The sequence below is a fragment of the Staphylococcus equorum genome (assembly GCF_029531845.1).
Taxonomy (GTDB): Bacteria; Bacillota; Bacilli; order Staphylococcales; family Staphylococcaceae; genus Staphylococcus; species Staphylococcus equorum_C.
In genome coordinates this window covers 1-57,671 of the sequence record NZ_JAMBPV010000008.1, presented here as the reverse complement: position 1 = coordinate 57,671, position 57,671 = coordinate 1, and the positions used below count along the sequence as shown (strand labels likewise).

Genomic DNA, 57,671 nt, shown 5'->3' with positions numbered 1-57,671 from the left:
TTCAATTTATTAACAACACGTTCAGCTTTACCGATATCTGAAGTGAATACGCCACCTGCTAAACCATAAATCGAATCATTTGCTAGCTCGATTGCTTCTGCTTCTGTTGAAAAGCCTTCAATTGTTACAACTGGACCAAACACTTCTTCTTGTACAATACGCATTGAAGTATCACAATCTGTAATTACAGTTGGTTCAAAGAAGAAACCATCTTGTAAGTCTTCACGTTCTGGTCTTTTACCGCCAATCGCAATCGTTGCGTTTTCTGATTTTGCAACTTCCATATATTTTTCGATTTTTTCTCTGTGCTCAGCTGAAATAACTGGTCCCATTTCGGTTTCTGGATTAAATCCATCACCTAATTTAATATTTTTAATTCTTTCAACTAAAGTTGCTTCGAATTTATCTTTGATATCGTTGTGTACTAAGATTCTTGCACCTGCAGAACATACTTGACCTGCGTGGAAAAACCCACCATTCAAAGCTTGATCGACTGCAAGTTCAAAATCAGCGTCATCAAAAATAATATTAGGATTTTTACCACCAAGCTCTAATGCAACATTCGTTACGTGATTCGCAGCTTGTTTCATAATATGTTTTCCTGTTTGAATACCACCTGTAAAAGATACTAAGTCTACTTCTTTATGAGATGATAACGGCTCTCCTACTTCAGAACCTTTACCTAAGACTAAGTTAATTACGCCTTTAGGGAATCCAACTTCCTCCATCAATTCAAATACACGAATTGTTGTTAGTGGTGTGATTTCACTTGGCTTCATAACAAGCGTACAGCCTGTAACTAATGCTGGTGCAATCTTCCATGAAGCTTGTAGTAAAGGATAGTTCCATGGTGTGATTTGAGTGACAACACCTACTGGTTCTTTTATTACTTTACTGTCAGTATTAGGAATTGGTGAATCTATAATTTCGCCACCATCTTTATCTGCTAAACCAGCAAAATAATGAAATACATTCGCAATGTCGTCCATGTCTGCATAAGACTCTTCTAACGTTTTGCCTGTATCTAGTGTTTCAAGTCGCGCTAATTCTTCACGGTGTTCTACGATTAAATCAGCAATTGCCCCTACTTTTTCACCTCTAGAGTCACTCGTTTCTTGAGACCATTCACTGCCTTCAAATGCACTTCTTGCTGCTAAAATGGCACGTTCACTATCTTCTGAAGTACCTTCTGCGACTTCAAAAATAACTTCTTGGTTATATGGATTAATAATTTTTCTTGTTTCTTCGTTCGAGCTATTTACCCACTCACCATCAATATATTGACGACGAGATAATTGATTTAAAAGTTCCATGAAAATTACCTCCGTTAAGTTTGTTAAATTTTTATTTAACGAATTTTACAAGATTTATGTTAGCATAGTAATCGAAAGGGTGTCAAACGAGTTTAGTTATAAGCTGATTATGGATTTGTATAATTATAAAAATATAATTATTTTGAATTACTTAATCATCAATATCTTAAATTTGTATAAAAATTTATCGGAGGTGTACATCGTGGTACATTCAAACAACCCTGATAAGCAATTGGATGAAGCTAAAGACATCGTCATCAATGCAATTGGTGAAACGATGGACCTATACGGGATTAACAGAAGTGTAGGTAATTTATTTGGTACTATGCTCTTTGAAGACAGCATGACTTTAGATGAAATGCGTGAACAACTACAAATGAGCAAACCTAGTATGAGTGCTGGAGTAAAAAGGCTCCAAGAATTCGATCTTGTCAAACAACAGTTTACACGGGGCAGTAGAAAACAACATTTCGTTGCTGAAAAAGACTTCTTCAATTTCTTCAGTAATTTCTTTACCCGCAAATGGAAAAGAGAAATTGTAATTAACTCTGAGGCTGTTCATGATTCAGTAGCTATACTTGATAAGGTCATCAACGACAAAAATGCTGATGCAGCTACTAAGACAGAAGCGAGCGAAGTCAAAGCACAATTAATCGATACCTTGCCATACTATGATTGGTTAGATAATTTGGGCGAAGCAATCGAAAGTGGCGAAATATTTAAATACTTCCCTATTCCAGAAAATAAGAAGTAACACTTATTTCAATGTTTTAGGAGAAATTGTACAATCAAAAAATGGCAGTTAGATTCTTCTTTAGAAATCTAGCTGTCATTTTTTGTCATTTCCAGATACATCTTCATTACAATGTTAAATATATTTGGTGAAAATGGAGAGGGAATATGAATTTGAAATCCAGTATACTTCACGTTTTACTTCTATCTATCAGTATAAAAAAAGCAGTGGAGCAATCTATCGTCATAGTTGCTCCACTGCTTTTTATATGTTTTTATCTATAAGTTGTCGTCATTTTTCTTTTCTCTCACCTGTGTAATTCTCAGTGAGCGTCGTTCTACTTCTTTATATTTATCCGCACGGCGCTCAAGTTTGAGTCGATCCTCATTTAATGTCCGTAAGAATGAAATCATCATCATGACGAAGACAACGAGTACTGGCACACTAGCAAGTAAAGAAGCTGTTTTTAATACTTCCAATGATCTCTCACCACCAACAAGCATTAATGCAAATGGTAATAGACATAAAGCGAATGCCCAATATAAACGGTTTGCTTTTAAAGGTTCTCCAACTACTTTTTTCTGTGATGCTGCTGCTAAAATATAAGAACCAGAATCAAAAGTCGTTGCTAAGAACAGTACCGCAGAAAGTAAGAATAAAACAATAACTAAGTTAGGGAATGGTAATTGATGCAAAACTTCAATTATAGTTGCTTCTGTACCATGCGTGTTTAAATTCTGAACAACATTAAACTCTCCAGTTAATTGTAAATAAACTGCATAGTTACCGAAAATACCAAAGAATAACATACAGCCTAAAGTACCGTATATTATCGTACCTAGAACGACTTCTTTCATAGTTCGTCCCTTAGAAATTCGTGCAATAAACAATCCAATAAACGGCGCATATACAATCCACCATGACCAATAGAATATTGTCCAATCTTGTGGGAAGTTCGTTTCCTTACGTCCACCGATACCTCCGAACGGTTCTATCCATGTCGCCATTTGGAAGAAGTTTTTCACCATATTACCCATACCTGTTATGGTCGTTTCCATAATAAACACAGTTGGGCCAACAATCAGCACAAAACCAAGTAAAACAAATGACAGAATAACGTTCCAATCACTTAACACTTTTATACCTTTTTTCAATCCAGAATAAGAACTGTATGCAAAAAGTGCAGTTATGATAAATAGAATTGCACCACGCATGACCATACTATCTCCGTCTAAACCGGTCAATCTTTCTATACCTGCTGTAATCATCGGTACACCAAGTGCGAGTGATGTTGCAGCGCCTCCAAGTAAACCGAAGATAAATATAATATCCGTTACTTGTCCAATAAAGCCATCTGTCTGGCTTTTTAAAATAGGTCTCAACGTTTGGCTGATTTTAAACACTGGTTTTTTCTTCACGAATATAAGATAACCAATACATAGTGCTGGCAATACAAATGTTGCCCATGCGATAGGACCCCAATGGAACATGCCGTACATTGTAGCATAGTTTAAAGCACTATCTGTCATCCCTTTACCACCGTGTGGCGGGTCTTGATAATAAAAGGCCCATTCAATAACGCCCCAGTATAAAATATCTGAAGCAATACCAGCACAGAACAACATTGCTGCCCAACTAAAATTATTGAATTCAGGTTTATCTGTAGATTTACCTAATGTCACATTTCCATATTTTCCAAATGCAATGTACAAAACAAATATTAAAATTGCTAAGCCAATAAATAAGTATACTGAACCGATTGTACTTACAACAGCTTCATTCATTTTCGTAATAATATCTTGACTGGCTTTTGGAAAAACCATCATAGGAATTACTGCAATTAATAAAATTACGGAAGACCCTATAAAGGTCGTCCAATCCATTACTTTAGTCTTTCTCAATTGTTGAACACCCCTCATAGTAGATTTGTATGTAAAATTACCGCTAATAAATTTAATGAATTAGCAAGAACTATTTAATTATTCACAAACATGAGCCTAACGAATTTTAAATAATAATGCAAATTGCATTCAAATGAGTTATTTGTAAAAGATGAATAATTATATAAAAATACCAATTAATTTGAATACGAAAATCGCTACAATCATAGTGTTAAGTTTAAACTTAACGAAATTAATGAATCTTACAAACTTAACTAAGTGTATTTTTATGCATTAAATATGAATATATATTCTATTATATTTTTTTATTTTCTTTATGTATTTGGTGGTTTTTATTTAAAAAATCGTTTAATTTTTACATTGCTTGTTTTTATTAATATTACTAAAAAATATAAAATAATTATAAATATAAATGCCTTAAAATTACTTCAGATCAAAATTATCTCGAGTTTAAATTAATAGCGTTCAAAACTAAAAAACTCAGTATAAATATTTTATAAAGAGATTATAGAACATAGACGAGCCAAATACTTTAAAAGCGCTTGTTTATTTTTTTATAAATATATCTTAGTTTTTAAAAATGGCAGTGTTTTGGGCCGACTCCTGCGATAAAATCACTAGCCGAAGACTACAGGCTGAGGCTGTGCCCGCGGAAAGCGTGCACAAAAAAATGCCAACAAAGCCAGAGACTTTGTCGACACTCATAATCTATTTTTATAATTTTAATTTCATCTTCTTATATAGCAATTATTGCTATCGAATATTAATATTTTGCAGCATCAGATGATGGATGTAAAATTGACTCTACATCTTTGTCCGATAAGTCGTAATCGTAAAATTTTTGATAATATGACTTACTTTCCTCTTTCATATTATATTTAAATTTATCTGGATGGTTATGTTGTGCCATCCATTTCAACATTAATGGTGCATCGCCATTTGGTGGGAACCAACGATAGATACCTAAAGGTACCTTGTAGACCTCTTTATCTTTCACTGCCTTCACTTGGCTCCAATCTTGACCATCCGTTTTATTTTCAATTAAATCTTCTGGTTGTGTTTCAGTGAAATTAGTAATATAGATTTTATCCGGATTCCATTTATAAATTTGTTCCATATTAACTTCTTTTTGTCCTTCTACGCCATCTTCTCCAACTATATCAACGCCGCCAGTTGCTTTTATCCATTTTTCACTATGGAAGTTTGACCCAGCTACAACGATAGAATTATCTGTGTGCTGATGTAGAAATAAAACTTTGGGTTTCTCTGATTTTTTTGTGTCTTTTAGGCTTTTATCAATCATTTTTTGAGATTTTTCGCCCTCTTGCATAAACTTATCAGTTCTCTCGCTTGTTTTACCACCTTTGATTTCTGAAGTTATTTCTAACCAGCTATTAAATGTTGTCAATGGATCATCATCTTCATCATTTACAGTTTCAAGACCAATTGTAGGTACACCACTTTCCGCAACTTTATCTAAAGTTTTCTTTTCTGATGCAAGTTCAAAGTAGACATCTGGATTAATTTTAGATAATTCTTCTATATTGATATCACCATTTTTCACAAATTCAGTAGATGCTTTTTTAATATCAGGAGATATTTTAGCTAGCATTGAATTTTCTGCAGCATTGTAGGCATTAGGATGCAACCCTTTAATTTCTTTAGTAGAATTTGTCCCTACAAACCAAGCAGAAAAATAAGGCAGTATACCTCCTACTACAATACTATCTGGATCTTTTTTAATCTTTACTTCACGATTCGTTTGATCCGTAACTAATTTTTCCTCTTTCGTTAATTCTTTATCTTCTGAATTACTAGCTGTACTGTTTGAGCTACATGCAGTAAGTAATGTAGCTGATAATACAATCCCAGCTAGGACACTGTATTTTCTATTCATTGCTTATCTCCTGTTCTTATCCATTTTCCTAAACTACGTCAGAATAACTTAGTTTACTTTGTAAAACTTAGTCCTATATGCACTCTCAAAACTGAATTAGTCCCCTCCAATACCACTCGAAGTTTATATTTATACATATTTTTCTATATATAAGTCATTCTAATGATAATGATAATCAATTTCAATTTATTTTTTAATTATCTTTCTTTTAGTCAAAAGTATTCTATAATAATAGAAGGAATAATAAAGTATTGGATAAAGAGGTTTTGAAAATGGATAAAACACAGATTGTAAATTATTGGGCTAAACGTGCCGAGTCATTTAGTAAAAATAAACAGGCTGAATTAGAAAGTAAACACGCACAAGCTTGGGTGGAAGAAATAGAGGCAATTATTCCATTAAGAGATGGTTTAAAAGTCTTAGACATAGGTACAGGAGCTGGTTTTCTAGCAATCCTATGTGCGCAACAAGGTGCTGAAGTATCAGGTATTGATCTTGCACCTGAAATGGTTCAATCTGCAAAACAAAATGCACAACAATTAAATCAAAACATACATTTTAATGTCATGGATGCAGAACACCTAAATTATGAAGATGAAACTTTTGATGTCGTTATCGCTCGCAATGTGACATGGTTGCTACCTAACACACAAGCTGCCTATAAAGAATGGTTACGGGTGTTAAAACCAAACGGTTATCTTATTAATATTGATGGAGACTATGGCAAAGATTCCTTTACTAATTACGGAGATATCCCAACGGATCACGCACATAACACACTGGGAGATGATATGTTGAAAGAAAGTGAAGACATCAAGCAAAGCATACCTATTAATCACCACTCAAGACCACAATATGACTTGAATATCTTAAAACAATTAGGATTTGAAAGTATTCTTCTTGATACTGACGTATATAATCGAGTATATAAAGAACAAGATGCTTTTTATAATCCAACACCTATATTTTTAATATCAGTCACTAAACCTATGACCTAGTTTAATGTACATTTTTTATATTAGATAGATCATTTATTATATTTTAATATCTTAGATGCCTTGAACTTGCGTTATGCTTTAATTTTTATCATACTAAAAGAGAATACAGTAAAAGGAGTGGTAAGAATGAATAAAGAACAATTTGATAAAGTGAAAAATGGTAAAGGTTTCATTGCTGCATTAGATCAAAGTGGTGGTAGTACACCAAAAGCGCTTAAAGATTACGGCGTTACTGAAGATCAATACGATAGCGAAGATGAAATGTTCAAACTCGTTCATGACATGCGTACACGTATTGTATCATCACCTTCATTCAGCGCTGATAAAATTATTGGTGCAATTCTTTTTGAACAAACGATGGATCGCGAAGTAGACGGTAAGCATACTGGAGATTACTTAGCAGATAAAGGCGTAGTTCCCTTCTTAAAAGTTGATAAAGGCTTAGACGAACAAAAAGATGGCGTTCAATTAATGAAACCTATGCCAGACTTAGATGCTTTATTAAGTCGTGCCAACGAACACAAAATTTTCGGCACAAAAATGCGTTCTAATATTTTAGAACTAAACAAAGATGGTATTGATTTAGTTGTAAAACAACAATTTGACGTTGCTAAACAAATTATAGCAGCTGGATTAGTTCCAATCATTGAGCCAGAAGTTAATATTAATGCTGAAAACAAAGCAGAAATTGAAGCATATTTAGCTGACTCAATCTTAGAAGAACTAAACAAATTAAACGACGATCAACTTGTAATGTTAAAATTATCTATCCCTACAAAAGCTAACCAATACCAAACACTTATTGACCATGCTAATGTTGTGCGTGTTGTTGCACTATCAGGCGGTTACAGTAGAGAACATGCTAACGAAGTCCTTAAACAAAACAAAGATTTAATTGCTAGCTTCTCTCGTGCACTTATTAATGATTTAAATGTAAATCAATCAGATGAAGAATTTGATAAAATCTTAGGTGACACAATCGAATCTATTTATGACGCTTCAGTCAATAAAGCCTAAATAAATAATTTCTACGCATTACTTATTTCCCAGGAAAAGCAATTCACTTGAGAATTGAACACCTCAATTAACTAATAAAGCAGTTTTCTACTAAAAACGTAGAGAACTGCTTTTTTCATGTCAGATTTTTACTAATAGCACATAGAGATACTTTTCCATAAAAAACAACCACATACAACGCATATTATTTGCGAGACTCCTATGGAATGGGAAGTGACTTGAGACTATGAGTTCCAGTCGTACCTATGAAAGTGATAAATAATAGCATCCTATTTATCTTTATCAATTTCAGGATATACGATGTATCCATCATCTTCTATAATAGGCAAAGCCCCCCATTGTCCTAATTTATGTTTTTGCTGAATAATTTGTTGTTGGTTATCAAGCATAATATGATGCACAGACCATTCGTGAGCGGCTAGCCAGTTGCTAACAATTAATCGATGGCAGCGTGCTGGATGTGGTTCAGAACACATGTACGCCACACGTTTTGAATGTCCTAATACTTCTAGTGTTTTGATTCCTTCTTGAAAATCCGCTGTTAATGTATAATCAGCATAATTATGGAAAGACTCATTATTCCAAGCTTCATTAATTGTTCTACCAACGCTTTCAGATGATTTTCTTCTACCACCTAACAGTGTATTATATTGATATTCAATATTTGCTTCATTGAGCCATTGTTTTATATTGTCTTCATTAAATTGAGGATTGCGTTTACTCCCTCTAAAGGCACGTACATCTACAATTATCTCAATATTAAATTGTTGTAGCATTTCTATAAATTGTTGTTCTGAATGATTCGCGTGTCCTATCGTATATATTTCCGGCATTATAATCCCCCTAACCGTTGATACATCCTGTATTTATACTATATAACCTAATTGAGTTTTTATAATCTCATTTATTTATTTTTTGAATATATTGATTATAAGCTATTTCTTAAAATACACTAGCCATCATTGAAAAATATCTATATACTAAATTTAATTTATAAAATAACTTTGTTTAAAGATTAAGGGGACTAAAATGAAGAATTATTTACATAGGTGGGTCATTGAAGCACTCAGTTTTATGGCTTTAGGGTTATTTGGATCATTAATCATTGGATTAATATTAGATACCATAGGCAACCAGACATTACTACCTCAATTAAATCTAACATTTTTAACTGAAATTGGTAAGGTTGCCATGTCTGTGACAGGTGCAGCGATAGGTGTTGCAATTGCATACGGGTTAGGTGCAAAGCCGCTCGTTATTTTTTCTTGTGTCATTGTAGGAACATTGGGTTATACCACTTTTGAAGGTGGTCCTGTTGGGGCATATATTGCTACTTTAATCGTAGTTGAATTGAGTAGATTATATGCAGGAAAAACAAAAATCGATATTATTGTAACACCCTTACTAACAATTATCATTGGTGGCTTCATTTCGAAAAGTTTTGGTCCGGCATTAAATCAGTTTATGACTGGCCTAGGCACAATCATCAATGCTGCTACTGATCAACAACCATTCATTATGGGCATTCTCGTAGCCGTCATCTTTGGTTTAGCTTTAACAGCACCTATTTCTAGTGCTGCGCTTGCGCTTATGCTTGATTTAAGTGGTTTAGCTGCTGGCGCGGCGACTATTGGTTGCGCAGCCCAAATGGTTGGATTCGCAGTCAATGGCTTTAAAGATAATGGCTGGGGCGGTATATTATCCGTAGGAATTGGTACAAGTATGCTACAAGTTCCAAATATCATTAAGCATCCCATGATACTCTTACCGCCAACACTGGCAAGTGCAATTGTTGCACCTATCATGACAACATTGTTTCCAATGACAAATAATGCTGCTGGTGCAGGTATGGGAACAAGTGGCTTCATCGGCCAAATTATGACAATTAATACGATGGGTGGTTCTATACACACTTGGGTATTAATCATTGTATTCCACATCATCTTACCTGCAGCAATCAGTTTTTCACTATATAAATTATGTTTAAATAAGCAATGGATTAAACCTGGCGATCAACTTATCCATATCGCTAGTTAATTTTTAAATAGCAGTGGTTTTGTCCAAATCTTACGGGAAAAGCGTGCACAAATAAGAGGCTGGGACATATCACATGTCTCAGCCTCAATTTTTATATTGGCAGTGGCTGACTGAATTGAAAATGCGCTTATATCAAGCTTTTTCAGTTCTAGTCAGCTGTGCCGGGGTGGGACGACGAAATTTTATTGAAAAAATTAGATTTCTGTCCCACTCCCTTTTTGTATTTATCCTATATTAAAATAGTATTACCTATCTTCTTGTACTGGAACTTGCTCACCACTCACAACATTTCTCTTTTGCGTAAAATAAAGAACAAATGCAATGAAATACCAGACCAAGACAATTAACCATTCTGATGGCCAAGCCAATGATGATGGCATGCCAGGCAAGTATATGATTAAGAATAAAACACTTAGTACAATTGCGATTATACCGACTGCTTTACCATTTTTAATGCGATAAGGACGCTCTAACTCTGGCTGTGTTTTTCGTAATTTAAGGAAAGAAATAGCCACAAGTAAATAACCTAATACAACTCCGACGCCACCAGCATTAACTATCCACTGAAGTGCAGGTCTACCTAATAATGGTGCAATAAATGCAAGTACACCTAAGAATAAAATACCGTGAGTAGGTGTTTTAAATTTTGGATGTATATAAGCAAACCATTGAGGAATCATCTTATTTTTTGCCATAGCATATAAGATTCTACTACCACCAATAATGAAAGCATTCCAACTCGTAATAATACCGGCAACACCACCAAGTACAAGTAAGATACCGAAACCACTATGGCCGAATAAATTAACCATCGCATCAGCTGTTGCTAAGCTACTTGTCGTCAATGCTTGTGGAGTTAATCCTGTTGCCACTCCAAAAACAATTAATAAATAAAATATAACTGACGCAACAATAGAAAAAATTAAAATGCCACCGATTTTTTTAGCTGGCGCTTTTACTTCTTCAGCTATTTGCGGTATAACGTCAAATCCTACAAATAAGAAAGGAATCATCATCAAGACAGACATTGTACCACCAACACCATTTTCAAATGGCTGTAAATTATTAAAGTTACCATTAAAACCTGCCCCAAACACAAGTAACAATCCAACTCCGACGATAAATATTGTAAATACCGTTTGCATAATCGCTGCTGGTTTAACACCAAAGTAATTAAGTGAAGTTAAGACGATACTCCCTACAGAACCGATGAGTACCCAAGTTAGATAAACATCCCAGCCTGCGATATTCCACAATAATCCTTGATGCTGAAACGGAATCACATAATCTATCACAGTTGGTAAGGCCACCGCTTCGAAGGTTATTACAGAAACATAGCCAAAAAGTACCGACCAGCCAGATATAAAAGCAATTCCAGGAGAAAATGCTTTTTTCACAAAAACAAATCCCCCCCCTGTTTCAGGAATAGCTGCTGCTAATTCTGCATATGTAAGTCCTATTACAATAACTAAAAGTCCACCTATTAAAAATGCAATAATACTTCCTACAAAACCTGCTGTTGAAACCCACTCCCCTGACAATACGACCCATCCCCATCCAAGCATGGCGCCGATAGCAAGAAATAAGACGTCAACAATATTCATTGATTTATTAAATTCTGATTTCATCGAACATACCCCATATCATTCATCAAATTTAAAAAGTGAAGTACCAAGGTTGAAATGACACTTTATTAAATATGATGCTTCCAACCTTGCACTCACTTGATTTTCACACTTTGTTTACGTTTAAATTAGTTTATATTGTAATTGTTGAAAATTTAACTTATTTGTTAAATTTCTATTGAAAGATATTTTGTTTCTAAATATGGTTCTATTCCTTCTGTACCACCTTCTCGACCATAGCCACTTTCTTTCAAACCACCAAAAGGAGCATGTGCTGCAGAAGGTCCGCCGTCATTCCATCCTATGACGCCATATTCTAATTCATTAAATAATTTCAATCCAGTACGATAATTATTCGTGAAGAAATATGAAGCTAATCCAAATTCAGTATCATTTGCAATGCTTATCACTTCATCTAAATCTTCATAGGTCATGACTGGCGCCACAGGTCCAAACGTTTCTTCATGCATTACTTTCATGTCCAAATCTACATTAGAAATTACTACTGGTTTTAAGAAATTATCACCTAATGCTTGAATCTCTTCTAAGCTACGAGATAACTTGCCACCTTTGTCTTGTGCATCCGTAATATGTGTTAATACTTTCTCGACAGCCTTGTAATCTATAAGCGGCCCTATTTTCACTTTCTCCTCTAAACCATCACCCACTGTAAGTGCATGTACTTTTTCAGTTAGTCTTGCTGTATATTGTTCCGCTATATCTTTATGTACAAATATTCGGTTTGCACATATGCATGTTTGTCCAGCATTTCTGAATTTAGAAGCAATCGTCCCATCAACGGCTGCTTCAATATCTGCGTCATTATGCACAATAAATGGTGCAAGTCCTCCAAGTTCCATCGTTACATTTTTAACTGTCTGTGCTGATTGTTCAATTAATGTTTTACCAACAGCTGTCGATCCAGTAAACGTTATTTTATTGATTTGGTCATGTCCAGTAAATATATCACCAGCATCTTTGCCTGATGCAATAATATAAGATATTGCATCTTTCGGAATACCCGCTTCATGTGCAAGTTCTACTAATTTTATTGTAGTTAAAGGCGTTTTCACTGCCGGTTTACAAATGATTGTACAACCTGCTGCTAAAGCTGGTGCCATTTTACGCGTAATCATTGCTGCCGGAAAATTCCATGGTGTAATTGCTCCAACCACACCAACTGGAAATTTATCTATAACTATTTTCTTAGAAGGTGTATTTGCTGGAATTGTACGCCCGTAGACACGTTTCGCTTCTTCTGCATACCATTTCACATAAGAATTCGCATAAACTACTTCTCCTTGAGCTTCAGCCAATGGTTTACCACCCTCAAGCGTAATCAGGCGTGCAAGTTCATCTTGATGTTCATCTATAAGTGCAGCCCACTGATTTAATTTGGCAGCACGTTCATGTGCGTCTACAATTTTCCAATCTTGAAAAGCTTGATAAGCACGACCTATCTGCGCATCGATTTCCTCATGCGTCGTGTAATATAAACGTTTAATTAATTGATTCGTTGCCGGATTAAATACTTCTAACTGTTCCATAAAATTCACTCCTTTTTAAAAAACGTATTATGCTATATATCTATCATTAACTTATACCCTTTATTTTTTTGAAAATAAACTTTACTCATTAAGAGACACTATAACTTGAAGTAACTTCATCAAATACATTCGCTAAAATGGTTAATCCTTGGTTAAGTTCTGCGTCAGATATGACTAACGGAGGTAAAAAACGAATAACGTTCCCTTTAATTCCTGCAGATAATAACAATAATCCTTTGTCATTTGCCACTTTTGTTATTTTACCTGTCAGTGCTTTATCGGGTAAGCCTGTTTCTACGTCTACAACTTCAAAAGCGACCATAGCACCTAGTCGGCGAATCTGTGCGATATGCTTGTGTGAGTGACTTAGTTTTTGCAAATATACTTCAATGTCATGTCCAAGCTGTTCTGCTTTATCATTTAATTGCTCTTCTTCTATAATATCGATTACTTTCAACGCAGCTTCACAAGCTAATGGATTACCTGCATAAGTACCCCCTAATTCTCCTGGTGCTGCACTGTCGACGATTTCTGCTTTACCAACTACACCACTTAAAGGGAATCCAGCAGCAAGTGATTTAGAAACTGTTATTAAATCTGGTTCAATACCAAAATGTTCAATTGCAAAGGTTTTCCCTGTTCTTGCAAAGCCAGTTTGTATTTCATCTACAACAAAAACGATATCATTGTCTTCACAGATTTGTTTTACTGTATCAACAAACTTTTGATCAGGAATAATAAATCCACCTTCACCTTGTACGGGTTCCATGACAATACATGCAACATCACTTGGATCTACAGTTTCAATGAAGAAGTCATGTAACTTATGAATCACTTGATCTACATACGCAGCTTCCGTTAAATCTTCAGATTTTTCAGAAATATTAGGATAAGGTGCTTGATAAACTTCAGGGGCAAATGGTCCGAATCCATATTTATATGGCTTCACTTTACTTGTCATAGACATCGTTAAATTTGTACGACCATGAAAGCCGCGTACAAATGATACAACCGCTTGTCTCCCTGTATATTTCCGAGCAATTTTCACTGCATTCTCTACTGCTTCAGCGCCAGAGTTTAGCAAAATAGCTTTTTTATCAAATTCACCTGGCGTAATCTCCGTTAATTTCTGTGCTAAGTTAAGATAACTTTCATACATAATGACGTTAAAACCAGGATGAATGAATTTATCTAGCTTTTCTTTTAAATGTTTGGTTATTTCTGGGTGCGTATGACCGACGTTTAGCGTGCCAATAGCACCAGCAAAATCAATAAATGTATGACCATCTACGTCAGTAATTGTTGCTCCTTGCGCTTTATCTGCAACATGTAAATTTCCACTACCAACACCACGTGCTACATACTTTTCTCTTTTTTCTTTAAAATGCTCAAATTGACCTGACATTAAAAAACCTCCTCATGCTTATTAAAAAAGATTTATTGTTGTCTAAAAATTTAAGTCATTATTGGTATTATGTAAAGACCCAGTTCAAGCAAATTAATGGTACCAGTTTATTCGGAAAGGACTTGTTTCAAACGATTTACAGCTTCAGGTATCTGTGATTGTTCAATTTTTGAGAAGCCAATAATTAAAATTTTAACCTTCTCATTCTTTTGAAATGTTTTTACAGAAAAGCGTTTAATAGTATAAAGTTCTAATTTTTGTGCTTTTGCACGTGTTTCAATTTCTGTATATGTATAAGGAGAAGCTACTTCTATTATAAAGTGTAAACCTGCACGTGTATCTTTTATTTTAATGTCACCTTTAAAAACATTTTCTAAATGTTCGATTAATAGAGATCTTCTTTTTCCGTACAGTTGATGCATTTTTTTAATATATTTTTCGTAATGCCCTTCTTTAATCATTAAATTGAGTGTTAATGCATTCAACATGGAAAAATCTGGTATCATATTGTTATTTTGTAATTCGAACTGCTTAATCAATTTTGATGGTAAAATCATATAACTCATACGCAAACCTGGCATTAATGTTTTTGAAAAAGTGCCCAAGTATATCACGCTGTCATTTTTATCAAAACTAAACAATGACGGTATATTGTCTGTTTCATACTTAAACTCACTATCGTAGTCATCTTCTATAACATAACTATGTGTTTGGCTTGCCCAGTTTAATAAATCGATTCGCCTCGAGACAGGCATAATGGTGCCCATAGGAAACTGATGTGAGGGTGTTACGATAACAGCATTAGGTTGTACTTGTTTTAGCTGATCTATAGATATACCTTTATGATCTAATTCTATTGCTGTTGTTGGTGTGCTTGTTTGATTTAGTAATGTTCTAAAACGAGAATAGCCAGGATTTTCTACAGCAATCGTTACGTTTTTTTCCAATAATTGAATTAACTGCATCAATAAAGTATTGGTCCCTGATCCAATAACAATTTGTTCAGGATGACATTGTATCCCTCTTTGATATGACACTAGCTTTGCAATAGATTGTCTAAGTTCTATTGGACCCTTAACGTGCGGAATTGTTGATAAATAATGGTCATAATCTTGGAATACACGCTTTGTTAACTTTGACCATGTATCCACTGGAAATTCTGATATATCTGTACTCATATGGGAAAAAGAGTAATCAAATGTAGTTCGATTTGTATGCTCGTGGCCATCTAATGAAATTTGCGCTTCAGGATCGATAATTAATTTATCTAACGGTTCTATAAAATAACCTTTTCGTTCCTTCGTATAAATGTACCCTTCAGCTAATAACTGTTCGTAGGCTGATTTTACGCTGTTCACACTCACATTAAGATGCTTTGCCATCTCTCTTTTTGAAGGGATTTTTTCATGACTTTCATATTTGAATGCGAGTATATCATCTTTTAAGCGATTATATAACTGTCTATAGATATATTGTTCTGTGTCCCGTTGCATAACTACACCTCTTCGCTATATTATAATTCGTTTATTATACACATGATTAAGTCTACTATGCTAATAAAATTAAATTTTCTATTTTGATTTAAAAACAACGGTAGCCACCATTAAGTTAACTACCGCTGTTTGCATTGATTTTACGTCATGAATTAGCTAACATTAAAATCAAATATTATAAAATTGGAGATGCTAATTTAGCAATAGATTGCTTAAATTTAATCCAGTATGAACGCTGTTCGTAACGTTCTTCTGTGAGTTCTTTTGAAACTTTAAGGTCTTCAAAGAATGCTGCTTTTAATTGTTCCGCAATTTGTGTGTCATACATAAAAGCATTAATTTCAAAGTTTAATTCAAAGCTACGGACATCCATATTTGCAGTGCCCACGCTTGATACTTCGTCATCAATCATAATCATTTTAGAATGGATAAACCCATTTTCATATGTGTACACTTTCACACCGTCTTTAATCAGCTGAGCCACGCTTGTAATGGTTGCCCAATATACAAATATATGATCCGGTTTACATGGAATAATCAAACGAACATCGACACCTGATTTCGCAGCAATACGTAAGGCATTAATATAACCTTTATCCGGTATAAAATAGGGACTGTGCATATAGATAGATTTTTTAGCATTCATAATCATCTTCATATACCCAAACTCAATTTGATGCCAATTATCACTCGGCGCACTGGCAGCCAGTTGCATAGACACGTTACCACCTTGATGAGCATTGTCTGGGAAATATCTTTTATTATATTCTAGCTGTTCACGTTTAGCTTGCGAGTTCCAATCATGTATGAAACTTAATTGCAGGGCATCGACGCCGTCGCCTCGCACTCTTAAGTGTGTGTCTCTCCAATAGCCAAACTTCTCATTTAAACCTAAATATTCGTCACCTATGTTAAAACCACCTACATAACCTGTCAGTCCATCAATAATTACAATTTTACGGTGATTTCGGTTATTTACTCTAAAGTTTATAAAAGGAATTTTAGATTTGAAAAATGCCTCGACTTGTCCGCCTTCTGACTGAAACTTTTTAAAATTAGAATTATGTACCGATTTAGAACCCACAGCATCATAGAGTAGTTTAACCTCTAGACCTTCTGCAGCTTTTTCTTCTAATATCTCAATAATTTCAGTACCTAAGCCGTCTAATTTTAAAACGTAATATTCCATATGAATATAGCGCTTAGCATTGCGTAAATCTTGTTTCATTTGATCATACAAATCATGGCCATCTGTGTAAATATCAATATTATTGTTATTACTTAAAAAAGATTGTTCTTTCGTTAATAACGTATTAGCAATATCAGCATGCTTTCTTACAATAGGATTTTTCGAATCACTAATTTTGTTTGTATCATCTTGAAGTTGTGACCGTAACCTTTTCAATCCATCTTCAATTTGATTATGCTCAAATCCTTTTTCACGCTTTTTTCTAACTGCACGTCCGAAAAATATATACACAATAAAGCCTAAAATCGGCATAACAAATAATAAAAACAACCATGCCCAAGTTGCGGTCGCATCTCTTCTATCTCTATCTAAAAACACAATAAGCAAAGCGAGCACGATGTTCATTAGAAAGAAGAAAGCTAACACACCTCTATATATTGGACTTATACCTGTATCAAACATCAATTGCATAAAATCACCTCACTACTTCACTTTTATAAAACTTTTCATTTTATTCTCATATAAATTGAATGTCATAAATAATAACGCTCACTAATTAATATTTCAATCGATATAATCATTTCAATTATATTCTATTATGAGTATTTTTACCATTTTAAATATATTTCATTTAATCTATAAAATGATACGTCCTCTTGTTTTCAAACTATTTATTTTTTTGTTCTTGATTGTTCTATAGTACGGTTACGTCCCGCTTGTGAACCAAATAATGTTATAACAATCGCTGTAATTAATAAAATACTTAGAGAAGCAGTCCATTCACCAGTCATATCATGTAAGATACCAAATAATAATGGACCTATTGCTGCAACAAGATAACCTACTGCTTGAGCCATCCCTGAAAGCTTTGCTGATGTTTGAATATGTTCCGTTCTTAAACTAAAGAATGTATTCACTAAGCCAAACGCAAGACCACCCGCGATGCCAATTAAAATAGTAGAAATGATCGCAAGATGCGGTATAACTAGCATAATTGTCACACCCACAATAAAACATATGCCTGTAATAAAGGTTAATAAGAACTGCGATTTCATTTTAGTCGCAAATATAGGTGTGATGAAAGTAAATGGAATAATGGCTATTTGCATTATAGATAAGTATGCGCCTGCCTCATTAATAGACATACCACTATGAGATAAATAGGCTGGCATCCAGTTAATCAATGAATAAAATATAAGTGATTGTCCTCCCATGAGTATCGTTATCTGCCATGCTAATGGCGATTTCCACACATTTACACTTTTCCGAGGTAAAGCTGTTGCAGTTTCTTGTGTTCCTTTTAATTGAAATGACCATATAATGATTGTTATAAGTGTGATAATTCCTATAACACTTATAGCGATATTATAGTTAAATGCCTTTACTAAGGGCGCTGTCCCATATGAGGATAAGCCACCAAACACATTCATCACAACGGTATAATAACCCGTCATAATGCCGATATGTAGTGGGAATTTCGCCTTAATCATTGCTGGTGCCAGTACATTACCAAACCCGATACCAATGCCAATCAGCACCGTTCCTATATATAACCATGAAATCCCCGTAACTGATCTGACGATGACACCAATAAATATTAAACATAATGCTAGAAAGATTGTTTTTTCTAATCCCATCTTATTACTTGTGCGGGCAGCAAATAATGAAATCACAGAAAATGCCAATAATGGCACAACTGTAATGACACTGACCGCACTATTAGACATTGCTAAGTCCGACTTAATGTCAGGTAGCGCAACACCAATAGATGTGATTGGTGCCCTTAAATTAGCCCCTACCAATAAGATTCCTATAAATAATAACCAATTAAATGGTTTTATTTTTCTATACTTTTCCATATTGTACCGCCTTGCTCGATTTATTTTAAAACAACACAATATATGGTACGATATGTACGTTATAATGTAAATAGGAGGGGACCCTTGTATAATATTCAGAATATAGTAGCCAATAATTTATCTGACTACCGAAAAAAACACAATCTCAGTTTAGATAAAGTTGCAACTGCAACTGGTGTGAGTAAAAACATGCTGAGCCAAATTGAAAAAGGTACTTCTAACCCGACGATTACAACCTTATGGAAAATTGCGAATGGATTACATTTATCGTTGTCTCAATTAACCGCGATGAATAATGATAGCGTTGACTTTATTGATGAATCAGATATTATTCCTATCATCGATGACCAAATAGCGATTTATCCTTATTTTCCGTACGACAATAATAAAAAATTTGAAATGTTTAAAATGGAGATACAAGCAGGAGGCAAAATGCTTTCTGAACCTCACCATACTGAGTCTGAAGAATATATTATTGTTAACAAAGGTCAGTTAAAAATAGAAGTCGATACAACAATGTATACGATTAATAGTAATCAAGCCTTCCGATTCAATAGCGATGTGTCTCATAGTTACTTTAATCTTACTGATGAACCTGTTGTATTTACCGCAACGATTCATTATCAATAGAACATTCAATTTAATCATCATAATATTATGAGCCATTAGTTTTCTAACAGAAATCTAATGGCTCATTTTGTATTCAAGATGTTTTAGACTCTTGTTGATTCCTTAGGCATTTCGTCATAAATCTTTCATAAGCTAAAATAGCTTAAAGCGTCATGTATATTTGACACACACTTTCATGTCAGATATATTGTACATGTAATATATATTTGACACTAAAGAAGGGTAATAAATCTATTATGAATAAAGTTAAAAACTTTCGTACTGCTAAATACATGTCACAGCTCACACTTGCGCGTTCAGTAGAAGTATCACGTCAAACCATTAATATGATTGAAAATGATAAATATAATCCCTCGCTTAATTTATGTATAAAGATTGCTAAAGCATTAAATGTCACCTTAAATGACTTATTTTGGGAGGATGATAATAATGAATAATAAAGATAAATGGCTCTATCAAAGATTTGCAGGAACAACGAACTACCCCGATGAATATCAAAGACATGAAATTGACAAATTACTTGCTAAACTTTCAATTATTTCACTATACATATTCTTAGCTTTACTTTACTTATCTATATTTTTTGATATTGAGCGTTCATTTATTTCACCTTTTAGTATAGGCGGTATCATATTGATAATTATATTGGCGTGCAGGATGTCTATGAGTCATATTGCAGCAGATGCTCTTACAATAGAAGTTACTGATAAAGAAACGTATCATCAAACATTAAAAAATTCACGTAACAAGAGAATTATATTTCTTATTCTAGCAATCATTTATATATTATTAGTTAACTCAGTCATTGCTCCGATGCTTGCAGGAAATGCAATAAATGTGGAACGTCTAACGGACTTAAACACATTTTTTCCTGTACTAGTTATTGCAATTTTTACGATAACTAAAGATTCACGTGTAAAACTTATTGATCAAAAGGAGACGTATGATGGAAAATAACAAGTTACTTCGTTTAATTCCTAACTTCAGGTTTACTGATGAACATGAAAGACAGCACTTACTTCATGAATATGCCAAATATTTTGTGTGGCTATTTTGGGGCATCATGATTATTTCATTAGCAGATATATGGATAGAACTATATTTACACCGTATACCTATCTTAGGTATTTTAGGTTTTGCTTTAATTATGATTTTATCACTCATTATGTCTATCACCATTAGAAGTAAAAAAATAGATGTAGTAGAGTCTTGTTCAGAGGAAGCATGGAAAAAAGAAATGAAGAAAGTGCGTAATGGTAGTTATATTTTTGCTGTTACGATATTCTTGGTTGCAAACTTTAATCAATATATTCTCCCTTTTATTATACATAATGGTGTTCCTGAAAAATCTGATATACTGATTAACCTATTGATTTCTATTGGATGTGCACTTATAGGAGGTGCGTTTGTTTATACCTATTCTCGCAGAAAGGTTACACGTGCCTATATAGATAAATGAAACACAAAGAACCACGTACTCAATTATTTATGAGTACGTGGCTTTTTTAGCGTTTGCTTGTGGTCTAAAATTTAGTTTCACAAGAATTTTTCAATATAAAATGCAGATTCTTCAATAGATTTATATTCCGTATTGATCACAGTTGCATTTAATTTTTCGAAAATTTCTTCCGCATACACTAGTTCTTGCCTGATACGTTCAATACTATTGTAATTTGTAGGTCCATGTAACCCTAAAACTTTTACACGTTCATTACGAATATTCAAAATATAATTGGGACTAGCAGTTAAACCAAATACTTTCAACTTCTTATATTTAAAGACTTCATCTGGTATATCAACTTCTGGCACTAAAGGAATATTCGCTACTTTATAGCCCTTATTCGCTAAATACATACTCAAAGGCGTCTTTGATGTTCGAGAGACACCCACGATGAGCGCATCCGCTTCGCCAATATCAGTAAAATGTTTACCATCATCGTATTTCACCGAGTATTCCATCGCTTCAATTCTTTTAAAATAGTTTTCATCCAATTTGCGTAAAGCGCCACTTTCAAGAATAGGTGAGCAATTCGTAAGCTGCTGAATAATTCCTATTAAATCTGACATATAGTCGACATAAGGTATTTGTTCATTTTGTGCATATTTTTGACCTACTATATTAAATTCTGGGTTCACTAACGTCGTGACAACTACTGCCCCGCGTTCTTTTGCTCGTTTCAAAATATTGATTAATTCTGTTTCACTTTTAATAAATGGAAACTTCTTAATCTCTATTTGTGATACTTCTGGAAACTGAGTTAACGTGGCGTGAATCATGCGTTGGGCAGTTTCGCCAATTGAATCTGATACCACGAACAAAGTAAGTTGAGGTGTTTGTGTATCATTAAACACGTAATCGACCACCTTCAACTTCACTTTGTGCAGTAGAAAGCAACGCACCTGGCACTCTAAATGGAGAGCATGAAACATAATCGATGTCTAAATCATTAAAGTATTGAATTGATTTATGGTCACCACCAAGTTCTCCACACACACCAATCTTAAGCGTTGGATTTGCAGCTTTCGCTTGTTCCGTAGCTACTTTAATTAATTGTCCTACCCCTTCTACATCTAATGTTTGGAAAGGATCAATATCTAAGATGCCTTGTTCAGAATAAGCACCAATAAATTTCCCAGCATCATCACGTGAAAACCCAAATGTTAACTGTGTTAAATCATTCGTACCAAAGCTAAAGAAATCACATTCTTTTGCTAAGTCTCCTGCAATTAGGCAAGCACGCGGTGTTTCGATCATTGTACCTATGAGGTAATTTACAGATTCTCCCGCTTCTTGCTGTAATACTTCAATACGTTCAGTGATTTGTGCCTTTAATGTCGTAAATTCTGCAACAGTTGAAACCAGCGGTATCATGATTTCTGGGTGGCAATTAATACCTTGCGCTTTTAATCTTAATGCACTTTCCATAATCGCTTCTACTTGCATGACATAGAGTTCAGGATAAGTAATAGCTAAACGGCAACCTCTATGACCGAGCATTGGATTCACTTCATTTAAATTATCTATATATTGTTCTAATGTTTTTACTGAAACATTTAATTGTTCAGCAACAGATGATTTTTCTTCCGTTGATTTTGGTAAAAATTCATGTAGTGGTGGATCCAATAAACGAATAATTGTCGGACGTTCTCCAGATAGTTTTAATATTTCTTCAAAATCTGCTGTTTGATATTGTTTAATTTCATTTAAAGCTGCGATTCGTTTATCTTGTGTATCTGACAGAATGAAACGACGCATTTCAACGAGACGTTCAGGTCCAAAGAACATATGCTCTGTTCGAACAAGTCCTATCCCTTTTGCACCAAATTGATAACCAGCTTGAATATCTTGAGGTGTTTCTGCATTCATACGTACGTCTAATCTTGCTACACCGTTAGACCATTCCATAAACTGTTCGAAAGCTTCACTTCTTTCTGCTTTCATTGTTTCAACTTCTCCGACATAGATATCTCCTTGAGCGCCATCAACAGATATCATATCGCCCTCGTGCAAAGTGCCACCAGGATAGTTTACAACTTTATCGACAACATTAATTTCTAAATCTGAACAACCTGTAACACAGCATTTCCCCATGCCACGGGCAACGACTGCTGCGTGAGAAGTCATTCCGCCATGTGTCGTTACAATTGCTTCACTTGCAACCATACCTTCAATATCTTCAGGTGACGTTTCAGGACGCATTAAAATAACACTTTCGCCCTGTTCAAATTGTATTTTAGCTGTTTCTGCTGAAAAGACGATTTTTCCACTCGCTGCACCTGGACTAGCTGGCAAGCCTAATTTAGAAATAACTGAAGCATGTTCTAGTGCTGTTTTATCAAAATTAGGATGCAATAATTGATCAATCGATTTTACTTCGACGTTCATCACAGCTTCTTCTTTTGTAATCACACCTTCTTCAACTAAATCCACTGCAATGTGAATAGCTGCATTGGCTGTACGTTTGCCATTACGCGTTTGTAAAATATATAGCTGTTCATTCTCAATCGTGAATTCTATATCTTGCATATCTTTATAATGTGTCTCTAAACGTTGCGATACATCTACAAATTGTTGATGCACATGTGGCATTTGATCTTTTAATGATTCTATATCTTTAGGCGTACGTATACCCGCTACTACATCTTCTCCTTGTGCATTTAATAAATATTCTCCAAATAATTTCGCTTCTCCAGTGACAGGATTACGTGTAAACGCAACACCTGTACCACTGCGTTCACCACTATTGCCAAATACCATTTCTTGAATATTAACTGCAGTGCCTATATCATGTGGAATTTCATTTAATTCGCGGTAGACTCGAGCACGGTCATTATCCCATGATTTGAATACTGCTTCAATTGCTTCTGTTAATTGATCAAATGGTTCTTGTGGAAATGGTTTGTATACTTCATCTAAATATACACCTTTAAAATGTTCACAAATTTCTTGTAACCCTTCTGCTGGAATATCAGCATCATTTTGATAATCATGCTGTGTTTTATAATTATTAAAATATGTATCAAATGAATTCATCGGTATGCCATATACGACTTCACCAAACATTTGTAACAATCTACGATAACAGTCATACGCAAAACGAGGATCGTTTGTTTTCGCTGCTAATTTTTTCACATTATTATCGTTTAGCCCTAAGTTTAAGATCGTATCCATCATACCGGGCATAGATATTTTCGCCCCACTACGTACTGAAACAAGTAATAATTGCTCCTCAGATGAAAATGATTTTTCTGTACGTTGAGAAAATGCTTCTAATTGGCTATTTAATTGTTCTAATAATGCTTCAGGTACTTTAGAACCGTGTTTCAAATATTCAATACAAGCTTCAGTTGAAAGCGTGAAACCATCTGGAACCGGTAAACCCAAGCGTTTCATTTCAGCTAAATTGGCCCCTTTACCACCTAGTAAATTTTTCATTGATTTTTGACCTTCGTCAAATGCATAAATATATTTTGTCATACTAAATCACCCCTATTTTTAAATATGTTATACTAATTGTTATTGAGTATGTCATATTGAAACACAAAAAACAACTATAATATTTGAAAATTTGGAAAATATATTTGTTTTTTTCTTTATTACATATTCGTTTGATTCAAACGAATATGCGCTGTTTAAACACAAAAAAGCCCAAGCAATCATCATTAATGTATTGCTTGGAGCTTCTTATGTTCACCAGTTTATCGTCATATTTGAATGTACGATATCATTTAATTTACTATGCAACTATGATGTTTAAAATATAAGGTACCGCTTCATAGGTAGTTTTCATATCACCATCAATTAAATGTTATATTTCTATCAATTATATAACGCACAGTTAACCTATTTAATATTTTCATTTGATATAAACTGGTTCTATTCATTGATAAATGTTAAAAGATTAAGTGAGTTAAATAGATAGATTTGTGCCTTATAAACAATATAACTTTTATAACTTGAGGCATTTACAATCATTCAAAATGACATGTTACAAGACAAATGTCTGCTTTAAAGTAGGTGAATATTTAATATATAATCATTTGATAAAGTGATAAAGAGGTATACTTGCAATTGAATTATGTCGCGAGTAACAAAGGTGGAAATTATAATTTTATTGAATATGCTCAACTTTTAGGTTGAAAATAACGTGGTGCTACTTCCTCTGTAGTGTAATACTTATTTTATAACGTCATGCTATACAAAATACTTTTCTATACAATAACTTTTATTTCGCTTATATCTTGTTCACGCTCCTTCATTTCGAAATACATCAATGACACATTGATGTGAGTTATTACTTAACAACTCAATAATGGCACCATTTCTAAACAAAATTTCAAACTGAAAACAAAACGTTTTGCATCTATAAAGATTTTCGTTATTTATTTTATAGAATTATTTAGCAATAACTTAATTTTATTATATTGTCGTTCGTGTAATTTGTAAAGTGGTTTTTAATAATTTTCTAAAAATTGAAGTTCTAATATTTTATGCTCGTTACAATTTGAAAATTCAATCATGGTAAATATCAAAATTCTTAATTTTATAATCATTTGTTTTTCAAAGTATACCTATTCATCCACGCTTTAACACCACATCGCAATTTGTAATTTTAACGCCTCAGAATACTTTTTAGGATTCAAACCTGTAAGCATTTTACATTTTTCTAATCTGTACAACAGCGTATTTCTATGAATATATAAATGCTTTGCTGTTTGAGAGATATTCAAATTATTGTAAAAAAATATTTTTAGTGTTTCAATACTTTGCTCATCTAAATCCCCTAATATTCTTTTTTTGAAGCGTTCTCTAATTTCGCTGTCGATTTGATATAACAATGTTTTTTCCTCTACATCTTCAAATGATACGAGTGGTGCTGATTGCTCATTTAACATAAATACGAGCTCGCATTCTTCATACGCTTTTTTAAAGTCATTTAAATTCGTAAATATAAGGCTTGAGGTCATATGCACTTCCAATTGTAATGCTTTAAACATTTGATGAATTCGGTTTATTTTCATATCTAATACGCACTTATCTTCATCAGTAGCAAGAATCACAATGCGATTATGATTCGTAAATGCAATGACAAAAGAACTAGGATCAATCTTACTTGATAATGTACGCACGATGCTATTTCTAGAAAATATTTGTTTCTCAATATTGATGATAATGCATTTGCCAAATGTTAATAAATTAGTATTAAGCTGATTGCTCAAATGTTGAAGAAATGATTTTGACGGTTCACTTTTCAACAATTCTTCAATAAATAACTCCTGACTACGTATATTTCCCTCTAATTCGTAAGTAAAATAATTTTGATATAACAATAATTCTGTAGACATTTTCACTAAATCCGACACATGCGTCAGTTTTTCAGGGTCACCTGTTATACCAATCACGCCCACGATATGATCTTGAAAAATAATCGGTAAATTTACGCCTGGTTGCGTTCCTTCTAATGTCGCACTATCTTCCTTTGATAATATGATAGTCTGTTCACGTTCTAATACTTTACGTGCCCCTTCATGAATTGTGCCTACACGTTTTTTATCAAATGATGCTATGATTTCTCCGTTAAAATTCATGATATTAATATTGCTCTGTGTTCTTTTAGCTGTTTCTTCTACAATTAATCTTGCCATTTCCTCTGTGAGTATATTCATATTTTCACCACTTATCATTTTTATACAAAATTATAGCTTTATAATTGTATAGTTTAACCCTATTTTCAACAAAATAAAATCGATACAATGAAACAACAATCAAAAGTAAGCGTTTACAAAGGAGGAACCTCAAGTGAAAATCATTTTAGCACCGGATTCATTTAAAGGGAGTATGACAGCGACTCAAGTCTCAAAATATATGACAGACAGCATTACAGAAGTATATCCACAAGCTGACATACATGCATTACCCGTGGGTGATGGCGGCGAAGGTACAATGGAAGCACTGGTGAATGCCACAAATGGAACTTTTCATACTGCCTCAGTAACAGGTCCTCTTGGAAATCATGTAACTGCTCAATATGGTGTGCTCGGTGACGACACATGCGTAATTGAAATGGCAGAAGCTTCTGGGCTAAAACATTTAACTGATGACACTTTAAATGCTATGACAACAACGACTTATGGCACAGGCGAATTAATTTATGACGCTTTAGAAAAAGGTTACAAAAAATTTATTTTAGCTATTGGCGGCTCTGCAACAAATGACGCTGGTGCAGGTATGTTACAAGCGTTAGGCGCCAAACTATTAGATGAAAACGGCAAAGATATCGCCTTTGGAGGAGGCGCTTTGCAACATATTAAGCAAATAGACTTAAGTCGTTTTGACACTAGAATTAAACATTGTGAATTTATTATTGCGACGGATGTTCAAAATCCTTTAATAGGCCCTGACGGCGCTTCACACGTTTTTGGTAAACAAAAAGGTGCCACAGAAGATAATATTAAACAACTTGATGCCAATCTCACGCATTGGGCAAATCTTGTAGAAAGTAGTACGCATATTAGTCTTCATGATTTGCCAGGGGCTGGTGCAGCTGGTGGGCTAGGAGGTGCCTTCAAAGCATTTTTACCTAGTCATTTTGAAGATGGTATTCAAGTAGTAATAAAACATACGCAATTAGAACAGCTTTTACCAAATGCAGATTTAGTTATTACTGGAGAAGGCAAAATTGATTTTCAAACTTTTTATGGTAAGACACCTATGGGCATCGCAAAATGTGCGAAACAATTTGATGTCCCTGTCATCTTTATCGGAGGCTCTATCGAAGTAGATATAGACCAATTTGATAAGGTTGGTGTGGTAAGTGCTTTTAGTTTAACCGATGGTCCATTGACACTAGCAGAGACGTTAGCAAATTCGGAAAAATTAATAAAAAAAACAACTAAGAACATCATAAGAACATTTTTCCATAACCACTAGCATAATTAAGGGGATGTTTCGTTATGAGAATTAAAGATACGATTGAAAAAGTACCTGGTGGCTTGATGGTTGTTCCGTTATTATTAGGCGCTGCAATCAACACGATTGATCAATTACATTTGAGCTTTATTATGAATGGCTTGAAATTTTTAGGCGCTCCAAAGACTGAAGAAGGATATTATGAGATGTTACAAATTGGGGGATTTTCTCAGGATCTATTTAAAGATAGCGCGCTCGTGTTAATTGCCTTATTTATCTTTTGTGTAGGAAGTCAAATGAACTTGAAAATTGGAGGCAAGGCATTGAAAAAAGGTATGATATTAACATCAACGAAATATTTTTCGGGTTTAGGTGTTGGTCTTTTACTTGGGGCTATTTTCGATCCATGGACAGGGTTATTTGGTTTATCTACAATCGCAATTATTGCAGCAATGACCAATAGTAACAGCGGGATGTATGCTGCCTTAACAAGTGCATATGGTAACCGCTCTGATATTGGTGGTTTATCTATATTAGCTATTAATGATGGTCCTTTACTTACATTAATATCTTTAGGATTTATCGGTACGAATTTTCCAGTCATTTCTTTCGTTTCTGTGTTATTACCACTCGCAATAGGAATGCTTTTAGGTAACTTAGATCCTAAAATAGCAGAATTTTTACGACCTGGAGAATCATTACTCATTCCCTTCTTTGCCTTTTCATTGGGAGCAGGAATGAATTTAGCTGAATTCTTTAATTTCTCAGTATTATCTGGTGGCCTCACATTAGCATTGCTTACATTTGTCTGTACAGCTGTGACAGGTGTAATTGCTTTTAAACTATTTAAAGAGAAAAGCGTCATCGGTCCTATTTCAGAATCGTCTACTGCCGGCAACGCCGTTTCTACACCTGCTGCAGTTGTCGCAGCCGCTTCAACTGCTTTAGCTAGTGGTAATTTGAGCCAAAGTGAATTTGCTATGATAGAAAAAGTAGCACCTATCGCGACAGCTCAAATTTCAGTTTCTGCTATTACTACGGCGATTTTATGTCCAATTGCTGTTATCATGGTAGATAAATACCAGAAGCGCAAAGGCATTGATGGCACCGAAGAACATTTCAAAACCAATCACAAAGCATTTTCTAAGTTAAAACAAAGTACAAACTCAGTTAATTATGAAAGCGCTTTAAATAAAAAGGAGGATTAACTTTGAAGACTACAATATTATACGGCAAATCAAATGTTAAAGTTGACTTGCCGGAGCAAAGCGTTCTAATTGAACCCAAAAACATTGATCCACTTGAAGATCATGTAACTGCAATACGTACAGCCCTAAATAATCCAATTGGCTCCGAACCATTACAAGACATGGTGAGTGCTAACCAAACTGTATCTATTGTTATTAGTGACATCACACGACCGACACCCAATCACATTCTCGTACCATTACTTATAGAAACATTAGCCCACGTGCCTTTAGAAAATTTTGTGATTATCAATGGCACAGGCACACATCGCGATCAAACACGAGAAGAACTTGTACAAATGCTTGGTGAAGACATAGTAAGCAAGGTAAAAATTGTACATAATCATTGTAATGATAAGGATACACTTACAAAAGTAGGCCATAGTCAATACGGTTGTGATGTATACCTGAACAAGGATTATGTTGAATCTGACTTTAAAATTGTCACCGGTTTTATCGAACCTCACTTCTTCGCTGGCTTCTCTGGTGGTCCTAAAGGGATTATGCCTGGCATTGCTGGCATAGAAACAATTATGACCTTTCATAACGCTAAAATGATTGGCGATATACGCTCAACTTGGGGCAATATGCAAGATAATCCTGTTCAAAATATGACCCGGGAAATCAATGCAATGTGTAAACCAGACTTTATGCTCAACGTCACGTTGAATAAAGAGAAAGCGATTACCGAAGTATTTGCTGGTGAATTATACGAAGCACATGATAAAGGATGTGAATATGCAAAAGGACATGCTATGTTCAAATGTGATGAGCGTTTTGATGTCGTGATTGCTTCTAACTCCGGCTATCCTTTAGATCAAAACTTATATCAAACAGTTAAAGGCATGAGTGCAGCACATAAAGTAGTTAAAGAAGGTGGCAGCATTATTATGTTATCTGAATGTAGCGATGGCTATCCTAATCATGGTAATTATGCAGAGATACTAAAAATGGCTGACTCCCCTCAAGGGCTTGTCGACATGATCAGTGACCCTAACTTCGCAATGCTTGACCAATGGCAAGTACAAAAACAGGCTGTGATTCAAACTTTCGCTGATGTTTATTTATATTCTAAACTCAGTGACCAACAAACCAAAGATGCCATGTTGCATCCGGTACATAATATTAATGAGACACTTAAAGCATTAGAAGATAAATATGGAAAAGATATGACGATAGGTGTTATGCCACTCGGACCACTTACTATCCCATATGTAGAATCATAATTTAGGAGGAATCATTATGTTAACTGAAGTATTAACTAAAGAACAACAATTAGAACGTGTATTAAAAAATATGAATCGTGTAATTGTCGCTTTTTCAGGTGGTGTAGATAGTAGCTTTGTATTAAAGAAAGCTATCGATGTACTCGGCACTGACAATGTAAAAGCAGTTATTGTAAAATCCGAATTATTTAGAAATGAAGAATTTGATCAAGCCCTTCGTTTAGGTGAATCACTAAATGCCAATGTGATAGAAACTGAAATTGAAGAATTAAAAGATCCAAATATAGTTGAAAACACGCCAAGCAGTTGGTATTACAGTAAACGCTTATTATATTCAAAACTTGAAGACTTGAGAGTAAACTACAATTTCGACTATGTTCTCGATGGTATGATTATGGATGATTTAGATGACTTTAGACCTGGACTCAAAGCAAGAACTGAATTCGGCGTTAGAAGTGTACTACAAGAAGTTGAATTATATAAACCTGAAATTAGAGAACTCAGCAAATCCAATGACCTTCCTGTATGGAATAAGCCTGCATTGTGTAGTTTGGCATCCCGAATTCCTTATGGCGAACCTTTAAATTTCATAAAGGTTAACAAAGTAAATGAAGCTGAAAAATTCATTTTAAGCTTAAATATTAATCATGTCAGAGTACGCTATCATAATAATATCGCAAGAATAGAAGTAGATGACACAGATATCCCTGTGTTAATTCAATATAAAAATCAAATCACACTTCGCTTGAAAGAACTTGATTTTGATTATGTAACCATTGATTTAGAAGGCTATCGTACAGGCAGTATGAATGAAGTCATTAATACACAAGATGAAATTTAACAAAATAAAGGTGGCGTAACTATGACTGAAAACCAAGACCCCATAGAGTCATTACTCCTAGCAGTTAAAGAAAACGAACTTTCCATTACAGAAGCAAAAGATAAATTAAGTCATTATGATGAATTAGGCTTTGCAAAAATTGATTTACACAGAACAAAACGACAAGGCTTTCCAGAAGTTATATTTGGTGAAGGTAAAACTGTAGCGCAATTAGATAAAATCGTACACACTTTAACAAAGCATAATGAAGTCATCTTAATTACTAGAATCGATCAACTTAAAGCAGATAATATCATCGCTAAATATCCACAACTTGAATACCATGAGACAGCACGTATCGTTTGTACACCTGTTAATAAAATTAATAAAACGGAACATTTTGCAGCGATTATTTGCGCCGGTACATCTGACCTACCAGTAGCTGAAGAAGCGGCTATTACAGCTGAAGTTATGGGTATTACAGTACAGCGATTTTATGACGTAGGTGTTTCTGGCATCCATCGTCTTTTTGCACATATCGAAGCAATTCGTCAAAGTAAGGTGTCAGTAGTTATTGCGGGTATGGAAGGCGCATTATCAAGCGTAGTCGCCGGCTTAGTTGATCATCCAGTCTTTTCAATACCTACAAGTGTTGGTTACGGTGCCAATTTAGATGGCGTTACGACACTATTATCTATGGTTAATTCTTGCGCACCTGGCACAAGTGTTCTCAACATAGATAATGGCTTCGGTGGTGGCTATAATGCCGCAATGATTATAAAAATGATTGAAAATTCATAGAACGGAGTGAAACATTATGTCCAAAGCGATTTATCTTGATTGCCACGCTGGTATTGCTGGAGATATGTTATTGTCTTCACTTGTAGATTTGGGTGCAGATGTCACCTTTATTGAATCACAATTAAAAACATTACCGCTCAATCATTTTAAACTCAATTTTTCAACTCAAAACAAACAAGGCATTCAAGCTATGTCACTTAAAATTGATTTTGAAGAAGCACACCATCATAGGAAAGCGTCAGATATCTTTAAGATGATCAAAGAGAGTAGCTTGCCAAGCAGAGTGAAAGAACGGAGTCTCCGTGTCTTTGACGTGATTGCACACGCAGAAGCTAAAATTCACGGTATGTCTGTTGAAGATGTTCATTTTCATGAAGTTGGTGCTATGGACTCTATCATTGATATTATTGGCAGCTGTCTTGCACTAGAAGATTTATCCATTGATGAACTCTATGCCTCACCTATTCCAACAGGTAACGGGAAAATCAATATCGCTCATGGTGTCTATCCGGTCCCGGCACCAGCGACTGCTGAAATACTCAAAGGCATTCCGCTTGCTTTATTTGATGTTAATAGTGAACTGACAACACCGACTGGTGCTGGTTTTATCAAAGCATTGGTTTCGGAAATTGGTCCTTTGCCTGCAGTAACCATCGAGCAAATCGGTTATGGTTGTGGCACGAAAGATTTTGATTTTCCCAATGTTTTACGAACGATTCAATATACAGTAAAAGAAAACACGCCGACACACGTCCAAGTGATAACGTGTCAGATTGATGATATGACACCAGAGTCTCTCGGCTTCTTTATCGAACAAGTACTGGATGACGGTGCGCTAGATGCTTACTTCACTCCAATTACGATGAAGAAAAGTAGACCCGCCACGCAACTTACAGTGATTAGTAAATTTGACGATGCACAATACTTTGAAGACTATACACTTAAAAATACAACCTCTTTAGGTGTAAGAAGTTATGCAGTCAATCGCAAAATTCTCCATCGCCAGTTTCAAACAATTCACACAAAATATGGTGCCATATTAGTGAAAATAGGCATGATGCAAAATAAAATTATCAAAGCGAAACCAGAATTTGAAGATGTAAAAAATGCAGCAACTCAATCTGGCAAAACCTTCTCAACTGTTTACAATGAAATACAGCATGAAGTTTATAACCATATTAAAATAGACGAATAAAATAACCTAGAACAAGCCGAAGGCTACAGACTTTTGTGCCCGTGGAAAGCGCGCACAAAAGTCTGATCCAAAATTAAAAACTCAAGAGACAGCATAAAATCCAGCACTCACACTTAAGTGAAGTACTGGATTTTTTATTGCTTAATTATTTTAAAGAGGGACCTACTTTAATATTTGCACTCTCTAATGCAAGTTCAAGTACTTCAATGACTTGAATACTATGTTCTAATTTTTCTTGCGCTAATTCGAAATTTTGATCATTAATAATTCGAACTATTTTCACAAACTCTTCGTACATACGATGCTTTTGTTGGTTAACTTGATATGATTGCGTACCACCTTGGTTAAACGTAATATCAAACGCTTTTAATTCATTTGTTGGTCCTTTAATATGAATCGTTGCATTTTCACCTTGAATATAAGACTGATTGTCAGAACTAGAGTCTTTTGCGCCAATACAAACGACTTTCATATCATCATAATCAAGATTTAAGATACCAGATGTATCAATATCGTTTTTAATATTAGCAAAATAAGCAACACCTTTAGGCATACCGAAGAGTCCAACTGCTAAATGAATATTGTATACATTGATATCCATGAGTGCGCCTCCGCCCTTCTCAGGATCAAAAGCAGGTTGAATGATACCTTTTTTAAAATTATCATATCTTGAAGAGTACTGTGAATAATTAAATTGGGCTATTTTACATGTGCCTATTTCACTAATAGATTGTTTCAACACATCATAATTACTCAAATAAAGGTTAGTAATAGCTTCAATAATAATTACATTTCGCTCTTCAGCTAATGCTTTTAATGTTGTTAATTCTTCTTTAGTTAAAGTAAACGGTTTTTCACATATTACATGCTTCTGTTGCTCGATTGCTTTGCGTGCATAATCAAAATGCAGATGATTAGGTACAGCTAAATAAATCGTATCCATATCCTCATCTTGAAGAAACTTATTGTAGTCCGTGAAAATTGTTTTGATATTAAATTTTTTTTGTAAATTCTCTATATTTTCTGGGTTTCTTCCTGTTGAAACAATGCTATGAAACTCAATGTCTGAAATTTCTTCCATCACTGGTAATGCTTCTTTGACGATCTTGCCCGCCCCTACGATACCTAATTTCATGTTTGTCTCTCCTTCTCACTTAATCTAAATTATGATGTACTACTACTCATTGTAATATTAAATTGTTGATAGTTATTTTTTAAATCCATTCAATATACCATTATATTTGAAATTATCATGCAATTCAAAATCTAAACCCTTAATACAATTTGTATTTTGTTTTGAAAATGTCACCAGTGGTATACAGTTAATATAAAGATAAAACATAAAATCATTTTTTATATTCTTTAATTAGAGGAGGCATTTTTGTGTCCATATTTTATTTTTTAATATTTATAATAATCGTTTTAATTATCTATTTCATTTTCCGAAAAAATTATAAAAAAGAAGCTGCAGTTAATAAAAGAAAACGTAAACGCGAAAAAAGAGTAGAAAACTATATTAGCGAAGCTTTTAAAATAGAAAATTTAAAAGATGTTAAAGAAAGTAAAACAACAATTGCTTTGATTTATCCTAAAGAAACATTAGATGTTGAACCTGAACAAGTCGTAAAAGTAGAAAACCAAAGTGAAGAAAAAGTCGTAACAGAATTTGAAATGCCTGAAGGTATTAAAAGGGAAGAATTATATGACTTTTCTCTTAAACACACTAAATTTCATATCGCACATGATCGTTATGAACGTCTTAAAACGGTTGATGAAAACGAAAAAACAAATAGTGGTATTATAAAATAATTCAATTGTTAAAGGAGTATGTATATGACACCAATTGTTAAAGCTTATTCAAATGACGAAGATATTGAAATTAATATTAACACATTGAAAGATCAAAAAATCAATGCAAAAGATATTTATGTTTTATCTCATGATGCTGATCATACAGAACGCATCGTGAAAAATACAGAAGTCTCAGGTATTGATTACAATCGTTCCGATGTTGGCGAAAACGAACAAAATCAAGGTGATCAACTAAGAGATAAGTTACAAATTCTCGGCGTTTCTGAAAGTGATGCACAAGATTACGAAGAACTTATGGATCAGGGTAATGTACTACTCATTGTTACAGATCAACGCGCAATTAACGTACTCTAAATTTAAAATAATCAGCTAAACAAATATACCCCGCATTCTTTTAATTAGGAGGCGGGGTACATTTGTCTTTTATACATATTTATTATAATTGATTAAAATTATTTTCTTGAAGATCTGTAATTTTAGCAATTTCTACTTTTTGGTCTTTAGGCTCCAATACATGTAAATACTGTTCATTGTCGTTATCTTCAATTTTCTTTACAGTAATCCGATCATGTTCTATAGTTTCGATAATTATTTCTGAATGCTTATTTAGTGCCTCTTTAATATGTTGCTTATCCATGCTAAAACCTCCTTAAGTAAAAGCTAATTATATTGTGTACCTCTTCATCTTTTACCCTTAAGCTGTTTTTTAAATCAAAGAGAACATAATCAACGTACTTTTCCTTTTTAGTGCATTCATTTATCAAATCATTAAATAGCGTCATGACCAACGTGATAATAGCAGCAGCGTTTGAGTTATGTATTTACATCCCAGACGCTACTGCTATTATCGTTAACTTAATATCACATCTACTAATTCTTCCACAGTGGCTTTACCGAAATAATATGTAATGTCCATTTCGCTTAAAACATTTAATAAATCTTCTTTGACTACACGTGCGCCTTTGAGTTGATTTTCAACGTCTTTAATATCGCCTTGTCCAAAGAAATCTCCGTAAATACGACATGCTGAAATACGTCCTTTCTCTACAGAAAGAGAGATATCAATCGTTCCTGCCGCTAATCTTGCGTCTCTATTATATTCATAGCGTGGGGAACCACCAAAATTCCATTCCCAATTTTTATATTTTGACGCTAGCATTTCATCAACGGCTTCCCAATCAGCTTCAGATAATTCATAACGTTTTGCATCATTCATATCATCAACGTCTAGTATTTGTTTAACCATCAAATCTTTAAATTCATGAATTGTTATATTTTGATATTCTGGTGCCAAATATTCACGAATATTGCCTACACGTGATCTTACGGATTTAATACCTTTGGATTCTATCTTTTTACGATTCGGCTTCAATACCTTAACCATAGGTTCATAATCTACATCCAGTAATAAAGAATAGCCACCATAGATACGTCCCTTAATCAAAGTCATTGCCGCACCAGATACCTTTTTATCGTGAATGGCTAAATCATTACGTCCACTTTGCACAACTTCTGTCGCACCAAGTTGATGTAAAGCATGTATACCTGGTTCGTAAAAGCGTTTGAAATTTCCATAAATTGTATCGTCTTTTTCTAAAATACAACACATATTCACTGCACCACTGTCTACATAAACTGCGCCACCACCTGTATCACGACGAACGACTTGAATACCATGTTCGTCTAAATAATCTTGGTTAATTTCTACCGCAGTATTTTGAAAACGACCTATCTCCACTTTTGGATCACAGATATACGGGAATAAGATATCCTCATTTAAAAATATATTTTGGCTAACGTGAATTTGCATCGCTAATGCAACTGCACCGTCTGTTATATATTCGCCATTGCGAATAGGTTCAATTAAATACATATTGTTCTCCTATATAGTTAATTTTTTGCTGGCTTCAGTCATGAGTGTTGAAATATCTTCGGTTAGATGTATTGTTCTATCTCGAATGTTTTCTGGAATACGATATGCTTTCTTATTCATTGTCATAAATAAAGCATTTGGATTATGTCGTGTCATGCGTTGAAAAGGTTGTTTCACATATTGTGGTGTCGTATAACCGATACCTATTTCTAGATATAATACTTTATCTTCTTTATGTGCATCAAGGAACTGATTATAGCGAGATAACTGCGCATGAAAATCAGCATCCTCTACCATACCAACTTGTGCTTTTCGTTTATTGATTTCCATGGGCGCATCACATTCAGGACAATGCGGCAAGAGTTCTCGTGGTACTTCCATATGCTCTTGTTCTGCAACCATTTGACGTATTGCAGCATCATCACGGTAAGTCTGCGCATGACAATGTTGACTACATTGCCACAAGATATACTCTCCTTGAATATGAAAAACTTTATCCAAATCAAAATCTGCCACCGCAAATGCATTATCTGCATTCGTCGTGATAATATGATAATCTTTATTACTTAAAATTTGATTAAGCGCAGTATAAGATGCGCCTACAGGTTGATCTAAATAATTCAGCGCAACAAATCGACTTTGAAAAGCCCAATATTCTTGCCAACTTGCGAATGTATGAAGACTTGCTTGTAACATATCAAAGAAACCATATTTTTTAATAAAATCCGGGAAATTTTGTGTGAAACGTTCACCTATATACGTAAAACCATCTGACGCTGACATACCGGCACCTATCCCAACCACAACTGCATCCGCTTCATTTAAAGCATCTGCTAATATATCGGATTGTCGATTATAACTTGTATTTAAGACATCCCAAGTTGATTCAGTCATAATGTTTCAGTCCTTCCTTATACAATGCAGCATCTTTATCTGTAAACACATTGAAAACCACTGTTATATCAGAATCATGTTCTCTTTTATATTGCATTAAAGTCGAAATTGCAATCTGCGTAGCCTCATCTTGAGGGAAACCAAATACGCCTGTTGAAATACAACAAAAAGCAATACTTGATAAGTTTTGCTGGTCCGCAAGTTCGAGACAGCTTCGATACGAGCGCGCAAGTAAATCACGGTTCATTTGTGACACCGGTGTCTTACGAATTTGTGGTCCTACTGTATGAATGACATATTGAGCAGGCAAGTTATAACCAGGGGTGATTTTTGCTTTACCAACACCTTCACGTCTACCTTGTTTATCTATTAAATCTGCACAAGCTAAACGCAACTGGACGCCTGCTTTAGTATGGATGATATTATCGATACAGTTATGATTCGGCTCAAAACAGCCTAACAGCTTACTGTTAGCCGCATTTACAATAGCGTCTACCTCAAGCTGCGTGATATCACCTTGCCATAAATATATATCGTCATTGAGATATGGGGTTAATGATGTTAACGACGTAACTTGTTGCGCATTGTAATTTTTTAAAAATGCATCTTGCACCTCAATAAAATCTGCTGCAATCGGTGTTGCTGGCCTTACATTTACTAACCCTCGAAACATTTCGAAACGTTCTGCTTCCGTATCAGGTAAGTCTGCAATGGCGGCGTCATGTGTTTCTTGCCACAAATACTCAATTAAATACGCTAAACGTTCTGTTTGTTGCATAATTTATGCCTCAGGAAGTGCATTAAATGCTGCTTCGTCAACATTTTCTAATTTAACCAACCAATTTTCTTCAGCTTTTTCAGAATTTAAAAGCGTTGGTTCATCTTCAGCTTTTGTATTACGTGCAACAATTTTACCTGCTAATGGTGATTGAACGTCTAATACAGTTTTAGAAGCTTCAATACTAACGATTTCGTCATCGACTTTAATATCGTCGCCACCCATAAATTCAACATAACCTACTGTTCCTACATCATCTTGTAATTCAGGTGTCATACTGTATACATACTGTTCTCCAACTTTTTCTACCCATAAATAATTAGCTAATTTTTTCATGAAATATCTTCCTTTCATCAACTTGTTATAAATATATTTGCGCGAGTAATTCGATTGTACGACAGCGTTGCTCTATGTCTGGGATCAAAGGTACAACCATCACTTCGTCAGCATTAAATGTTTGAATCATTGTGTCTATTTGTTTTTTTGCACTTTCTTTTGTACCTACAATTATACGAGCTCGGCTTTGAGTAATCAAACGTTCATCTCTTTCAGATCTTAAATATGATTGTGCTGTTTCGATAGAAGGTAGACGCTCAAATTCGGCAAATTGTTGTTTTCCCAGTAGCCAAACGTCTAAAGCTTGCGCTAGTGCTTCTGCTTCTGATGCTGTATCAGCAACTGCAACAAATGTAGTGAGCATAACAGTAGGTTTCATATTTAATGCCGTAGGTTTAAAGGCTTCTCTATAAGCTTGCACACTGCTTTCAGCTTTTTTAATTGCTTTTTCATTAGGTAATAAAAAAGTTCCCAGTGTATAGCCCATGCCTTGACGTCCTGCCATTTGTGCAGACGGTACACTCGTACTTAATAGCCACATTTGAGGCACGGTAGTAACACGAGGTTGTGCAAATACTTGTTTAAAACGTTGCTCTGGTTCACGCTCCGTTAGATAATGCCGCACATCGGTAATAGACTGCTCGTAGTCTAAGAAATGTGTTTTCGTTTCATTCATAGCTTGTTTCACACTGGGGGTACCTGAATTATTACCGATACCTAAGTCTACACGCCTAGGGTAAAATGCTTCTAATAATCGGAAATTTTCAGCCACTTTAAACGGGCTGTAATGCGGTAACATCACTCCACCTGAACCGAGTCGGATTTGCTTCGTCTTTGCCAGTAATTGCATCATCAATAATTCTGGACTACTACATGCAAACGCCGGTACATTATGATGTTCCGTCATCCAAAAGCGCTTATAACCAAGTTTGTCTGCTAATTGCGCTAAGCGTACTGTATCTTGTAAGGCATCTTGTGCTGACTTGCCTTCATCAATAACAGCATAGTCTAAAATATTCAATTGAACCACGTTGGTTACCACCTCCACCAATACTGACCTTATATACTTTGTCGGGCTTATAATGTAAGCACTTTCGTTTGAGTGTATATCGTATCTCAGTTATGCTAAAATCCATGTACAAAGCTTTATACACGTATCTGCAAAACATGTTTCCTTTTTTAAATTACCCTCACCCTCTAGGATAACTGATATAGAAAAATTTTGTTACATTTTGCTTGAAAAAATCACCATATTTTTTATTTAATTGACCACGATATCCTATTAGTGTTAATTTAAAATTACATATTACAACGAAGATCGAGGTTATAGTTATGAAAACTTATTATCAAGCATTATTCGAACCATTAACATTACCTAATGGCGTCGTCTTCAACAACCGTTTTGTGCTATCACCTATGACTACGAATTCCTCAACACAAGATGGCCATATTACCGAGCAAGACTTACGTTATGCACAACGTCGGGCACACGCTGCGCCCTTGCAAGTAACAGGTGCAGCCTATATTGAGCCTTATGGTCAATTATTTGAATATGGTTTTAGCATCACTGATGACAATTGTATACCTGGGTTAAAAAAATTAGCAACTGCAATGAAACAAAATGGCAATAAAGCCGTTTTACAACTGACACACGCAGGACGATTTTCAAATCAAGCCATCTTAAATTATGGCCAAGTTTATGGCCCAAGCGCTATGTCCTTAAATTCTCCTATTCAACATGATGTTTTAGCTATGTCTATAGATAAAATCGCCGATGTAACGCGTCAATACGCTGAGGCAACTTCTCGTGCTATACAAGCTGGTTTTGATGGTGTTGAAATTTCAGCTGCCCAACGCTTACTTATACAAACGTTTTTCTCTACTTTTTCTAATCAACGTACAGATCAATACGGAACTCAAAGTTTGGAGAATCGTGCTCGTATCGGGTTGGAAATACTAGCTGCTGTACAAAAAGTCATTGATAAAGAAGCACCACCACAATTTATTTTAGGCTATCGCGCTACACCTGAAGAAACACGAGGTAGTGATGTCGGTTATACAATAGACGAATTCAACGAACATCTGGATTGGGTATTAGATACAGCGAATATACAATATTTAGCAATCGCAAGTTGGGGGCGTCAAATTTATCAAAACAAAGTCCGTTCTGACGGCAAGCACACAGGAAAATATGTCAATGCTGTCGTCCATGATTACCTTGAGGGTAGAATTCCTGTCATCGCTAGTGGTGGTATTAATTCACCTGAAAGTGCGCTCGATGCCTTACAACATGCAGATATGGTGGGGATGTCGTCTCCATTTGTGACAGAACCAGATTTTGTCTTGAAATTACAAGAAGATCGTCCAGAGGATATTGATTTACATGTAACAATCGACGATATTGATGATCTCGCAATTCCATACGCAGCATTTAAAGATATCGTTAAAATGATGGATTACGGCGAAGGTTTAAAAAAAGAAACCCGCGACGAGTTACGTAAACTTGAAACAAACTATGATCAAGTAGATTATAAAGCAATAGATAAAGACTAATTGAAAATACAGGCAACCTAAGCAGATAAAATAACTTAGTTTGTCTTTTTTATATTAACTGAATCCTTTGTGAAAATGGATAGTATCTCTGAGTATGTAAAAAAGCATTGGACTGTAAAATGACCAATGCTTTTTTGTTACGTATTATGTGAATTTAACCATTTTGTTTCGCAAATGCTTGGCCAATTGCGTTTAATTTATGTGGTGCGTCATGTACTGCCATCTTCACTTCAACTAGGTGCATCTTGTCTGGTTGTGCATCGATTTCGAGGAATGTATTTTGTAGTGTTTCGCTCGTTGTCACATCGTGAACGATGACGTCATCTTTTCCTCCGAAGACTGTTGGTAGTAATTTATAGTCCCACATTTTAATATCATTGTATGATGCGTTTTCTCCATGAATTTTACGTTCAACTGTATAACCATCATTATTAATAACAAAGATAATCGGCTTGATTTGCGCTCTGATCATCGAAGACATTTCTTGTACTGTTAATTGTAGGGAACCGTCTCCAATTAATAATAAATTTCTGCGCTGTGTGTTTGCCATTTGTGTACCAAGTGTCGCTGGTAGTGTATAGCCGATTGAACCCCATAATGGCTGTCCTATAAATTTATTATTACTGTATAACGCTAAATCATAAGCACCAAAGAAGGACGTGCCTTGTTCAGCTAATATCACGTCATCTTGCTTAATAAAATCTTGCATCATTTTGAAATAAGTTGCTTGAGATAAAGGATTTCCATTTAAATCATAGTGATTTTCTTCAGGACGTTGATATTGAGGGAACGTTGCATCATTAACGTAATTTATCGTATTTAAACCATCCAATAAATCGATAAGTGAGACTTCCATATCTTTCGTTTCATTCATTTTGAAATGACGATGATTAATCATAACGACGTCATCAATATCAAATTGATATGAATAACCTGCAGTTGCAGAATCTGTTAATTTCGCTCCAATATTTAAAATTGCATCACTTTGATCCACGTAATTTCTAATATCTTCTTCTGCAAGTGAAGCATCATATATACCCATGTAATATGTGTTTTCTTCATTAAATGCGCCTTTGCCTAGTGATAGTTGCGCTACAGGGATATGCGTACGATTCACAAATTGCTCAAGCTTTTCATGTAAATCAAAACTATTAATCTCATGGCCAGTGATTATGACTGGTTTATCTGCACTTTGTAACTTTTCTTTAATCATGTTCACATATTTAGCAACATCCATCTCCTGATGTTGTAGCAATTCAAACGGTTGGTCTACTTCAATTTCTACGCTTGCTACGTCAATTGGTAAATGTATATGCACTGGACGTTTTTCAGTTAGTGCTGCTTCAATTACTCTAGGTATTTCTACTTGGGCATTTTCAGGCGTAAGGTACGCTTGTGTCGCCGTGATGGGCTCATACATTTTTCTATAGTCATCAAAATTCCCTTCTCCTAAGGAATGATGTACATACTTCCCTGCGTTTTCTACTGCTCTTGTAGGCGCTCCGGTAATTTGAATAACTGGAACACGTTCAGCATATGCACCAGCAATACCATTAACAGCACTGAGTTCACCTACGCCAAATGTTGTTACCATTGCACTCATCCCATTTAAACGAGCATAGCCATCAGCCGCATAACTGGCATTTAATTCATTTGTGTTTCCAACCCACTCCATATCATCGCGACTAATGATGTCATCTAGAAAAGTAAGATTAAAGTCACCTGGGACACCAAATACTTTATCCACGCCAACAACACTAATACAGTCCATTAAATATTGTCCTATACGTTTTTTCATTCATCATTTCCCCTTTTTTATCCATCTCTATTACACTACAAACTTAACTTAATTAAGATTAAAGGTCAATGATGTTGACTTTATTTCCAGCTATTTTTTATACGTTAATTCTAACTGATGAATCATATGTGTCAGCATTTCATTATTCGGCGTCGGCACACCACACGTTTTACCGTATGCAACAATTTGTCCGTTTAAATAATCTATTTCTGTTAAACGACCTTTATATAGATCTTGATGCATCGAAGGATAATGTAACCCCTGTGATTCAATTGGATAAGCAGCTTGAATTTTGTTAATTAAATTTTCAAAATTCAGTTTCAATTCACGCGCATGAGCCACAGCTACGATTTCTTCAATAATAGGAATGACCATTTGTCGTGCTTGTTCATATTGTGAAAATTGATTTATTGTTTTATCTAAAATTGTACATAATGGATTCAATACACTATTCAATGTAGCTTTTGACCATATAGACTCAAATACGTTATCGCTGATTGTAGAATTTAATTTTGCATTATTGAAAATTGTATTAATCGCTTCTGTACGATAGTCTTCACCACCATCTGCACGTTGTAGTTCTATTGTTCCTGTACCTTCTAACAGTATTTGTCCAGGGCCTCTTAATCCTGCTGTCCACATCGTGACCGCTAAAAAAATTTGTGACTTAGGTATAATTTTAGCAAAACGCTCTTCATGTCCTAAGCCATTCATCATTGTTAATAGTGCCGTCGTTTCTTTAATCGCATTAGCTTCATTTAACGCCTCAATCATTGCGTCGGAATCCATCGCTTTTGTTAAAATAATAATCAAATCATATTGTTCATCGATTTGTTCTGGCAACTGTGCTTTGATATTAATATTATATGTATCCTTTTCTGTTTGAATATTCACACCATATTGATTAATATTCGCAATATGTTCTGACCAATAATCTATTAAAGTTACATCATATCCTGCTTGGGCAATTTGTGTTCCAACGCGACCACCCATTGCTCCTGCTCCTGCAATTGCAATTTTAACCATATAATCATCCTCTTCTTTATTTCATAATATTAATTCAAAAAGATAATTACACCATTTATAAACAGAAAATTCTTATTTTTTAAATGGTGTAAAGTTATTTTAATTATTTAATCTTTCTTATTCTCGTCTTTTAAATATTTTACTTCTTGAAATCCTGTACGATAAGAAGCAAATTCTTCCATTATGGCATACCAATCATTTCCAACTTTTTTCTGTATATCTTGAAATAAATCGTTTTGCGCCTTATTAAGTTCTTGAACTAATTTTGTTCCTTTTTCCGTGGGGTACAAAGCTTTAATTCGCTTATCCGCTTCGGTGGGTTGTTCGGTGATATATGCCTCGTCTTTTAATTTTTTCAAAGTTGCATGGCTGCCTTGTTTAGAAATCTCTAAACTTTTCAATAAATCTTTGATCGTAATTCCAGGCACCTTTTCAATAAAAAATAAGAACCTATGATGCTGTCTATTTAAACCATATGCTTCAATAATTTCATCTGCTGTATTTATAAATGTTTTATAAGCGAAATAAAACAACAAATTCTCGTAATCATTATTACTACTTTCCATTATTCACATTCCTTTTTTGTAATTTTTAACGCATCGCCGGGGTTACTAATTAATACCTTTATAACACTTCAGTTGATTGTTACAAGTGCTTTAAATGTGGCTCCAATAATACGGAAAGTTCTCCTACTAAAGTATCTATATCACATGGTTTTGATTCTTCAATCCACCATATAATAACGCCTACTACAGCAGAGGATAAAAACTGGGCAGTAATTTCACTGTTTTGTTTATTTATGGTGTCGCGCATTTTCTTTGATAATGTTTGCTTAAGCATATTAAGATCTGACTTTTTAACCAAAGTTTTCAAAATATCGTACTGATCGTCAATCACGTACATGACTTCACGCAACGTTTCTTTATTATCTCCTGATTCTGCAAGATAAATATTGCATTTATCCACTGCTGCGCCCAAAATATAATCAATTGCATGGTCTAAAATGTCGTACTTATCTATAAAATTCAAATAAATGGTACCTCTATTTATATTGGCATGTTGAGCAATATCATTCATTGATATTTTATCAAAGTCTTTTTCTCTAATCAGTTCAACAAAGCTACGAATAATAAGTTTTTGGGATTTTTCTTTTCGTTTATCCATTTTAACTCCTTTTAATATCAACAATTTTCAATATTTGTTCATTAAACATCAACAAGGTTGTATTGTTCATTGAGTTTAAATCTTATTGATGATAACTTCAAGTTATTAAACAATTGTTCAATAACTAAATTGGAGTGATAATGATATGAAAATTTTAATATATGGTGCAGGTGTACAGGGGCAATTTTTAGCTCACGCACTAAATACCAAAGATAATGACATTACAATGTTTGCACGTGGAAAAACTTTAGAGCACTTGAATCAAAAAGGTTTGAAACTTAAGCATTCATTGCAAAGAAAAACGACAAATGAACATATAACAACGACAAGCACACTTTCAAAAGATGATATATATGACGTTATTTTTGTAACTATGAAATATTCAGATTTTTACAATATAGTGCCAACACTAGCTCAAAACAAAAGCGAAAATATTGTCTTCATTGGGAATAATATGAATCCTAAATTACTACAAAGCACATTGACGCAACAGAGTAACCATCTTAAGCATATCACTTTCGGCTTTTTAATGACTGGTGGTTCAAGAGAAGCAAGCCATACTAATATTTTAAGATTTAATGCTGGAGAGCTCAAAGTAGGAAACATGCATGGAGAAATTACGTTCTCAGACAAACTAAATTCAATATTTAAAAATGCGAAAATCAAACTAACTTATGAGCAGAACTTTGAAGATTGGTTGATGTCACACGCAGCTTTAGTTTTACCGTTAAACATGTTATTTATTCTAAAACAAAACCAAAACACTAGCGCGCATACATTAACCAAAGAAACGATAGCTGCTTTTACTGAACTACATCAATTGTTAGAACACAAAGGCCATACTATAAAACCAAAAGCACAGTCTGTTTTATTTAAAAATTTCAAAGGATTGTCCAATATAGTATTAAAAACAGTTATGAACATTGGACTCATCAATCAAACACAAGGTTCTTTTAAAGAGCTTGAAGCACTTTATAACGATGTTAAAGTACTCAATCAAAATACAGCACTAACTACAAGTCATCTAGATGCTCTATTTGAAGCGAGCAAATCCATCAGTTAAAATAACTGAATTCATAACCGTTGAAAAGGGAGGGATACGAAATTAAAATTAAATTTCGTATCCCTCCCTTTATACTGACTAGATGTCTAATAAAATAACTTAGTTCTTTAATTTTTGTTATTTTATTTCAATTGTACGTTTCTTTAAAAATGAAGCATATCCTAAAATAACGTAAATCACAGTCATGATTGCAAAGGTCACTTCAAGTACAGTTATAAAATAAAGTACACTGTGTAGTTTGTGAGGTAAGTTTTCAATTTTAATTAAATTATATAATGATGTCGCTGTTGTGACCCACGGAAAAGTTAATGCTGAAAATGAAAATCTAAAATTCAACTTATATAATTTCGGTAGGAAGGTTAATGAGTATATAAATGTGAGTTGGGAAATAATCAACATTGGCATAGTGTATAACAACTGCGTGTGCTCTGCGCTTAACAAATAACCGTTTAGGCAAAGTGAAGCTGGTGCCGCTATGATGATTGTCATAGGAAATTGATTTTCGTTATATAATCGCCATGATTTTTTAAATAGTACGATACATATCAATACTAAAAAGCATAACGTAGCTATATATACTATCAATTCACCAAAGAATGGTGAAAAATCTTCAGCCGTTTCAGAAATAACACCAATCCCTACAAATGTAACAAACCAACTAGTACTCGGAACGATTCGTTCATTTTTACGTAAATAAATATGGTAATAAATAAACACGCCAATAATAATAAACTGCAGTATTACAATAATCCACCACAGCCAATTTATGATTTCCCAGGTAATATTGAGTTGATGGTATAAGATATAAAGTAATGTTAGAAATGTCATTGTAATCGTAGGAAAAGTCGCACATATATTACGATCAGATAATTCTTTCAACACAATTCTAGGAAACTGTATACATTTTAGTATAAATAAGCCCACCACAATAACACTTATAATTAAAAATATAGTAGCTAAAACATCCCACTCCATAATGTATAAAAGGTTGCTTAATGCTGAAATACCCAACGCTAAGCCACAAATAGCAGTCGGTATTACACTTATAAATTTTCGAAACATATCATTTATTAATCCTTTTTATCTATATTTGAATATTACATACATAATCACTATACGCTTTTATCAAAATTCAAGCGTTGCATCTGTTTATATTGCTTTGAATACCGATATTATTTATCTCGCTTATCAAGTAAATTTTAGCACTAATATGTGATAGATAATACCTCACTGGGAACAAACTTTTTTATATAAATAAGCAGCCCACTATTTATCAATTATGGACTGCTTAACTTTATCTTCATTACGGTTGTGTATTAATCTTCAATAATATCTAATCCATCTTTACGTAATTGTGCTAATCCTTTTATCATTTGTTCAATATCATGATTAGAGTGTCGTTCCCATGTAGCTAATTCCGCTACAATTTTCAAGGGTTCCGTGGAGCGATATGAACGGGTAGGATTCCCAGGAAATTTTTTATCTGTGACATTAGGATCATTTTCAAATACTCCAATGGGTTCAATAATATAGATGTGTTCTTGTGCTGGTTCGTCAGCTAATGCAGCGGCGAGTTCGGCACCCCACTTAGCTGTGTCTAAAGCGCCAGTAAAATAAATATGGTTCATTTTACGGTTTTGATAATTAGAAATACGTTGTGTTTGCAGTAAATCACCTATTTGTAATTCAGCCTTTGTCCCATGAAAAAATGGTCCTTGATCCAACACTTCTTTTTGTTCTACCATTGTTCAACACTCCTTCTTCCTCTATGATATTCACCAGTATAAACTGCTAAACAGTAAAGAAGTAGTCTATAATATTGTTATTTTTTAATGTATAATTAAGACAAAGGACATCTAGTTTTTAACCATGTCGATAAAAAGGAGCAGGAGAAAATCAAAATTCAAATTTTTATTTTCTATCCCCACCCCACGACTGCGATTTTATAATCTTTCTAAGTGAATCATTTCATCTGCTTTGTCTGTAAATATACCATCAACGCCCCAATTTGCTAATTGATTCGCACGTAATTGTTTGTTTACTGTCCACACATTTAAAGCATATCCAGCATTTTTTATTTTTCTAACACGGGCTTGCGTCAATTTGGTATCTTCTATATTCACTATTTTCGAACCACAATAATCTAATAGCGTTCTCCAATCATCGCCAAAAGCTGCAGCTTTAAATATTACAGCTCTCTCATACTCTGGCATGAACTGCTCTGCTAATTTCACTAAAACCAAATTAAAGCTTGATATCAATACATTTAAATCCGAATTTAAGCCTTTTAATTTATCTGCAACTTGTTTAATCATACTTTCTGATAGTACTGTGCCATTCGGACCCGTAACGCCCTTCAATTCAATGTTTAAGTTCATGTTGTAGGCACTAGCCAATTCAATAACTTCATCAAATGTAGGTAATTTTTCGGCTTCAAACTCTGTTCCATACCAGCTACCTGCTGATGCATCTTTAATGTCGGCATAATTTAATTGTGTCACTTCTCCCACCATATTCGTTGTTCGATCTAAAAAATCATCATGGATTAAAATCAACTGTTCATCTTTGGTAATTGCTACATCTAATTCAATCCATTTTAATCCAGGTGTATTCCCAGCTTCTTTATAAGATGCGAGTGTATTTTCTGGTGCTTTACTCGGTAAGCCTCTATGTCCATAAACAGTAAACATACTATCATCCTCTTCAATTTAAATTTAATGCAAGTATGATATGGTATTTGAGATATTTCAAATATTCTTTGTTAATTATACATATTAATATAAAAAACGTCCTTGAATTCTATTACAGAATTTCAAGAACGCTTTAATTTATTATTTTAATTTATGCTTTTGAGTTTACGTATGAAGTTGGGTCTACTGAATAACCGTTACCAACTCCGCCTTCCATACGTTGGAAGTGTAAGTGTGGTGCAGTAGAGTTACCTGTGCTGCCTGACTCACCGATTTGTTGACCTTCTGTAACTTGGTCACCTTTTTGTACGTTTAGTGAATTCATATGCATATACCATTGGTAGTTATCACTATTTTGTTCTTGGATTGTAACTTGGTTTCCGCCACCATAATTACTCCATCCGCTTTGAATAACAGTACCATCTGTTAATGAATAAACTGGTGTGTTTTCATCCATTGCATAGTCGACACCGTAATGTGCACCGCCACCATGATATTGGCCATATGGTTGCATCTGGCTGTTACTTGTTAACCAGTTTGATGAATTTGTACTGTTATTATTGTTTGATGATGTATTGTTGTTTGATGATGCATTGTTGTTTGATGATGCATTGTTGTTTGATGATGCATTGTTGTTTGATGACGTATTGTTGTTTGAAGTTTCTGGTGAAGGTGCTGCTTCTTGTTGCGTTGCTTGCCCTTCATTAGAACTGCTTGTTGATTCTGTAGCAGGTGCATTTGTTGTGTTCTCTACGTTATTTGATGTTGCATTTTGTTTTACATCTTCAACACCATTACCATCATTGCGCGTATAACTACTTTCATAGTTTTCGTTTGATGATGTATTATTTTGTGTATAAGATGCGTTGTTATTTGATGTATTATCATTAGTTGTTGTGCTTTGTTCTTGTGATGAAGTTTGAGCAGAAACTTCATTATTAGAACTTTGCGGTGCTTCTTGTGATTGAGCTGGTGCTTTGTTTACATCGTAGCCACTCTTTTGAACAGCCTCATGACTCTTATCAGCACTATAATTGTTACCATTATATGCATTTGTTACATTCGTATTTGTTGAATTTGTGTCTTGATCATTCATAGGGAAATAGTAATAATGGTAATTTCCTTCTTCATCGATTAAATAGAAATAATATTGTTGTTGATCAAACATTGATTGGTCCCAGTTTCCATCTAATGTATGGTGATAATTCCCACTATTATCTTCATCAATGTAACCATATTCAAACATACCATTCATTGATTGGTCACTTGAATATTGCGTACCTGATTGGTTATTCTCTGAAGCTTCTGCGTCTGACTGTGCTATGCCCACTGCTCCCAATGACAATGTAGCAATTGTTGCTGTAACGATTTTTTTCATAATTAATAAATCCTCCCAAAATTTTTCCTTAGCTAACAATAGCAAAGAAATTATATAAAGAGAATAGCAGAAACTATTTTTTAATTTTTTGGTAATTGATTTGAGATACCTGTAATTATTTTGAAAATTCTATCTATAATTAAGCTACTATCAATATAATCTTTGGAATTCAAATATAAAAGACAGAGAAAGTTAATACTCCTCTGTCTACTTTACTTCCTATTTTCTTATAAGAGCCAATATACCTGCAACTAAAATTAATATTCCAGATAATATTCCAAAGAAACTAATGAATATAAAATTAAGTATTCCACCTATTACTAGCAAAACACCTACGAATACTCTTTTCTTATTAATAATACAACTTAAAACTAACGTTATAATACAAGTGATAATTACTGCTGTTCCAAGCCCCATGAAACTACCACTATCTGTATCACCGAATTCAGAACCAATGCCGCCTACCATAATTGCAAATAAGCCACCTAGTATCCCAAAAATACTTCCTATTATTCCCAAAACCATTTCTGCCACTCTATTTGTTTGTTTAACTGTTTGATTTTCATTCATTTTTATTCCTCCTCATTCTTTATTTATATTCTCTTTAAAATCTATTCTGTTGATTCATCGTCCTCTATTGCCTTCATATCTTCCTCATATGCTTTATCTATTTCTTCCATCTCCTTTTCATATGCTTCATCTTGTTCTTTCATTTCTTGTTCATACGCTTCATCTTGCCTTTTCATTTCTTCATCAAATTCTTTTTCATCTTGCTTCATTTGTTCTTCATACTCTTGGTCTTCTAGTTCCATTTGTTTGTTATATAACTCATCAACACGCGCTTCTAATTGATCATATTCAATTTCTAATACATCATCCTCGACATGGTTCATTTTTTCACCATCTGTTAATTCATTGTATTCATCTACTAATGAATTATACATTTCTGCAGGATATGTCATTTCTTCACTTTCAGTGTCTTCATCTTCTTCAGTTGATTCCCCATCAGTTTCTTCAGGTGCAGATTCAGACTCAGGTTCAGTTTCAGTAACAATATTTTCAGAAGTTTGGTTTTCACTCTGTCCTGTTGCTTCTTTTATGTCTTCTTTTTTAATCTTCCATCTTGCTTTTATATTTTCAAATTTAGGATGTGCATCCATTTCTAATGCGTATTCATTACCCTCTGGTACATCGTAGGTGATATAACCTGAACCAGTATTCCCTTTATTTAATTGATGAGAAAACCCGGCATTAGTATCATCATTACCAAACCACTCTTGATAATTTTCATTATTCATTTTCATACTAAAATCTGCAGAATCAACTAACACTTGATCGTTGTTATTATTTTTAAATTTCAAGTGCACTTTAACAACTCTCCCATTTTCAGGCGCACTGTATTCATCATATTCATTTACGTATTCTACCTTTGTTAATTTAATGTCTACCCCGTCAGCATGAACAACCTGACCAATTTTGAAGTTTTTCATTTTACCAGTTGCTTTAGCATTACTATTTTCTTCAGTCTTATCACTTTCTTTATCCTTACTTTTCACCTTATCATTTTCTGTACCACAAGCAGCCAACACCAATAATGCTATTAGTGCTAAAAATAATAATTTTTTCATATTATTATCTTCCCCTCATCCCATTTATTATTATGTGCAAATTACAAGTTACACCACTTAAAATATTTTTAAATACATACCCTATAATCTTATAACCTTTTTAATTAAAATAAATATGTTTTTTGAATTATTTTTAACTTTCTCTTAATTTCTTTGTATTATTTTTTTAAAATGTAATTTACAAATCAAAAATCACACAACTTATAATGTAATAGGAAACTTTGTTACATTATATATAGGTTAATCTCTAATTCGTTTTAATAATAAGTAATGTATTATTTTAGTTTTAGCTACTTATCAATGTTATGGAAATCTAAAGCATTACATCTTTTAAAACAACTAATATATTTTTTATATTATTTATTACGTGATACTATAGACATATTAAACATAAAAGGGGTTCGTACAATGGAGTATTTGAAAAACAGCTATGTAAATAAAGGTTCAAAAGCATATATTAAAATTATCGTTGCACTTTTCATTTCAGGATTCACTATTTTTTCAATACTATATAGCGTTCAACCATTGATACCCCATTTCACACAATCATTTAATGTGAGTGAAACTGTTGCAAGTTTGGCATTGTCGGCAGCAACCCTGACATTAGCTTTTGCTATGCTATTTTTTGGCGCAATATCGGAAGTAATTGGACGTAAACCTATTATGATTTTTTCTGTGATTTCGGTATCATTATTAGCACTAGTGCAACCCTTTATTACAGATTTCAATACCTTCTTAATTGTTAGACTTATACAAGGCATCTGTTTAGCAGGCTTACCCTCTATCGCTATGGCGTATATCGGAGAAGAAATTTCTGCGCATAATTTGCCTGAGGCTATGGGCATTTATATTAGTGGCAATGCATTTGGTGGGGCGTTTGGTAGAATATTCACTGGATTTATTTCAAGTATTTATGGTTATCAAGTCGGCTTATTCTCTATTGCAATTATTAGTGTTGTCGCAGCAATATTATTTGCTTTCTTACTACCAGCATCTCGACATTTTGAGAAGCAACGCTTTTCTGTTAAAGCATTAGTATTGAGCTATAGTCAACATTTGAAAAACATTCGTTTACTAAAACCTTTTATGATTGGATTTCTATTATTAGGCTGTAACATCGCTGCTTTTAACTATATTGGCTTTGTGTTGGCAGCTAGACCTTATCAATTGCACGACAGTATTATTAGCTTTGTTTACTTATTATTCTTAATTGGTATGATATCTTCTATATTAAATGCAAAATTACGTACTAAATTAGGTACATTAAACGCTTTAAAATTTAGCATTTTACTATTAATTGTTGGTATTTGGATTACACTTTTACCTTTTTTAGTTTTTAAAATACTCGGCTTGGCATTCAGTGTTTATGCATTTTTCAGTGGTCACGCGATAGCAAGTGGCGTAGTTGCAAGTCGTGCTGAACATCATAAAGCGCAAGCATCTAGTTTATATTTATTATTTTATTACATGGGTTCATCTATTGGGGGTACATTAGCAGGTATCTTCTATGGGCTGATACAATGGCCAGGTGTTGTATTTATGATTACAGCTTTCATGATTATTGCATTCATTATTTCATTAACAATCAAACAAAAAACGGCTTAAAAATCTTAATATCAAGATTTTTAAGCCGTTTATTTTACTTCTTCATTACTATTGTCTAAATCGATTAATATTATTCTACCGGTGCCATTTGTGCTTCAAATTCATCAAGTAGCGTTCGAGCATCATCTGTCGTATTCGTACTCATCAACTGATGTCTCAGTTCTCCTGCACCTCTGATGCCGCGTACATATATTTTAAAGAATCTGCGCAATGGTTTAAACTGACGCGTTTCTTCTTTAGTATATTTGTCGAATAGATCAAGGTGTAATCTTAACAGACCTAATAGCTCTTCGCTCGTATGTTCTCTCGGTTCTTTTTCAAATGCATACGGATTTTGGAAAATTCCACGTCCAATCATTACACCGTCAATGCCATACTTCTCTGCCAGTTCGAGCCCTGTTTTTCTATCCGGAATATCTCCGTTAATCGTTAACAATGTGTCCGGTGCGACTGCATCACGAACCTTTTTAATTTCTCCGATTAATTCCCAGTGCGCATCCACTTTACTCATTTCTCTACGCGTACGAAGGTGAATCGACAGGTTCGCAATATCCTGTTCGAATACATGTGTCAGCCAATCTCTCCACTCATCGATATCAGAATAACCGAGTCGAGTCTTAACACTTACCGGAAGACCTCCTGCTTTAGCTGCTTGAATAATTTCAGCTGCAATTTCAGGACGTTGAATTAATCCTGAACCTTTACCTTTCGTTGCAACGTTCGGCACTGGGCAGCCCATATTTAAATCGATACCTTTAAAACCCATCTCTGCCATACCGATACTCATTTCACGGAAGTTCTCTGGTTTGTCCCCCCAAATGTGAGCGACAATAGGCTGTTCATCTTCAGTGAATGTTAAGCGTCCACGTACACTGTGTACACCTTCAGGGTGGCAAAAGCTTTCTGTATTTGTAAACTCAGTGAAGAAAACATCAGGTCTGCCTGCTTCACTGACAACGTGACGAAAAACTACATCTGTAACATCTTCCATTGGTGCCAAAACAAAAAATGGACGCGGTAATTCACGCCAAAAGTTTTCTTTCATATATATTTAAACCTTCTTATCTATTATTATCTCGAATTTTTATCCATGACGATATTACCACAAAAAGTCAATTTACACAAAAGTATGATGACCACTAAAAAGCCTACATAGACTACTTCTGTAAGTGTATATAACTTTTCGAACTTTTTATTTATTGCTTTAAATTATTTTTCTTTTTTTAAGACGCTCTATTTGAATATATCATTTAATTTGTGACTCTATAACTATACATACTGCTTAATAGCCCGATGCAAAGTATGATAGACGCAAAAATCAGTGCTGCGTTATAATTTGCTGATTCACCAATTAATATACCAGAAAGTGCCGGCGCAATCATTTGCCCTAAACTATAAATAACAGTTAATGAAGCAACTAAATTTATTTTACTGTTACTTTGAAACATTAAAGTTTGTGCTTTTGACATAAACAATGTCGTTAAACCAAGAAATGTAGCACCAAATAAAATAGAACTTATCACTAAACTCATCATGCTTTCTGAAAAAACAGGCAATATTACGGCAATAATTTGTAAAATAAATGCTAAATTAGTTGCTTTACCGTGTCCTAATTTTTCAGCCATCATAGACCATAAAATCGTCGATGGAATAGCTCCTAATCCTACAAACATCCAACTTAACGCTGCATAATCTGCAAATTCAGGTATGGATTTAACGATTGCTACTAAAAATGTACCTGTAATTATGTAACCCGCACCTTCACAAAAATACGCTATTGAAAACCCCCAAATAAATTTTTTATTCAGCTTAACTTTTGGTTTATCTTCCTTTTCATTTAAGGTTTGTGTTTCATTTTCAACATTTGAATTTTGGCGCATACCAAAAAACACAAAACTTCCCATAACTAAAGCAAAAACACCCAGTAAAATCCACGTTATCTTCCAATTATTTTCTGTAGTGAATAAAAATATAAATATACTACTTGTGAAAATGCCTAGACCCACACCACTATAAAGCATACCTGAGATACGACCCTTGTTCGCTGCTCTCAATGCTTCGAGCGCCACATTTGAGGCTAAAACAAAAACCGTTCCGCTCGTGATTCCTGCGATTAAACGGAAAATTATCCATAATGTAAAATTATCAAATAGCCCCATCAATATTGTTGAAACTATATTGATTAGTAAGTATAGTTTCAAATCTGTAACCTTGCTAAACACAACTATCCATATAGGAATAATTGCTCCAATTAAATAACCTAAGTAATTAATAGTTGCAAGTAATCCTGCGCTCTGATTATCCATATATCCCGTTTGTTGCATAAACGGCATAATAGGTGTGTATGCAAAACGTCCAATTGCCATAACTATAAACAAACAAATCATACCTAATATAAGTTGCCGATAAGCTTTTTGCATTTCTCCACACCTTTCTTTACTAATTACTCCATTATACGCCTAAGCTATATTTTTAGAAATGGCACATCATTAATAAGTTATATACAAAAAAAGACGGAAGCTCTATTTAAAGAGCATTCCGTCTTTTTTATTTTGTAATACTATAATAATATCGTTATCTTTATAATATTAATTCTTATTAATGTTCTTCTTTATTTTTACGACGTCTTCCTATTAACATAAATGCACCAATCATAGCTAATGATGAACTGAATAATCCTTTATTTTGGTTCTCATTTTCACCAGTAGTAGGTAATTTATCTACATGTTTATTATTTCCTTTATCTAGATTATTTTTGTCATTATTCAGATTTGAAATAGTACCTTTTTTATCATTAGTTTGTATAACATCGCCTTTGGAAGCTACATCTGTCCCTGATTTGTGATTAACTGAATCATCGGAATGTTTGCTGTTACTATTTAGATTTCTGTGTTCTTTTCCATCTTCCCCTTCAATTCCATTCAACCCTAATTGACTATTTAAATCAAAATTATTGCTAGATTTATCATGATCATTCGCTTGTTTTGTTATTGAAGCACTACTATTATTCACAATAATTGTTGTTGTTCCAGACATATTTCCTGACTTATCAATTGATGAGAGTTGTATAGTATCTCCAGGGTTTAAATCTATTATAGAAGGGACATTAATTACGTAGTTTCCTTGATTATCAGCCTTTCCAGTTACGATAGTTCCATTTGGGAATTTAACTGTAATTGTTGAGCCGGGTTCACCTGTGCCTGTAATTTGCGTATCTCCACTCGTAATTTCATTCACTGTTGGGGCTGCTGGTGCCGTCGCATCTTTAACCGTCACTTTTGTTTCTCGTGACACATTGCCTGATGTATCTGTTGATGTTACTACGAGTTCTTCGTTCCCATTTAATTTCTTATCTACTGGTAAATCGATTGCGTAATTTCCTTGGTTATCTACTGTTCCCGTCACTGTGCTTCCATCTGGGAATTTAACCGTAATTGTTGAACCGGCTTCGCCTGTTCCTGTTACTTGCGTACCTTCACTTGTAACCTCATTCACCATCGGTGCGTTTGGTGACGTCACATCTGTAACTGTCACTTTTGCTTCTGGCGATACATTGCCTGCTCCATCTGTTGACGTCACTACTAACTCTTCATTTCCATTTAATTTCTTATCTAATGGTAAATCGATCACGTAATTTCCTTGTCCATCTACTGTACCCGTTACCACACTTCCATCTGGGAATTTAACTGTGATTGTTGAGCCTGCTTCTCCCGTGCCTGTTACTTGTGTA

General features: G+C 34.2%; 52 protein-coding genes (1 of these 52 running past the window's edge). 19 read left to right on the top strand and 33 right to left on the bottom strand.

Going from position 1 to position 57,671, the window contains the following annotated elements; translation table 11 throughout:
• Positions 1-1,313: the 5' portion of a betaine-aldehyde dehydrogenase gene (betB, locus tag M4L39_RS10320; protein WP_277581948.1), read on the bottom strand. Its footprint begins 181 nt before the window's first position; the window shows 1,313 of its 1,494 coding nt (coding positions 1-1,313); it begins with the start codon at positions 1,311-1,313; its stop codon lies off the left edge, out of view.
• Positions 1,314-1,515: 202 nt separating this feature from the next.
• Here betB and cudC point away from each other — a divergent pair, with 202 nt between their 5' ends.
• Entirely contained in the window at positions 1,516-2,067 is a 552-nt protein-coding gene (cudC, locus tag M4L39_RS10315) for a choline uptake/conversion transcriptional regulator CudC (protein WP_277581947.1), read from the top strand.
• Positions 2,068-2,324: 257 nt separating this feature from the next.
• Here cudC and M4L39_RS10310 read toward each other — a convergent pair whose 3' ends face one another.
• Complete coding sequence (locus tag M4L39_RS10310) at positions 2,325-3,947, bottom strand: BCCT family transporter (RefSeq protein ID WP_277581946.1); 1,623 nt, start codon at positions 3,945-3,947, stop codon at positions 2,325-2,327.
• A 763-nt stretch (positions 3,948-4,710) separates the two neighbouring features.
• Positions 4,711-5,844 carry an ABC transporter substrate-binding protein gene (locus tag M4L39_RS10305; protein WP_277581945.1) on the bottom strand — a complete coding sequence of 378 codons (1,134 nt, stop codon included), beginning with the start codon at positions 5,842-5,844 and terminating at the stop codon, positions 4,711-4,713.
• A 272-nt stretch (positions 5,845-6,116) separates the two neighbouring features.
• Between M4L39_RS10305 and M4L39_RS10300 the strand changes: the two genes are divergently transcribed.
• Both M4L39_RS10300 and M4L39_RS10295 read left to right on the top strand, forming a co-directional pair.
• Positions 6,117-6,842: a class I SAM-dependent methyltransferase gene (locus M4L39_RS10300; RefSeq protein WP_277581944.1), complete on the top strand. Its 726-nt coding sequence runs from the start codon at positions 6,117-6,119 to the stop codon at positions 6,840-6,842.
• A gap of 126 nt (positions 6,843-6,968) precedes the next feature.
• A complete protein-coding gene (locus M4L39_RS10295) occupies positions 6,969-7,859 on the top strand; it encodes a fructose bisphosphate aldolase (protein WP_277581943.1) in 891 nt (296 codons plus the stop codon).
• A 269-nt stretch (positions 7,860-8,128) separates the two neighbouring features.
• Here the strand turns inward: M4L39_RS10295 and M4L39_RS10290 are convergent, their stop codons facing one another.
• Positions 8,129-8,692 carry a DUF488 family protein gene (locus M4L39_RS10290; RefSeq protein WP_277581942.1) on the bottom strand — a complete coding sequence of 188 codons (564 nt, stop codon included), beginning with the start codon at positions 8,690-8,692 and terminating at the stop codon, positions 8,129-8,131.
• Positions 8,693-8,888: 196 nt separating this feature from the next.
• Between M4L39_RS10290 and M4L39_RS10285 the strand changes: the two genes are divergently transcribed.
• Positions 8,889-9,896 carry a PTS transporter subunit IIC gene (locus M4L39_RS10285; RefSeq protein WP_277581941.1) on the top strand — a complete coding sequence of 336 codons (1,008 nt, stop codon included), beginning with the start codon at positions 8,889-8,891 and terminating at the stop codon, positions 9,894-9,896.
• Positions 9,897-10,141: 245 nt separating this feature from the next.
• Here the strand turns inward: M4L39_RS10285 and M4L39_RS10280 are convergent, their stop codons facing one another.
• From M4L39_RS10280 to M4L39_RS10255, 6 genes are all read right to left on the bottom strand, one after another.
• Positions 10,142-11,524, bottom strand: a complete 1,383-nt coding sequence (locus M4L39_RS10280) for an APC family permease (RefSeq protein WP_277581940.1) — start codon at positions 11,522-11,524, stop codon at positions 10,142-10,144.
• A gap of 164 nt (positions 11,525-11,688) precedes the next feature.
• Entirely contained in the window at positions 11,689-13,068 is a 1,380-nt protein-coding gene (locus M4L39_RS10275) for an NAD-dependent succinate-semialdehyde dehydrogenase (protein WP_277581939.1), read from the bottom strand.
• Positions 13,069-13,156: 88 nt separating this feature from the next.
• Entirely contained in the window at positions 13,157-14,473 is a 1,317-nt protein-coding gene (gene gabT, locus M4L39_RS10270; protein ID WP_277581938.1) for a 4-aminobutyrate--2-oxoglutarate transaminase, read from the bottom strand.
• A 107-nt stretch (positions 14,474-14,580) separates the two neighbouring features.
• A complete protein-coding gene (locus M4L39_RS10265) occupies positions 14,581-15,966 on the bottom strand; it encodes a PLP-dependent aminotransferase family protein (RefSeq protein WP_277581937.1) in 1,386 nt (461 codons plus the stop codon).
• Between the two features lie 175 nt (positions 15,967-16,141).
• On the bottom strand, positions 16,142-17,626 hold the full coding sequence (cls, locus tag M4L39_RS10260) for a cardiolipin synthase (RefSeq protein WP_277581936.1): 1,485 nt from the start codon (positions 17,624-17,626) through the stop codon (positions 16,142-16,144).
• 200 nt (positions 17,627-17,826) lie between these two features.
• A complete protein-coding gene (locus M4L39_RS10255; protein WP_277581935.1) occupies positions 17,827-19,014 on the bottom strand; it encodes a CynX/NimT family MFS transporter in 1,188 nt (395 codons plus the stop codon).
• Positions 19,015-19,098: 84 nt separating this feature from the next.
• On the opposite strand from M4L39_RS10255, the gene M4L39_RS10250 reads away from it, so the two are divergent.
• The 4 genes from M4L39_RS10250 (at position 19,099) to M4L39_RS10235 (ending at position 21,103) form a co-directional block, all read left to right on the top strand.
• Positions 19,099-19,644 (top strand): helix-turn-helix domain-containing protein, encoded by a 546-nt coding sequence (locus M4L39_RS10250; protein ID WP_277581934.1) that lies wholly within the window; start codon positions 19,099-19,101, stop codon positions 19,642-19,644.
• A gap of 236 nt (positions 19,645-19,880) precedes the next feature.
• Positions 19,881-20,081: a helix-turn-helix transcriptional regulator gene (locus M4L39_RS10245; protein ID WP_277581933.1), complete on the top strand. Its 201-nt coding sequence runs from the start codon at positions 19,881-19,883 to the stop codon at positions 20,079-20,081.
• A complete protein-coding gene (locus tag M4L39_RS10240) occupies positions 20,074-20,601 on the top strand; it encodes a hypothetical protein (protein WP_277581932.1) in 528 nt (175 codons plus the stop codon). The genes M4L39_RS10245 and M4L39_RS10240 overlap by 8 nt, the downstream gene beginning before the upstream one ends.
• Positions 20,591-21,103 carry a hypothetical protein gene (locus M4L39_RS10235; RefSeq protein WP_277581931.1) on the top strand — a complete coding sequence of 171 codons (513 nt, stop codon included), beginning with the start codon at positions 20,591-20,593 and terminating at the stop codon, positions 21,101-21,103. The genes M4L39_RS10240 and M4L39_RS10235 overlap by 11 nt, the downstream gene beginning before the upstream one ends.
• 77 nt (positions 21,104-21,180) lie before the next feature.
• On the opposite strand, the gene M4L39_RS10230 is transcribed toward M4L39_RS10235, so the two are convergent.
• From M4L39_RS10230 to M4L39_RS10220, 3 genes are all read right to left on the bottom strand, one after another.
• The gene (locus M4L39_RS10230; RefSeq protein WP_277581930.1) at positions 21,181-21,996 is read right to left on the bottom strand and encodes a pyruvate, water dikinase regulatory protein; all 816 of its coding nucleotides are present in this window, start codon (positions 21,994-21,996) and stop codon (positions 21,181-21,183) included.
• The gene (gene ppdK / locus M4L39_RS10225; RefSeq protein WP_277581929.1) at positions 21,989-24,622 is read right to left on the bottom strand and encodes a pyruvate, phosphate dikinase; all 2,634 of its coding nucleotides are present in this window, start codon (positions 24,620-24,622) and stop codon (positions 21,989-21,991) included. Before ppdK ends, M4L39_RS10230 begins: the two co-directional genes overlap by 8 nt.
• 1,109 nt (positions 24,623-25,731) lie before the next feature.
• Positions 25,732-26,811 carry a CdaR family transcriptional regulator gene (locus M4L39_RS10220; protein ID WP_277581928.1) on the bottom strand — a complete coding sequence of 360 codons (1,080 nt, stop codon included), beginning with the start codon at positions 26,809-26,811 and terminating at the stop codon, positions 25,732-25,734.
• A gap of 133 nt (positions 26,812-26,944) precedes the next feature.
• On the opposite strand from M4L39_RS10220, the gene M4L39_RS10215 reads away from it, so the two are divergent.
• Genes M4L39_RS10215 through larC form a run of 6 tightly spaced genes read left to right on the top strand, consistent with a single transcriptional unit; the run spans position 26,945 to position 33,343 of the window.
• A complete protein-coding gene (locus tag M4L39_RS10215) occupies positions 26,945-28,075 on the top strand; it encodes a glycerate kinase (protein WP_277581927.1) in 1,131 nt (376 codons plus the stop codon).
• A 23-nt stretch (positions 28,076-28,098) separates the two neighbouring features.
• Positions 28,099-29,262, top strand: coding sequence for a 2-keto-3-deoxygluconate permease (locus M4L39_RS10210; RefSeq protein ID WP_277581926.1), 1,164 nt, complete (start codon positions 28,099-28,101; stop codon positions 29,260-29,262).
• Positions 29,263-29,264: 2 nt separating this feature from the next.
• Entirely contained in the window at positions 29,265-30,527 is a 1,263-nt protein-coding gene (gene larA, locus M4L39_RS10205; protein WP_277581925.1) for a nickel-dependent lactate racemase, read from the top strand.
• A gap of 16 nt (positions 30,528-30,543) precedes the next feature.
• Entirely contained in the window at positions 30,544-31,368 is an 825-nt protein-coding gene (larE, locus tag M4L39_RS10200) for an ATP-dependent sacrificial sulfur transferase LarE (protein ID WP_277581924.1), read from the top strand.
• 21 nt (positions 31,369-31,389) lie between these two features.
• Positions 31,390-32,148 carry a nickel pincer cofactor biosynthesis protein LarB gene (gene larB, locus M4L39_RS10195; protein WP_277581923.1) on the top strand — a complete coding sequence of 253 codons (759 nt, stop codon included), beginning with the start codon at positions 31,390-31,392 and terminating at the stop codon, positions 32,146-32,148.
• Positions 32,149-32,164: 16 nt separating this feature from the next.
• Positions 32,165-33,343, top strand: coding sequence for a nickel pincer cofactor biosynthesis protein LarC (gene larC / locus M4L39_RS10190; protein ID WP_277581922.1), 1,179 nt, complete (start codon positions 32,165-32,167; stop codon positions 33,341-33,343).
• A 145-nt stretch (positions 33,344-33,488) separates the two neighbouring features.
• Here larC and M4L39_RS10185 read toward each other — a convergent pair whose 3' ends face one another.
• Entirely contained in the window at positions 33,489-34,478 is a 990-nt protein-coding gene (locus M4L39_RS10185) for a Gfo/Idh/MocA family protein (RefSeq protein WP_277581921.1), read from the bottom strand.
• Between the two features lie 248 nt (positions 34,479-34,726).
• Between M4L39_RS10185 and M4L39_RS10180 the strand changes: the two genes are divergently transcribed.
• Positions 34,727-35,152, top strand: a complete 426-nt coding sequence (locus M4L39_RS10180) for a hypothetical protein (RefSeq protein ID WP_277581920.1) — start codon at positions 34,727-34,729, stop codon at positions 35,150-35,152.
• Between the two features lie 24 nt (positions 35,153-35,176).
• Complete coding sequence (locus M4L39_RS10175; protein WP_277581919.1) at positions 35,177-35,509, top strand: general stress protein; 333 nt, start codon at positions 35,177-35,179, stop codon at positions 35,507-35,509.
• Positions 35,510-35,591: 82 nt separating this feature from the next.
• Here the strand turns inward: M4L39_RS10175 and M4L39_RS10170 are convergent, their stop codons facing one another.
• The 6 genes from M4L39_RS10170 to M4L39_RS10145 all read right to left on the bottom strand — a co-directional run bounded on the left by M4L39_RS10170 (position 35,592) and on the right by M4L39_RS10145 (position 40,066).
• On the bottom strand, positions 35,592-35,792 hold the full coding sequence (locus M4L39_RS10170) for a hypothetical protein (protein ID WP_277581918.1): 201 nt from the start codon (positions 35,790-35,792) through the stop codon (positions 35,592-35,594).
• Positions 35,793-36,005: 213 nt separating this feature from the next.
• Positions 36,006-37,028: a lipoate--protein ligase gene (locus M4L39_RS10165; protein WP_277581917.1), complete on the bottom strand. Its 1,023-nt coding sequence runs from the start codon at positions 37,026-37,028 to the stop codon at positions 36,006-36,008.
• A 9-nt stretch (positions 37,029-37,037) separates the two neighbouring features.
• The gene (locus M4L39_RS10160; protein ID WP_277581916.1) at positions 37,038-37,922 is read right to left on the bottom strand and encodes an SIR2 family NAD-dependent protein deacylase; all 885 of its coding nucleotides are present in this window, start codon (positions 37,920-37,922) and stop codon (positions 37,038-37,040) included.
• Positions 37,915-38,700, bottom strand: a complete 786-nt coding sequence (locus tag M4L39_RS10155) for a protein-ADP-ribose hydrolase (RefSeq protein WP_277581915.1) — start codon at positions 38,698-38,700, stop codon at positions 37,915-37,917. The genes M4L39_RS10160 and M4L39_RS10155 overlap by 8 nt, the downstream gene beginning before the upstream one ends.
• A gap of 3 nt (positions 38,701-38,703) precedes the next feature.
• Complete coding sequence (locus M4L39_RS10150; protein ID WP_002506490.1) at positions 38,704-39,036, bottom strand: glycine cleavage system protein H; 333 nt, start codon at positions 39,034-39,036, stop codon at positions 38,704-38,706.
• Positions 39,037-39,061: 25 nt separating this feature from the next.
• Positions 39,062-40,066: an LLM class flavin-dependent oxidoreductase gene (locus M4L39_RS10145; RefSeq protein ID WP_277581914.1), complete on the bottom strand. Its 1,005-nt coding sequence runs from the start codon at positions 40,064-40,066 to the stop codon at positions 39,062-39,064.
• A gap of 302 nt (positions 40,067-40,368) precedes the next feature.
• On the opposite strand from M4L39_RS10145, the gene M4L39_RS10140 reads away from it, so the two are divergent.
• Positions 40,369-41,589 carry an NADH-dependent flavin oxidoreductase gene (locus tag M4L39_RS10140; RefSeq protein WP_277581913.1) on the top strand — a complete coding sequence of 407 codons (1,221 nt, stop codon included), beginning with the start codon at positions 40,369-40,371 and terminating at the stop codon, positions 41,587-41,589.
• Between the two features lie 154 nt (positions 41,590-41,743).
• On the opposite strand, the gene M4L39_RS10135 is transcribed toward M4L39_RS10140, so the two are convergent.
• From M4L39_RS10135 to M4L39_RS10120, 4 genes are all read right to left on the bottom strand, one after another.
• Complete coding sequence (locus M4L39_RS10135; protein WP_277581912.1) at positions 41,744-43,387, bottom strand: alpha-keto acid decarboxylase family protein; 1,644 nt, start codon at positions 43,385-43,387, stop codon at positions 41,744-41,746.
• A gap of 90 nt (positions 43,388-43,477) precedes the next feature.
• Positions 43,478-44,413: a ketopantoate reductase family protein gene (locus tag M4L39_RS10130; protein WP_277581911.1), complete on the bottom strand. Its 936-nt coding sequence runs from the start codon at positions 44,411-44,413 to the stop codon at positions 43,478-43,480.
• Between the two features lie 107 nt (positions 44,414-44,520).
• Positions 44,521-44,979, bottom strand: a complete 459-nt coding sequence (locus M4L39_RS10125; protein WP_277581910.1) for a MarR family winged helix-turn-helix transcriptional regulator — start codon at positions 44,977-44,979, stop codon at positions 44,521-44,523.
• A gap of 79 nt (positions 44,980-45,058) precedes the next feature.
• Positions 45,059-45,577 (bottom strand): TetR/AcrR family transcriptional regulator, encoded by a 519-nt coding sequence (locus M4L39_RS10120; protein ID WP_069818404.1) that lies wholly within the window; start codon positions 45,575-45,577, stop codon positions 45,059-45,061.
• Between the two features lie 145 nt (positions 45,578-45,722).
• Between M4L39_RS10120 and M4L39_RS10115 the strand changes: the two genes are divergently transcribed.
• Complete coding sequence (locus M4L39_RS10115) at positions 45,723-46,640, top strand: ketopantoate reductase family protein (RefSeq protein WP_277581909.1); 918 nt, start codon at positions 45,723-45,725, stop codon at positions 46,638-46,640.
• Between the two features lie 117 nt (positions 46,641-46,757).
• Here the strand turns inward: M4L39_RS10115 and M4L39_RS10110 are convergent, their stop codons facing one another.
• From M4L39_RS10110 to M4L39_RS10085, 6 genes are all read right to left on the bottom strand, one after another.
• Complete coding sequence (locus M4L39_RS10110; RefSeq protein ID WP_277581908.1) at positions 46,758-47,702, bottom strand: TDT family transporter; 945 nt, start codon at positions 47,700-47,702, stop codon at positions 46,758-46,760.
• 254 nt (positions 47,703-47,956) lie between these two features.
• Positions 47,957-48,385, bottom strand: coding sequence for an NAD(+)--rifampin ADP-ribosyltransferase (arr, locus tag M4L39_RS10105; RefSeq protein WP_277581907.1), 429 nt, complete (start codon positions 48,383-48,385; stop codon positions 47,957-47,959).
• A 198-nt stretch (positions 48,386-48,583) separates the two neighbouring features.
• Positions 48,584-49,330 (bottom strand): glycerophosphodiester phosphodiesterase family protein, encoded by a 747-nt coding sequence (locus M4L39_RS10100; RefSeq protein WP_277581906.1) that lies wholly within the window; start codon positions 49,328-49,330, stop codon positions 48,584-48,586.
• Between the two features lie 151 nt (positions 49,331-49,481).
• Positions 49,482-50,708 carry a M23 family metallopeptidase gene (locus tag M4L39_RS10095; protein WP_277581905.1) on the bottom strand — a complete coding sequence of 409 codons (1,227 nt, stop codon included), beginning with the start codon at positions 50,706-50,708 and terminating at the stop codon, positions 49,482-49,484.
• Between the two features lie 219 nt (positions 50,709-50,927).
• Positions 50,928-51,278, bottom strand: a complete 351-nt coding sequence (locus M4L39_RS10090) for a DUF4064 domain-containing protein (protein WP_277581904.1) — start codon at positions 51,276-51,278, stop codon at positions 50,928-50,930.
• A gap of 41 nt (positions 51,279-51,319) precedes the next feature.
• The gene (locus tag M4L39_RS10085; protein WP_277581903.1) at positions 51,320-52,336 is read right to left on the bottom strand and encodes a DUF4352 domain-containing protein; all 1,017 of its coding nucleotides are present in this window, start codon (positions 52,334-52,336) and stop codon (positions 51,320-51,322) included.
• Positions 52,337-52,744: 408 nt separating this feature from the next.
• On the opposite strand from M4L39_RS10085, the gene M4L39_RS10080 reads away from it, so the two are divergent.
• A complete protein-coding gene (locus M4L39_RS10080; RefSeq protein ID WP_277581902.1) occupies positions 52,745-53,941 on the top strand; it encodes an MFS transporter in 1,197 nt (398 codons plus the stop codon).
• A gap of 70 nt (positions 53,942-54,011) precedes the next feature.
• Here the strand turns inward: M4L39_RS10080 and M4L39_RS10075 are convergent, their stop codons facing one another.
• The 3 genes from M4L39_RS10075 to M4L39_RS10065 form a co-directional block, all read right to left on the bottom strand.
• Positions 54,012-54,986: a tRNA dihydrouridine synthase gene (locus M4L39_RS10075; protein WP_277581901.1), complete on the bottom strand. Its 975-nt coding sequence runs from the start codon at positions 54,984-54,986 to the stop codon at positions 54,012-54,014.
• Between the two features lie 205 nt (positions 54,987-55,191).
• On the bottom strand, positions 55,192-56,361 hold the full coding sequence (locus M4L39_RS10070; protein WP_277581900.1) for a YbfB/YjiJ family MFS transporter: 1,170 nt from the start codon (positions 56,359-56,361) through the stop codon (positions 55,192-55,194).
• A gap of 178 nt (positions 56,362-56,539) precedes the next feature.
• Positions 56,540-57,671: Ig-like domain-containing protein (locus tag M4L39_RS10065; protein ID WP_277581899.1), on the bottom strand; the 1,132-nt coding region annotated here is incomplete at its 5' end.

Coding starts and splice junctions, on each gene's coding strand:
- M4L39_RS10135 (WP_277581912.1), bottom strand. CDS start 43,387: ATGAAAAAACGTATAGGACAATATTTAATGGACTGTATTAGTGTTGTT.
- M4L39_RS10095 (WP_277581905.1), bottom strand. CDS start 50,708: ATGAAAAAAATCGTTACAGCAACAATTGCTACATTGTCATTGGGAGCA.
- M4L39_RS10305 (WP_277581945.1), bottom strand. CDS start 5,844: ATGAATAGAAAATACAGTGTCCTAGCTGGGATTGTATTATCAGCTACA.
- M4L39_RS10175 (WP_277581919.1), top strand. CDS start 35,177: ATGACACCAATTGTTAAAGCTTATTCAAATGACGAAGATATTGAAATT.
- cls (WP_277581936.1), bottom strand. CDS start 17,626: ATGCAATTGATGTTTGATACAGGTATAAGTCCAATATATAGAGGTGTG.
- M4L39_RS10275 (WP_277581939.1), bottom strand. CDS start 13,068: ATGGAACAGTTAGAAGTATTTAATCCGGCAACGAATCAATTAATTAAA.
- arr (WP_277581907.1), bottom strand. CDS start 48,385: ATGGTAGAACAAAAAGAAGTGTTGGATCAAGGACCATTTTTTCATGGG.
- M4L39_RS10070 (WP_277581900.1), bottom strand. CDS start 56,361: ATGCAAAAAGCTTATCGGCAACTTATATTAGGTATGATTTGTTTGTTT.
- M4L39_RS10115 (WP_277581909.1), top strand. CDS start 45,723: ATGAAAATTTTAATATATGGTGCAGGTGTACAGGGGCAATTTTTAGCT.
- M4L39_RS10170 (WP_277581918.1), bottom strand. CDS start 35,792: ATGGATAAGCAACATATTAAAGAGGCACTAAATAAGCATTCAGAAATA.
- M4L39_RS10100 (WP_277581906.1), bottom strand. CDS start 49,330: ATGTTTACTGTTTATGGACATAGAGGCTTACCGAGTAAAGCACCAGAA.
- larB (WP_277581923.1), top strand. CDS start 31,390: ATGACTGAAAACCAAGACCCCATAGAGTCATTACTCCTAGCAGTTAAA.
- M4L39_RS10240 (WP_277581932.1), top strand. CDS start 20,074: ATGAATAATAAAGATAAATGGCTCTATCAAAGATTTGCAGGAACAACG.
- gabT (WP_277581938.1), bottom strand. CDS start 14,473: ATGTCAGGTCAATTTGAGCATTTTAAAGAAAAAAGAGAAAAGTATGTA.
- M4L39_RS10185 (WP_277581921.1), bottom strand. CDS start 34,478: ATGAAATTAGGTATCGTAGGGGCGGGCAAGATCGTCAAAGAAGCATTA.
- M4L39_RS10075 (WP_277581901.1), bottom strand. CDS start 54,986: ATGAAAGAAAACTTTTGGCGTGAATTACCGCGTCCATTTTTTGTTTTG.
- ppdK (WP_277581929.1), bottom strand. CDS start 24,622: ATGACAAAATATATTTATGCATTTGACGAAGGTCAAAAATCAATGAAA.
- M4L39_RS10110 (WP_277581908.1), bottom strand. CDS start 47,702: ATGTTTCGAAAATTTATAAGTGTAATACCGACTGCTATTTGTGGCTTA.
- M4L39_RS10140 (WP_277581913.1), top strand. CDS start 40,369: ATGAAAACTTATTATCAAGCATTATTCGAACCATTAACATTACCTAAT.
- M4L39_RS10280 (WP_277581940.1), bottom strand. CDS start 11,524: ATGAAATCAGAATTTAATAAATCAATGAATATTGTTGACGTCTTATTT.
- M4L39_RS10130 (WP_277581911.1), bottom strand. CDS start 44,413: ATGGTTAAAATTGCAATTGCAGGAGCAGGAGCAATGGGTGGTCGCGTT.
- M4L39_RS10265 (WP_277581937.1), bottom strand. CDS start 15,966: ATGCAACGGGACACAGAACAATATATCTATAGACAGTTATATAATCGC.
- M4L39_RS10165 (WP_277581917.1), bottom strand. CDS start 37,028: ATGTATTTAATTGAACCTATTCGCAATGGCGAATATATAACAGACGGT.
- M4L39_RS10155 (WP_277581915.1), bottom strand. CDS start 38,700: ATGCAACAAACAGAACGTTTAGCGTATTTAATTGAGTATTTGTGGCAA.
- M4L39_RS10125 (WP_277581910.1), bottom strand. CDS start 44,979: ATGGAAAGTAGTAATAATGATTACGAGAATTTGTTGTTTTATTTCGCT.
- larE (WP_277581924.1), top strand. CDS start 30,544: ATGTTAACTGAAGTATTAACTAAAGAACAACAATTAGAACGTGTATTA.
- M4L39_RS10210 (WP_277581926.1), top strand. CDS start 28,099: ATGAGAATTAAAGATACGATTGAAAAAGTACCTGGTGGCTTGATGGTT.
- M4L39_RS10300 (WP_277581944.1), top strand. CDS start 6,117: ATGGATAAAACACAGATTGTAAATTATTGGGCTAAACGTGCCGAGTCA.
- M4L39_RS10235 (WP_277581931.1), top strand. CDS start 20,591: ATGGAAAATAACAAGTTACTTCGTTTAATTCCTAACTTCAGGTTTACT.
- M4L39_RS10090 (WP_277581904.1), bottom strand. CDS start 51,278: ATGAATGAAAATCAAACAGTTAAACAAACAAATAGAGTGGCAGAAATG.
- M4L39_RS10085 (WP_277581903.1), bottom strand. CDS start 52,336: ATGAAAAAATTATTATTTTTAGCACTAATAGCATTATTGGTGTTGGCT.
- M4L39_RS10295 (WP_277581943.1), top strand. CDS start 6,969: ATGAATAAAGAACAATTTGATAAAGTGAAAAATGGTAAAGGTTTCATT.
- M4L39_RS10120 (WP_069818404.1), bottom strand. CDS start 45,577: ATGGATAAACGAAAAGAAAAATCCCAAAAACTTATTATTCGTAGCTTT.
- M4L39_RS10255 (WP_277581935.1), bottom strand. CDS start 19,014: ATGGAAAAGTATAGAAAAATAAAACCATTTAATTGGTTATTATTTATA.
- M4L39_RS10080 (WP_277581902.1), top strand. CDS start 52,745: ATGGAGTATTTGAAAAACAGCTATGTAAATAAAGGTTCAAAAGCATAT.
- M4L39_RS10150 (WP_002506490.1), bottom strand. CDS start 39,036: ATGAAAAAATTAGCTAATTATTTATGGGTAGAAAAAGTTGGAGAACAG.
- M4L39_RS10290 (WP_277581942.1), bottom strand. CDS start 8,692: ATGCCGGAAATATATACGATAGGACACGCGAATCATTCAGAACAACAA.
- M4L39_RS10220 (WP_277581928.1), bottom strand. CDS start 26,811: ATGAATATACTCACAGAGGAAATGGCAAGATTAATTGTAGAAGAAACA.
- larC (WP_277581922.1), top strand. CDS start 32,165: ATGTCCAAAGCGATTTATCTTGATTGCCACGCTGGTATTGCTGGAGAT.
- M4L39_RS10245 (WP_277581933.1), top strand. CDS start 19,881: ATGAATAAAGTTAAAAACTTTCGTACTGCTAAATACATGTCACAGCTC.
- M4L39_RS10285 (WP_277581941.1), top strand. CDS start 8,889: ATGAAGAATTATTTACATAGGTGGGTCATTGAAGCACTCAGTTTTATG.
- M4L39_RS10160 (WP_277581916.1), bottom strand. CDS start 37,922: ATGACTGAATCAACTTGGGATGTCTTAAATACAAGTTATAATCGACAA.